The following is a 57671-nucleotide window of genomic DNA, read 5'->3' as shown; positions in this document are numbered from 1 at the left end:
AGCAATGACATTTTTTTCTTTCCGAGTTCATAAGCTTTATAGGTGTGATTTTATCAAGCTAGAAGGAGGCACTGACATTCAAATACATGTTGTTCGGGCAGGAGAGTCCTTATGGGGTATTGCGCAGTCATACGGGACAACAGTTCAAAGTATTGTAGATGCCAATCAAATTCCTGAACCAAATCGATTAGTTATAGGGCAAGCTCTTGTAATACCGATTGTCGGAAATTTCTATTATGTGCAGTCAGGAGATAGTCTATATTCAATCGGTCAACGCTTTGGCATAAATTATTTAACGCTTGCACAAGTGAACAATATTAGTCCGAGTCAACCTTTATCGATAGGTATGCGACTTTATATTCCACCTCAACCAAAAACAAGAGCTGAAACATTGGCATATTTAGAGCCGAAAGGGACATTCGTTAGTGAGGCATTACTGAGTCAAGCAAGAGAAGCTGGTCCATTTTTAACTTATCTTGCTCTATTTAGCTATGAGGCAAGACGAGATGGGACGCTTAAGGTACCTCCGAGTCAAGGTGTGGCGCAAATTGCAAATGATACAGGTGCTTCTCTAGCAATGGTTGTCTCAAATTTGGAGAATTTTAGTTTTAGCGGTGATTTAGCGAGAGATATTTTTCAAAGTACGGCCGTACAGGATTTGCTCTTCAATAATATTCTTGAAGAGGCAAAGCGTTTAGGAACTGTTAAAGATATTCATTTTGATTTTGAGAATTTGCCAGGCGATCAACGAGAAGCGTATAACAACTTTTTAAGGAGAGCGGTGAGCCGATTCCATCCACAGGGATATACCGTATCGACAGCGCTAGCTCCAAAAACAAGTGCTAGTGAGCGAGGTCCCTGGACGGAGGGGCATGATTATAAAGCACATGGAGAAATAGTGGATTTTGTCATGTTAATGACTTATGAATGGGGTTATTCTGCAGGGCCACCTATGGCAGTATCGCCACTCCCAGAGGTAGAAGCGGTTGTTAAATATGCAGTCAGTGAGATACCTCGGAATAAAATTATACTTGGACAGAATTTATATGGGTATGACTGGACATTGCCTTTTGTACAGGGTGGGCCTAATGCAGAAGCGGTTAGTCCACAAAGAGCAATCGAGATTGCTAAGAAATATAATGCTGCTATCCAGTTTGATTTGAGATCTCAAGCACCGTTCTTTGAATACTATGATGAGCAAGGTAAAGCACATGTGGTGTGGTTCGAGGATGCAAGATCCATTCAAGCGAAGTTTAATTTAATCAAACGGTATAAACTTCGAGGAGTAGGCTATTGGAAGTTGGGTCTACCATTCCCTCAAAATTGGTTATTAATCGGGTCAAACTTTGATGTAGTAAAGAAATAAGAAATTTAGGGAGCAATCAATTTCGCCTTGGCGTAGCTGACGTTTTGCTTTCGCATCGAAACATTTAATAGCTCTATGTTCATTCTATTTCTAATAAACATAAATAACTCGAGAACATAATTTCCATTTATGGAAATGTATATTATAATTATGGTAAATGATAATATAGGAGGGGTTTTTTGGTAAATCTTAAAAAGTTAGGTATTATATTAACGTCTACTGCATTTTCTGTTAGTGTACTTTCGCCAATGGCACAAGCTTCAGCAAATGTAAAAGAACCGCAAGAGAGAGTTGCAATTCAAATTGCTTCAACAGAAACAAAAGTAACGAAAAATATGCTTATTAAGCAATTGAATACACTATTCCCAGGCAAGTTCAATTTTGTAACAGAGAAAGATTTCTCAATGGGGCAAGGGCATTACTTTAATGATGATAAAACGGTGCGCTATGATTTAAGTTTCCACAAGGTAATCAATGGTAAAGATGTATATGGTGGTTTTACTTTTAAAGGCGAAGATTTAGAATTAGAAAATTTCTACTACCAACCTGCAAATATAGCGGATGCATTGTACCCAGTGAAGTATTCAGAGGGTGATGCAAAAAAAATTGCCCAAGACTTCCTAAAGAAATTGCCGAACACTGCGAATTACAAACTTCGTGAAGACAATGTATATGGTGATTTTAATTTTAATAGACCTTTATCTGAGCCAATTACGTATTCATTCTCTTATTCACCTACACACAATGGTGTACCACTTAGTAATCAGTTTATCGATATTACAGTTCTAGCAAATGGTGAAGTTACAAGTATGTATCGTAATACTGAGTCAACGAGTAAGGCTACATTTGATAACTTAGATCAGAAAAAGAATGAGTCAGACATACTTGCACAAGTTCGCGAAAATTTATCAATAGATTTACGTTATATGATTGACTATAACTACCAAACAGGTGAATCTATTGCCAAGCTTGTGTATATGCCGCCAACAAGCTTTAATGGTGTGCATGCAATAAATGGGCAGTGGCAAACAATGAAGGGTTTCACTTCTGAAGTACCAAAGACAAAAAGTGTAGAAAAACTAGCATCGCAGCCACTAGAACCTAGAAAAAAAGGTATTACATTAGCAGAAGTTGAAGAGTTAGCTAAGTCATTTTTAAAAGTTGATTCTGACAAAGTAAAGCTACAACTTGAATCGGTTGATGAAAGAGAAAACGAAAATGGTGAGACAATTTATTCAGTGAATTATATGTATCAATCTGGAAACCATGGTTATGGTTCGTCATTTGAAGTGAATAAGGCAACAGGTGAGGTTATCAACTACTGGGATGTACGTAGAGAGTTCAATGAGAAAGATAATAAAGTAGAACCAATTTCAAAAGATGCAGCGTTAGCAAAAGCGATCGACTACTTAAAAGAGTGGGCTCCGTCATATATTCATAACTATTCAAAGCCAATAGAAGATACAGTATATGACAAACAAGAAAAACAGTATTACTTCTCCTTCCCACGTATTGTCAATGGCATTGCCGTAGTAGGGGATGAAATTTCTGTTGGTATTAGTGCAGATGGGAAATTAAGTGCATTAAATGTTAGTAATCGAAAAGTTGATAATTGGCCGTCTGTAAACAAAGCTGTTCCTGCTGATAAAGCAAAAGCAACGTTCAGTAAGGGGCTAAAATTGGAGCTCCAGTATGCAAAACAGGATGGTGAGGATAATCACCACTATGATTTAGTATACTCTCCAGTTTATAATGGAAGCTTGTTCAATAGTATTGATGCAACAACTGGTGAATGGCTTCAAAAAGTTGATGATTCTAAAGAAAAACCAGCCATTTCACATCCAACAGCTGGAGGAGAATTAACTTATTTACTACGCCAAAACGTGTTAGAGGTTAAAGACCCAGCACACTTTAATGCTGATACAGCTGTAACAAAAGGAGAAGCTTTGAAAATTTTAGTTAAATCCTTAACATACGGATATGATTACGGTCCGTATGGAAGAGATGACGATACGCAATCCTTTAATAATATTGACAAAAATCATCCATTATATGGAACCGTTGAACAAGCCGTAAGAATGGGTATTTTACAACCGGCGAATCAATTCGCAGTAGATACAACATTGACTCGTCAAGAGCTGGCAGAATGGTTAGTACGTGTTCTAAATTTAGAAAGTGCTGCTAAGCATAGTGACATTTACAAATTAAACTTTGCCGATGCAAGCTCAATTGACAAAGCGTACGCAGGTTATATTGCTTTAGCAAGTGCAATGGGACTAATTGATGCACAGCAAAATAAAAAATTCAATCCTACAGAGAAAGTGACTTATGCAGATTTGGCTATATCTACAGTTCGTCTAGCAAAGGCTATTAATGAGGAAAACAGTGGCCGCCGTTACTATTAGTAAACGATAATTTATACATGAAAGGGCATCTCCTGATTTTAGGGGATGCCCTTTTTAACTTCTTTAAATGAAGAGATAAAATAGCTCTATGTCCATTCTATTTTCTAATAAAAATAAATAATCCGAAAACATCATTTCTATTTCTGGAAATCTATACTATAATAATGGTAAATGATAATCTAGGAGGTATATTATGGTAAAGTTTAAAAAAATAGGAATCATATTAACGTCTACTGCTTTTTCTGTTGGTGTACTTTCGCCAATGGCACAAGCTTCAGCAAATGTAAAAGAACCGCAAGAGAGAGTTGCAATTCAAGTTGCTTCAACAGAAACAAAAGTAACGAAAAATATGCTTATTAAGCAATTGAATACACTATTCCCAGGTAAGTTCAATTTTGTAACAGAGAAAGATTTCTCAATGGGGCAAGGGCATTACTATAATGATGATAAAACAGTGCGCTATGATTTAAATTTCCATAAGACAATAAATGGAAAAGATGCTTATGGTAGTTTTACTTTTAAAGGCGAAGATTTAGAAATAGAAAATTTCTACTACCAACCTGCAAATATAGCGGATGCATTGTACCCAGTAAAGTATTCAGAGGTGGAGGCAAAGAAAATTGCCCAGGACTTCCTAAAGAAATTGCCGAACACTGCGAATTACAAGCTTCGTGAAGACAGTATTTTTGGTGATTTTGGTTCAAGCTTTAGTAGACCATTAACTGAACCAATTACGTATTCATTCACTTATTCACCAACATATAATGGTGTACTAATTAGTGATGAGTCTATTAATATTGCAGTTCTAGCGAATGGTGAAGTTACAAATATGTATCGTAATACCGAGTCAACTAGTAAGGCAACATTTGATAACTTAGAACAGAAAAAGAATGAGTCAGATATACTTGCACAAGTTCGCGAAAATTTGTCAGTAGATTTACGTTATATGGCTGACTACAATTACCAAACAGGTGAAGCTAGTGCTAAGCTTGTGTATATGCCGTCAACAGGCTTCAAAGGTGTACATGCAATAAATGGGCAGTGGCAAACAATGAATGGCTTCACTTCTGAAGTACCAAAGGCAACTGGTGTAGAAAAACTTGCATCGCAACCACTTGCGCCTAGAAAGAAGGATATTACAGTAGCAGAAGTTGAAGAGTTAGCTAAATCTTTCTTAAAAGTAAATTCAGACAAAGTAAAGCTACAAATCGAATCAGTTAGTGAAAGAGAAAATGATAATGGCGAAACAATTTACGATGTGAATTATATGTATTATCATGGAAATGGAGGTTCGGGCACATCATTTGAAGTGAACAAGGCAACAGGTGAGATTACAGACTACTGGGATATTCGTAGAGATTTCGAGGATACAGATGATAAAGTAAAACCAATTTCAAAAGATGCTGCATTAGCAAAAGCAATCGACTATTTAAAAGAGTGGGCTCCGTCATATATTCATAACTATTCAAAACCAATAGAAGATACTGCATATGACAAATACAGCAAACAGTATTACTTCTCCTTCCCGCGTATTGTCAATGGCATTGCGGTATTAGGGGATGAAATTTCTGTTGGTATCAGTGCAGATGGGAAATTAAGTGCTTTACATGTTAATAATCGTAAGATTGATAATTGGCCGTCTGTAAACAAAGCTATTCCTGCTGATAAAGCGAAAGCAACAATCAGTGAGGGGTTAAAATTGGAGCTCCAGTATGCAAAACAGGATGGTGAGGATAATCACCACTATGATTTAGTATACTCTCCAGTTTATAATGGAAGCTTGTTCAATAGTATTGATGCAACAACTGGTGAATGGCTTCAAAAAGTTGATGATTCTAAAGAAAAACCAGCCATTTCACATCCAACAGCTGGAGGAGAATTAACTTATTTACTACGCCAAAACGTGTTAGAGGTTAAAGACCCTGCACACTTTAATGCTGATACAGCTGTAACAAAGGGAGAAGCTTTAAAAATCTTAGTTAAATCATTATCATACGGATATGATTTTGGTCCGAATGGAAGAGACAACGATACGCAATCCTTTAATAATATTGACAAAAAGCATCCATTATATAAAGTCGTTGAACAAGCGGTAAGAATGGGTATTTTACAACCGGGGAATCAATTTGCAGTAGATACAACATTGACTCGTCAAGAGCTGGCTGAATGGTTAGTACGTGTACTAAATTTAGAAAGTGTTGCTAAGCATAGTGACATTTACAAATTAAACTTTACTGATGCAAGCTCAATTGACAAAGCGTACGCAGGTTATGTTGCTTTAGTGAGTGCAATGGGGCTAATTGATGGACAGCAAAATAAATTCAATGCTACTGAAAAAGTGACATATGCAGATTTGGCTGTATCTACAGTTCGTCTAGCGAAGGCTGCCTATGAACAAAACAACGACCGCCGTTACTATTAATTAATAATTTAGAAATGAGAGGGCATCTCCTAAAGAGGGATGCCCTTTTTGTGTAAACAGTAAAGCAAAAGGATTGCTGTATAGAAGTTTATATGTTATTATTATCTCGAATTAAAGATAAATTAATTCGAAGTAAATAGGAAGAGGGAGTCGTATGAAGGAAGACAATCGTAATTTAAAAGCCTTTACGGTATTGTTCCGAGCATATCAAACGATTCAAGATGCAACAAAAAGAGATTTACTTCAATACGATTTAAATCAAACCGAATTTTCGGTACTTGAGTTTTTATATCACCATGGTGAGCAACCAATCCAAGTGATTGGAAAGAAAATATTAATCGCAAGTAGTAGCATTACGTATGTTATTGATAAGCTCGAACAAAAAGGTTTTGTGTATCGACGTGCTTGCCCAAAGGATCGTCGTGTCACGTATGTTTTATTAACATATGGAGGACAAACGTTGATGGAAGAAATATTTCCAAAGCATGAACGAAAAATTAACGAGATTTTTGAAGTATTAGATCAACAGGAGATGAACACAATGATTCTGTCTCTGAAAAAGGTTGGTTTGAACGCAGTTAAAAAATAAAAAATTTTACGTATATATCTCGAAATCGAGATATATGGGAGGAATATAAAATGAATCATTTAAAAGGAATTCACCACGTTACTGCTATTACAAGTAGTGCGGAAGAGAATTATAAATTTTTTACTTATGTATTAGGGATGCGGTTGGTGAAAAAAACGGTTAATCAGGATGATATCCAAACATACCATTTATTCTTTGCAGATGATAAAGGTAGCGCTGGAACTGATATGACATTTTTCGATTTCCCAAACACCCCAAAAGGTGTTCATGGGACAAATGAAATTTCCAAAACGTCATTCCGCGTGCCTACAGATGCGGCATTGGACTATTGGGTAAAACGTTTTGATCGATTGAATGTTAAACATACGGGTATTAAAGAGCAGTTTGGCAAGAAAACTTTATCATTCGTCGATTTTGACGATCAGCAATATCAACTAATTTCTGATGAAAACAATACTGGTGTTGTATCTGGCACTCCATGGCAAGATGGACCGATTCCTCTTGAATATGCAATTACAGGCTTAGGTCCGGTTTTTGTAAGAGTTGCTAATTTTAAACATTTCAAAGAGGTGCTAGAAAAAGTGATGCTCTTTACAGAAATTGCAGAAGAAGGAGATTTCCATCTTTTCGAGGTTGGTGAAGGCGGAAACGGTGCACAAATCGTTGTAGAACTTAACACAGTTCTACCAGTAGCTCGTCAAGGCTTCGGTACAGTACATCATGCTGCATTCCGCGTAGAGGATCGAGCTGTACTAAATGAATGGACTGAACGATTTGAAAGCTTTGGCTTCCATACTTCAGGTTACGTAAATCGTCATTTCTTCGAATCACTTTATGCACGAGTAGCACCACAAATTTTATTTGAGTTAGCTACTGATGGCCCAGGATTTATGGGTGATGAGCCTTATGAAACTTTAGGTGAAAAATTGTCGTTGCCACCATTTTTAGAACAAAAGCGTGCACAAATTGAAGAGCTTGTTCGCCCAATTGACACTGTAAGAAGTGAGATTACGTTCGATAAAGAATATGAGTAATACTTTTTATTCCAATCAGAGAATAAGCTTCTACTGATTGGAAATTACATACTCTCGGGGGTTAGTAGATGGAATTTGCAAAGCTAATAGATAAGCGCCGATCAGCAAATAATTTTATAGAGGGCATCAAGATGAGCGAAGAAGATATACGTCCCATTTTGGAGGATGTTAAGCTTGCTCCATCCGCTTTTAATTTACAACATGCCGATTATATCGTTGTATTAGATGAAGAAAAAAAAGAAAAAGTAAGAGACGCAGCATACGGACAATACAAAGTGCACTCAGCCTCAGCGGTCATACTTGTTTTAGGAGATAAAGAAGCCTATAAAAATACTGCTACCCTTAATCAAGGGATGGTAGACTTAGGTATTATTAATGCTTGTGAATTAGAAAATATCGTTAATGAAAACGCTAAATTTTATGAAGAACGTGGCGCTGAATTTATGAAGGAGGAAGCCATTCGTAACGCTTCACTTTCAGCTATGTTATTTATGCTAGCAGCTAAAAATCGCGGATGGGATACATGTCCAATGATCGGCTTTGATCAGCAACAAATGAGAGCTCTTTTTAATGTCCCAGAAACACATGAAATTGCACTAATGATTACAATAGGTAAGGAAAAAGAAAGTAGTCGCCGCCTGCGTGGTTACCGTAAACCGGTTGAGGAATTTGCAACCTACTACTAGAGCGGTATAAAATAAAACTGTTTACAAATAATAAAATTAATGCACATTTAGGAGGAAATATTGTGAAAGTAGTAGCAATCGTAGGTAGTATCCGTAAAGAATCTTATAATATGCAATTAGCAAAATTTGTTCAAAAGCGTTATGCAGAGAAAATTGATCTTGAAATATTAAGCTTAAACGATTTACCAATGTATAATCAAGATATCGAAAATGAAGCACCGCAGCCTGTACTTGATTTTAAAGCAAAAGTAAAAGCGGCAGATGCAGTTCTTTGGTTGACACCAGAATATAATGGTACAGTGCCAGGTGTTATGGTTAACGCCATCGATTGGTTATCTCGCGTTGATAAAGTAATGATTGGCAAACCATCATTCATGATGGGGGCATCAATGGGTAACTTAGGTACTGTTAAAGCACAATTACATTTACGAGATATTTTATTCTCACCTGGAGTAAACTCACCATTACTTAGTGGTAATGACGTTTATATTGGAGCAGTACACACTAAATTTGATACAGAAGGAAATTTAACAGACGAAGGTACTAACAAATTCCTAGATGCAGTTATTGATAACTTCTTAAACTGGATGAAAAAATACGTTTAAAAATAAAAAAATGCCCCATAAGTATAACAATATACTTATGGGGCATTTTTTGTTTGTTAGATAGAGGTGAGAATCGGCTCAACGGACGCCTTCGAGAAAGCACATAGCCTTAACGGAAATCAACCCCTCGTAATGGTGATAAGCCTTTTATTTAATCGGAATTATTTTTAATACCTTTTGAAGGCGATATGCAAAAATACCTGCAAATATAGCTAAAATAATATCCTTTGGTAAAGGAGGCATCATCCAAACCCATGCTACCTTATAAGTGAAAGCATCAGGAGCACTAGCCCATAGCTTATAGGCAAAGTACATCCAATTTGTCCCTAGTAAGTAATTAATAGCTGTTGCAACTAATGCAGCAACCACATAGCTTTTCTTTGTTCCACTGCGTTCTACAATAAGCCCTGCGACAAATGCAGCTAATATAAAAGAAACAATGAAGCCAAATGTAGGGCTTAAAATTTGTCCAAAGCCTCCACCAAAACGGGCAAACACAGGTGCACCAGCTAAACCTATGCACATATAAACAGTACAAGCGAGTGCCCCTTTTCTACTACCAAGAATAAGTCCTGCTAAAATAGCAAAAAAAGTTTGCAATGTGATAGGTACGCCACCAACCATCATGAAAGGTACAATGGACGTAATATTAGCTCCTATCATCATCAATGTTGAAAATAGTCCAATGTACGCAAGGTCGACTGTTCTTAATTTGTTATGCGTATGTTCCGCAACTGTTGCCATTATTTCACCCCTAAAAAGTAATGTTGATAATAATATTGTAAAAAAATAAACATTTTGTGTCAACTTAATAAAAATAATTAGTTAACACAAAATGTTTATCCTGTTTAATTTGATAACTTATTGTTAGTTATAGACTATAGAAACATCATAATTAAGAACAGATACTGATGGCGTGATATCTTGTATGATGTGGCCCTTAAAAGGGAAGTTGATGCAAAGCCTACGCTGTCTCGGCTGTAACGAGGCGATCTATGATGATTTAGCAATCGTTCTTGGACGCCCCAGCCGGAACGGAGATCAACCACTCGCTTTGCCAAAGAGCCACTAGGCTTTTGCACGAATAATAAAATAAATTAAGATACTGCTTTTAATCCTGCCACACCAATGATAATGGCGATGATACTAATAATTCGAGTCAGATTTTTAGATTCACCGAAGAATATGATATTCACAAGAACAGCACCAACTGTACCAATACCAACCCATACTACATAGGCAATGCTTAACTGTAAATAGTTAAAGGATGCATATAATAGCACAAAGGATAGCCCAAAGCCGCCTAGATATATTAATAAATTTCGTATATTTTTTTCCTGACTATAAAAGCGTAAACCTACAACACCGACAATTTCTGAAAATGCAGCTAATAAAACAAGTATCCAACCCATTATGCATTAGCTCCTTTCTCTTCAACAGGATCTTTTGAAGCGTTATCAGCTAAATTAAGACCAATAACACCCAGTACTAAAATAAACATGAAAATCCCTTTAATAGCATTAAACTCACCGTCAAAAATAAAAATGTCCATTAATGTTGTACCAATTGTACCGACCCCAGCAAAAGTCGCATAAACTGTGCCGGTAGGTAAGTTCTCACAAGCCTTCGATAAGAAATGGAAATCGATCGCAATTAGAGACACAATAATAATCCAATGCCACCAGGAATCGGCAACATTAAAGCCAAATATCCAAAACAATTCAAACAAACTAGTTAATCCAACATAAATCCAATCTTTTTGCATAGTTAAATTCCTTCCTATCATTATGACTGACATTCAGTCATTTTTAGTGTAAAAGAGAACGTCACTTATGCGTGACGTAAATCGAGTGCATGATGTAAAAAGTCGAGGAGCTCAAGCTTTTGATGTCTAATTGTTTCTTCTTCACTGTCGTCATACAAATAAATTTGCTCAGCGGCAGATTCTACTAGACCGATTATAAGTTTAGAAGAACGTGTAGTATCTAGAGAAGCGCGTATCGTTCCTTGTTGTTGAGCTTCATATAAGAAATGATTCATCCATTCGTAATAGGGAGCATATATATTTTCCCATTCTTTCATATGCTCGGTTTGGGTAATACCGGCATAGATAAGTGCAAATACATCTCGATATTCCTCTGTTAGAGAAAAAACAATATCTACTACTTTTTCAAGCTGCTTTGCAAAAGGCTCTTGTTTTGAAATCCCATCGTTAATAGCAGCAATAATTTTCTCAACCATAACCTTTGCGATGGCTGGCATAACTGAAAGACGTGATGGGAAATAAAGATAAAATGTCCCTTGCGCGATACCTGCAGCTTTTACGATATCTGAAACCTTTGTCTTTTCTATTCCTTTTTCACGGAAAACTTCAATTGCAGCTTGAATAATTTTCTCTTCTTTTGACATGAAATCCCTCGCTTTTGGCCTGCTTATTTAATATGTTACAAAATAGCTGAAATAAAGTCAAAGAAAATGACTGACAATCAGTCATTACTTTTCGTGTATATATGTTTCTTATTTAGGGAACTTTATTCGTGAAAGGAATTGATGCAAATGGAAGAGATAAAAATTGCACGATTAGATCAGCAACAGCTTGAAAAAATTAATGAGCTAGAAAAGAACATTGGAGTGACATTAGTGGCATATGATTCTTCGACAATGTCATCACAGGGCTCGGGTGCCTTCGAGTCAAACAATAGTACTCACAGCAATCATCCATCATAATTAAGAATAAAATACCTTACAGCAATGAAGTGACCCCTAAAAGTTAGACACGGTTATTTCATTAGGCAGCTTGGGTAAAATGAGTTCGGTATTGTACCGGACTCGTTTTTAATTTTGCCTTGATCCGTTTCGTATTATAGTAATTTATATATTTTTCTAATTCTATTTTAAAATGCTCTATACTTTCAAATTCTCTCATGTAAAGGAATTCAGATTTCATAATTCCAAAGAAATTCTCCATGACAGAGTTGTCGTAACAGTTTCCTTTACGAGACATACTTTGAACAATCCCTCTTGATTCTAAGGCGCGACGATATTTATTCATTTGATAATGCCAGCCTTGATCGGAATGCATGAGTAACTGGTGGTGCTCAGGTAAACGTTCGAACGCTTTGTCCAACATATCTGAAACAAGTGAATAGGTTGGTCTAGAGCCAATTGTATACGTGATAATTTCCCCGTTAAATAAATCTAAAACTGGCGATAAATAAAGTTTCTCACCGAACAATTTAAATTCTGTAATGTCTGTTACCCATTTTTCATTTGGGGCATCTGCTTTAAAATTGCGGTCTAAAATATTTGGCGCAATTTTACCAACGTTTCCTTTATAGGATTTATATTTTTTCATACGTACAACACACTTTAAACCCAGTTCTTTCATGATACGTTGCACTTTTTTATGATTCACTTTTTGCCCACGATTCGCTAGCTCGTCACGAATACGGCGATAGCCATAACGCCCTTCATGTTCTTCATAAATCGCCTTAATTTCCTCTTTTAAATCGGCATCTAAATCTGGTCGATTCATACGTTTTACTAAATCATAGTACGTACTTCGTGGAATGCCAGCGAATTTTACGAGTGCTTTCACCGGATATTTATGCCTTAATTCATAGACTACTTGCGCTTTGTCCTGTTTGGTGATTTTTCTTTGTTTTGAACTAAGGCATTCAACTTTTTTAAATACTCATTTTCCATTTCTAGTTGTTTAATACGTGCTTCAAGTGCTTCGGTAGAGCCTTCAACTGGTGCTTGTTTCGATTGTTTATTAAATTCTTTTTTCATGGATGGACGCCCCTTTTTCTTTGATTGAAGGGCATCTAATCCTTGAATTTCATATTGCTTTCTCCAAACACTAATTGTTGAAGGGGCAGGTATCTTAAAAATCGCTGCCGTTTCGTTTAAGGACGTACCATTTTCAATCATAAAATTTAGTACATCCATTTTAAACTCTAGTGTGTAATTTGTATATGGCTGAATAAAAGCTTCAACACCATTGTATTCATATTGCTTAACCCATTTAAGGATTGCTTTATTATCAGTCTCCATAGATTTAGCTATATCATAGGAACTTTCCTTTCCATTTAAGTAACGCTCAACAGCTTGTAATTTATCTTTGGCAGTATATTTTTTGACCATACAAAAACTGCACCTCCAATTGTTAGATGTGTCTAACAATTGGGGCGCAGTTCACAATGTGAGGTTTTTTTTATTTCATTTGAAAATAGGAGGAGTACAATGATGCAAGATTTCTATGCAGATTTACATATTCATATTGGACGCACTTTAAGTGGTCGTGCTGTTAAAATTACTGGCAGTAAAACGTTAACGTTAGCAAGAATTTTAGAGACTGCAAGTGCAAGAAAGGGACTAGATATTATCGGGATTATTGATTGTCATTCACCCGAAGTAATGGATGAAATGGCAGAGATGATTGAACAGGGAGAACTGAAGGAGCTGGAACATGGAGGGCTCCGTTTTCAAGAAACAACACTTATTCCAGGTTCTGAAATTGAGATTTATGATCATCATTGCCATGGACCAATCCATGTACTCGCCTATTTTCCAACACTTCTACTTATGAGGGAATTTTCAAATTGGGTGTCTAATCATATGAAGAATATTCATTTAAGCTCTCAGCGTATTTATTGTGATGGGCGAACATTACAGCAAAAGGTTCATGAATTAGGCGGGCTTTTTATTCCTGCTCATGTTTTTACACCATTTAAAAGCTTATTTGGTAAAGGCGTGCATCGTAGTTTAACAGAAGTATTTGACCCTCAGCTTATAGATGCGATAGAGCTTGGTTTAAGCTCCGATACCAATATGGTGAGTAACATTAAAGAGCTGCAAACATATACATTTGTCAGCAACTCTGATGCACATTCACTAGGGAAAATTGCACGTGAGTATCAAAAATTAAGACTATTAAATGCAAATTTTACAGAATTAAAGATGGCGCTTCATGAGCAAGAAGGTCGAGTAGTAATAGCCAATTATGGCTTAAACCCTTTGCTTGGAAAATATCATCAGACTGTCTGCGCAAAATGTGGCGAGCAGCTTAGCAATTCGGCTACAATCTGTACAAACTGTGAAAGCACGCAAATTATAAAAGGTGTTGCAACGCGTATTAAGGAGCTTTCAGAGCAAGTTACAGATAAACGTGCACGACCACCATATATACACCAAGTACCGCTAGACTTTATACCAGGATTAGGGCCAAAAATGATGGAACGATTAGTGCAAGCATTTGGTACAGAGATGAACATCTTGCATCGAGTTACACTAGAACAGCTCGAACAAATCGTGCCGCCCAAAATTGCCAAGATGATCGATTTAGCAAGAACGGGGCAATTGGCAATTGAAGTTGGTGGTGGCGGCATTTATGGGAAGGTTCAGCTGGAATAAAAAAGGTTCATCACCATAGGTGCAGTTCACTGATCCCCAAGGAGTCGCCCAGCCGGAACGAAGACATGGCGTACATTTTAACAAACGTCATCATAACTTTTGGTGATGAACATTAAAAATAATTACGCTTTTTTAGCCTATTTCCATCTCCTGTATATTAAAATAGTAATTAGTAAAATTTGGAGGAGTGAGGGTGTGCAATTATCAAAGAAATTTCGGTTTTTAGCGGCTAGCATTCTGGCATGTCAATTAGTAGTACCAATAGGTGTAAATGCTGAGGAACAAAGAGACTACATAGCGCCAAGTTGGGTAGTTCAAGCAGATTATGTAGCACTGGGTGATTCCTTAGCACATGGTATGAATGAGGTTGGTATGATCGGGTTAGGTTACACGGATTTTGTTGCACAAGCTTTACAGCAAGAGGATTTAATTACTTCTTATAATAAGGGTTTTGCGAATTCAGGCTATACAACAAGTGATGTATTAAAGGATATACAAAATAATGTGGAAAAGTCAGTGGTAGGATTCGGTTATCCAAGCGAGAAGGTGAAGGTTCGTACATCTATTAAAGAGGCTGAAATTATTACACTAACCGTTGGTGCCAATGATTTAATACCTATTTTAGAAGAGTCTCAGACAACAGGCATTAATGCAGCAATGATGCTAAAAGCTTCCCAGGGAGCAATAAAAAATATTGCTGCTATTTTAGAAGAAATTAAGAAACTTAATCCGAATGCTCAAATTTATGTGATGGGCTATTATAATTCTTTTCCTTACTATAGTGAGGATGTACAGCAACAATTTAAAATGCTATTAAAAGTTATGAATGCAACGATAAAAACAACTGCTGAAAAAGCGGGTGCCATTTTTGTACCGACATACAATATTGTAGCAAAAGATGTTCCAAGCTATTTACCAAACCCTGATAATATTCATTTAAGTGAAGCAGGCTATTTAGCAGTAGCGAACGAGGCGTTTTTACCAGCGATTAAAACAAGTACGTTATGGGATGTATCAAAAACGATCCAAGCAAACATGATGGATAGTACAACGGTAAAAATAAGCTGGCAGGAAGCAAAGGATAATGTAGGTGTCACTAGTTACAAAGTATATGTAAACGGTAAGCTAACATTTACAAAAGATGCTGCAATAAACGCTATAACGTTGGATAATTTAATAGCGAATACAGCATATACGGTAGCAATTAAAGCGGTTGATGCGGCTGGGAATGAAAGTGTTCAAAGTCCAACAGTTAATTTTACTACGGGAAGAACTTTAAGCTTTACTGATGTAGAAAAGAATTGGGCAAAGGAGTTTATATTGAAGGCAGCTGAATTGGGTATTATGAACGGGTATCCAGATGGTACGTTTAAACCTGATCAAAGTGTTACTCGTGCACAGGCCGCTTCGATGCTTGTTAGAAGTCTTGGTTTAACGACGAATGAACAGGCACCGTTTACAGACATTGCAATTTATGATGTCGGAACTCAGTCAGAAATTGCAGCAGCGTATGCATATGGGCTAATTAAGGGATCGGATGGGAAGTTTAACCCAGGGCTGCCAGTTACTCGCGCTCAATTAGCAGTAATGATTAATCGTGCTTATGAATATGAGAAAAAGCAATCTTATGCTGTGAAAGGGAAAGCCCCATTCTCTGATATTGCCTCTTACGACGAAGAAACAAAACATGCAATAACTATGTTGTATGAGCAAGGTATTATTATAGGTAGTGAAGGGGGATTTTCACCCGAGGCTCCTACAAAACGAGGCCATGCAGCTAAAATATTTGTGAATTTTAGTAGTCTATTAAAAAAGTAAACGTTAAAAGGTAGAGATTGTAAATCGAAATCTCTACCTTTTAACGTTTACGTATGTTATTTTTATTGCTATGAATATCTAGTACAATTTGGGTTCTTATCAAAAGTTGGGGATGAGCCAATTTAGAATTGTAATAATGCTGAAGTGAAAATGGATCAAAGGAGAATGCGATGCTGTCATTTATTTTATCTGCGAAAAGATTGTTAGTAGGAATATGGAAGTCATTCAAGCGTCCACAATTTCTATCTTTGTTTACAACATTATTTTTTATCATTCTTTCAGGAACTATGTTTTATAGAGGGACGGAAGGTTGGCATTGGCTGGATGCTATGTATTTTTCAGTAGTGAGTTTAATTCCAACAGGTGTTGAGACTGGACTATATCCTACTAGTGATTTTTCAAAGATATTTACGATGATTTATTTAATCGTTGGAACAGGCGTCATGTTTATTACGCTATTAATGCTCGGCAGATCAATAGTCGATTTTACAATTGAGGAAGAAAAGAAAGAACAAGTAATAAAACATCTGAAAAAATAAAATAGCAGTTCAATAAATCTATAAGATTTACTGAACTGCTATTCTTTACTTATTTACGATAGTCTAGCAATGATGCCTTCTTCATCGTCTAAGACTAATTCGATGCCTGTTGAAAAAGGGTCACCATGTAGGACATCTTTAATCCATACACGTAGTGCGCCGATCATTGCTGCTGTATTGAACAACTCGATTTGACCATTAACTTCAACTTCTGCACCAAAGCCTGTGTCATCATCGTATGTTAGTTCAACAAGTACATCCTCAGGGCGAATGTTATTATAATAGGCCTGTGATAAGCAAATTGCATTAATAATATCTTGCTCATTAATTATTTGTGCCATTGTGCTTCCTCTTTACGTTTTTTATCTTTAAACATATTAACAATTTTTACAACTAGCATTACGATAACCATGATAGCTGCAACGTTAATTAATAAGCCTAAAATATTACCAAGCATTCCCATGCCACTGAAAAGACTTCCGAATAATAAGCCAGCTAAGCCACCAAGCATTAAGCCTTTCATAAGGCCACCTGAGAAGAAGCCACCTTTTTTAGCTGTTGAATCCGTTTTGTTTGTAGAAGTTGTATTGTTTTTATTTGTTGTTGCATTATTTTGGTCTTTAGTTTTATCCTGAGATTTTTGGAAATTTGAGTTATTGTTGTTATTGTTGTTTGAGAAACCTTTTTTACCTGACTTATAGGATTTAGCTTCTGCAGTTGGGGTATCTGAGATGAATAATGTTGCACCAACAGACGCAAACATAAGTGTCGCTGCAAAAATAGCAGCAAGGATTTTTTTCATTACTTGTATTCCTCCAATATAATTTTTAGTTTTATCATAAACTAGTTCTTAATAATAATTTTACATGAATCATCTCGAAAAACAAAATAATTGCTACCATCAATTTAAGTATATCAATAAATTTGAACAAGAAGTGTCAGTACTCATCGCTAAATATTGGACATGTATATATAAAGGAAGGAGTGAGACGATGATTTCAACATCATTACTATTAATTTCAATTTTTTTACTGTTATATATAACGGAAAAAAGACGTTTTCTCAATACAGTAGTTCTCGGCCTTTTAGGTTTGTATTTTTTTAGCACAGTAATTAGTTATCCTGTATTTCTTCCAAATGAGCAAGGGATTGTGTCGAAAATGGGTATAGTCATTATACTAGGGAGTTTCCCGAGTATTATGTTTGTTTTATCGATAGCTACGTTTTTTAATAGTAAAGTTTTACTCGAAAAAGAAGGACGTAAAGTTCGTAATCTAATGTTAGCTGTTTTCGGCTTGAGCTTTTTTATCATGATGATTTGGTATGTATTTGTGATTTTTGCGAATATCGAAAATGAAATTTGGCATATTCTTTTCTTCTATGCGTTTTTGATTTTTGGCTATACAATGTTTTTATACACAAGCATAATGGCTTATGCCACTCTATATCATTTTACGCCGATCTTTTATGAACCTAACTATATTATTGCGCTAGGATCAGGACTAATTGGAGATAAGGTGCCACCACTTTTAGCTAGTCGTTTAGACGAGGCAGTAAAGCAATTTCAAAAATATGGAGAACGACCGTACATTATCGTCTCTGGTGGACAAGGGCATGATGAAAAAGTATCAGAAGCATACGCCATGAAAAAATATATAGTTGACGAACATCAGATACCAGCCCAAAAAATATTAATGGAAGATCAATCGACAAATACTGAACAAAATATGGCATTCTCTAAAAAAATTATGGATAAGCATGCTCAAGGAAAAAAATATCGATCCTTATTCGTAACGAATAATTTCCATGTTTTCCGTGCAAGCATATATGCCAAAAAGGCAAAACTTGATGCACAAGGTGTTGGTTCAAAGACCGCATTTTATTATGTACCTAATGCATTTACGCGTGAATTTATCGGTTTATTAGAAATGTATAAATGGATTCATGTCACTGTCTTTTTGTTCATTACATTGTTCATTGGATTAATCTTAAGAGCATATGTGTAACCAATTTAGAACTGTCTTCCATATAATAGTGGCAAGATAGAGTGCAAGGGGGGAAACGAATGTATGGGCAATTTTTAGCAAAACAAAATAAAGAGCGAATTGTATCCCTACAAAAGCTCACGCAAACACAAGATACATGGTTTGCGCAAAACATTAATTTAATAAAAGTCGAACAAGTACAATTAGCAACCTTGCACAAAATACTATATCAAGTTGTGCAAGGACTTTTGAAAAAGAATCAACTACGACACTTACAGATTATACATCCAGAACAAGCGAAGTCAGTACAGGAGAATGTGCTAACGCTTTTAGCAGAATATGATGATTTACTGCGTGATGCAATTCCACTCCCTATCTATATTTTTATTTGGCAAGTTTCTTCACTAGAGAAGTTATCCAATTGCATTGAAGTTGTTGATGATGTGCTTGATATATTGGAATGGTATTTTATTCACCAAAATGAGCATGTTGAGGCGTTTGACGAAGAAGATCTAGATCATGAGGAAATCATTGACTTATACAAAGATGCCATAGAGGAACAGGATGCAGATGCACAATTTCAGCTTGGAGAATATTATAGTGCCATTGACGGCGAATTTTTCCAACCAGAAAAATCAGTAAAGTGGTTTGAGTTAGCGGCATCACAAGGAAATGCCGATGCACAATATGCACTTGGTAATTTTTATTTTGAAGGTCTAGGTGTTCAAGAAGACTATAATAGAGCCTTTATATTGTATGAGTCTGCAGCAAAGCAAGGGCATCCAGATGCTGCGAATAATTTAGCAGATATGTATTTTAACGGTGAGGGAGTACCAGAAAATTTGGTACTTGCGAAGAAGTGGTTCGACTTCGCTGCACAACAAGGTGTGGCAGAGGCTATGTTTACACTCGGAATTATTTATGAGAAGGGCTTAGGAAACGACAAAGACGAGGAGCAAGCATGTAGGTACTATAGAAAGTCTGCTGAAGCAGGCTATGTTGAAGCACAATACAGGATTGGAGGAATCTATTTAGAAGGACGGCTAGGGCAACCTAAAGATGTGAACCGTGGATTATATTGGTATGAAAGAGCTGCAGAGCAATATCATGTCGATGCCTTTTATGATTTGGGCTTTATTTGGAGCCAAGGGTTAACAGGAATACGAAATATTGAAAAGGGTATTCATTGGTTTAAACAGGCTGCTCTTCAAGGAGATTCGGAAGCTAAATTACAATTAGGGCACATATACAATAAGGGGGAAGGAATAGCTAGAAATATTAAAGAGGCTATAAAGTGGTATGGACTTGCAGCAGATGCAGGAAGTGAGGAGGCTGCAATTTTACTACAAGAATTAAAAGGAATTTAAGTATTTTTTATTAAAAAATAATAGGTGTTTAGATTCGATTATTAACAATTTGCGCATAGGTATTAGGTAATTGTTTTGATGTAGTGTATAGGTTTGAATAACTAGGAGAAACTGATAGTAAAAATATTAATATAATAAAGCATAATTACTGCAAACTAAAACAAGGAAAAAGTAAGCAAAAAAAAACAGAGATGATGTAAATTGGCTACCCAAAAGTATTGTGGTAGCTTTTTTACTGCTTTAGATAATAAGTAAGATGACAGGGACTTTTTATACAATTTATGGTAAAAAATGTATATATGAAAATTGACAGCTATTTATAAAATGTATATTGTATATGAGTGATTTTGAAAGAGTAGTAAGTAATAATGGCTAGTAATAAAGTCACGATTTTTAGCTGATTGTAGCCCGTAACAGAAATCAGCGTCATAAATGTAAATAGATAATAATGGTTAACTAACATCCTAATAGCTTATCATCGAAAGTTTGGGATGAGCCTTCCTAATCTCTTATATTTTTGGTGGACGGAATTAGATTTTTCTCAGCTTTTCAAAAGTACACGACATGAAAGAGGGTAAATGTGTGATTTTTCAAAAACAGAGAAAGACAACTGCTTTAGATTTAGAGCAATATATTGTAAAAATGGATATAGCGAATTGCCAGTCAATAAAAAAGCAAATTGATTTACTCAAATTGACAAAGCGGGATTTACAATATTTAAAAGCCTTTCAACCTTTTGTAGAAGGCGATATTGATAATATTGTTGATCGATTTTATGAAATGATTGGAACTGAACGTTGCTTAGTAGATATTATTAATAGACATAGTTCTGTGGAGAAATTGAAAATTACTTTACGACGTCATATTATTGAAATGTTTAATGGTACGATTGATGATGAATTTTATCAAAGACGAATTAAAATTGCTAAAGTACATGTCCATATCGGGCTTAAAACACAATGGTATATTTGTGCTTTTCAAGATTTAACGGCATCATTTATTGACTTAGTTGAAGAACATGTTCATTATCCAATGGATCAGCTTAATACAATTCGCGCCATCTCAAAAATTTCAAATTTTGAGCAACAGTTGGTTTTAGAGGCGTTTGAGCATACAATTGAGCAACTTCATGAAAAAATGGAACGTAGAAAAGAAGCAATAGAGCAAGAAATCGTAGAGTCTTCGGAAGGTCTTGCCACAATATCTCAGGAAACAAACAATTCATTTCATCGCTTAAGTGGACAATCAGATGAGATTAAACAACTAGCGAAAAAATCACTTCAAGTGTCGACTATGGCTGAGAGTCAGGCATTAGAAGGTCGTGAACAATTAAAGAGTCAATCGCAAAATATGAGTAATATTATATCCTCACTTGATGATATAGCAGAAAATATTACACAATTGACAGATATGTCAAAGGAAATGGAATCGATTATGAACGTTGTAACAAATATTGCTAATCAAACGAACTTGTTGGCTTTAAATGCGGCAATAGAAGCGGCTCGTGCTGGAGAAGCGGGTAAAGGCTTTAGTGTTGTTGCAGATGAGGTGCGAAAACTATCGATTCAAACAAAAGAATCTGTCACATCGGTAGCAACGTTACTACATAAAACGAATGAGCGGACAGATAGACTTGTTCTTTCACTTAGTAATATTCAAGAAGAGGTAGCATCTGGTGAGGAAAATATGGTTCAAACGGAAGGACAATTTACTAACATATTAGAAGCTATGACCGAGGCAAAAGATCAAAATAGCCGGATGGAAAAAGAAGTACAAGCAATAGTAGAAGTACTAAATGAATTAGGTATTGCCTTTAACGAAGTGAAAAATTCGGCTGGAAAATTAGCTAGCTTTACTCAAAATTTAAATTAATTAAGAGAAAAGCAAAGGGCAAAGGAAATTGTTGTTTCCTATTTTTTTAACGCTACACACTTTAGGGCACAAATAACACTATATCAACTGTTAATATATAATTTCTGTTAGGTAGATAAAAGCCTCTAGCGAATATATACTATTCGAATGTGAAAAAAATGGAGCTATCCAATGCGTTGGATAGCTCCATTTTTGCTAAATTTGTAAAGGGTTTAGCGTAATTTTCGATAAAAAAAGTTTATACTAAATAAAGAACTAAAAATAGGGGCGGTTAATTATGAAAACAGTTGTTGTATTAGGTGGCGGAATAACGGGATTGTGTACGATGCATTATTTACAACGCCAAGTTCAGGAGAAAAACTTAGATGTAAAACTTGTACTTGTTGAAAAAAATACATACCTTGGTGGCAAGCTTCACTCTGCATTTGAACAAGGCTTCATCATGGAAACAGGAGCAGATTCTATTGTAGCGCGTCATAAAGGTGTCATGGAGTTAGTAGAGGAACTAAATTTTGAACAAAATCTTGTGTACAACGAAACAGGTATTTCGTATATTTACACAAATAATGAGCTACATGCCATCCCAGCAGACTCAACGTTCGGTATTCCTATGAGCTTACAATCTCTTGAGGAAAGCACGCTTGTATCAGAGGAAGGTAAAAAAGAAGCATTAAAGGATTTAACAATGCCAAATGAAAGGTTTACAAAAGAAAGCTCAATTGGCGAATTTTTAACGTATTATTTAGGTGAGGAGCTTGTTCAGAACCAAATAGCTCCTGTACTTGCAGGTGTATATTCTGGAGATTTAAATCAACTTTCAATTGCTTCCACTTTACCGTATTTAATCGATTACAAAAACGATTACGGTAGTATTATTAAAGGTTTCGATGCAAACAGAGATCAATTTGTGAAAGCCGCCAATAAAAAATTTATTTCATTTAAAAATGGTTTATCATCACTAATTGATCGACTTGAAGAAACATTAACGGATGTAGAAATTATAAAAGGGATAGCCACTACTAGCGTTAAAAAGCAGGAGAATCAATATTCTGTTACATTAGCAAACGGTAAAATGATTGAAGCAAATCATGTCGTATTGGCACTGCCAAATGAATCGGTACAAAGCTTATTACAGGATGAATCTTTGAACTACTATTTTGAACAATTTAATACGGCATCCGCCATTACTATTTATTTAGGGTTTGATGTACCCGATAATAGATTACCTGCAGATGGAACAGGCTATATTGTGTCACATAATTCGGATGTTATATGTAATGCAGCAACGTGGACAAGTCGCAAGTGGAAACACACTTCAGCAGAAGGCAAATTACTTGTACGACTTTTTTATAAGAGCATTAACCCTGAGTATGAGAGATTGCGTATGATGACAGATGAAGAGTTAGCTGCAGTTGCTCTTGAGGATGTAAGAAAAAGCTTGGGGATTGAGGAGAAACCAACTGTTGTTGGCGTGACAAAATGGATCGACCAGATGCCGAAGTACGACTTGGCACATCGTGAAGCATTGCAAGGTCTCTTACAAGAACTTGAGAAAAACTATCCAAATTTATCAATAGCGGGATGCTCTTATTTTGGAGTAGGCATAGGCGCATGTATTCAAAATGGTAAAAAAATTGGTGAGGAACTTGCTGGAAAACTATCGTAAATGTTTGATATTAATCAAAATATAACATTTTTCGTAAAAATTATCCTTTGTTCAGTGAAATAGTCTTGACTCAATCGTCTGTAAACGTTATGATTCTTTTAATTATTTAAAAAATTCATACTAAATTCTTATCAAGAGAAGCTGAGGGACTGGCCCTATGAAGCTTCAGCAACCAACTTATTGTCAGGTGCTAAATCCAGAAGACCGTTGTGTCGAAGATGAGAAGGAAAACAATTACGAAACGTTAAAGCCTTCTTTTTTTTTGAAAGAAGGCTTTTTTATTTTAACTTCTTTCAGCTGAAGTCTCCCACCTCTATAGGTGGTGAGATGAATGCGGATTTAAGTTACTTTTCAGCGGGTGTCCATACATCCGCTGAAATAGAGGAACTCAGTCTAAGAACGCCACGTCCTGTGGCAATGACTGAGTGACCAACATCGTGTTGGCCTAAGGCCTCCGGCGGATGTCACGGAATCGGAAAGGAGTGCTTAAAGGATGTTAGCCTAAAATCATCGCATCCATGCGATAACGGCTAACTGACCTGCATCGGTAAAAACGCCACGTCCTGTGGCATTACCGAAATGACCGACATCGTGTCGGCCCTCCTGCAGGCCTAAGCACAAAGCCGATTCCGGACGCAATTATGCCGAGGCATAATTGATAAAGATAAGGGAAGAGAGGCTAATTTTATGGGATTGCTTGAAAGGTTAAAAACGCATGTTCTTACAGCAGATGGTGCAATTGGTACGGTTTTGTACGGCTATGGCTTGGAGTACTGCCATGAGGAAATGAATGTACAGAGACCTGAATTAATTGAAAAGATTCATAGAGAATATATAGCAGCTGGTGCAGATATTATTCAAACGAACACATACGGAGCTAATGCCATAAAATTAGCCCGCTATGGATTAGAATCCCGTGTACAGCAGTTTAATGAAGCTGCTATAACAATTGCAAAACGAGCAGCGGCAGATGGTGGACAATTTGTTTTGGGTACTATTGGGGGAATCCGTGGTATTCGAAAAAGTGACGCAACGTTAGAGCAAATTTTAGCAACTGTTGATGAGCAGGCAACTGTTTTACTTGCAGGAAATCCAGATGGCCTTTTACTTGAAACATATTATGATTTTGAAGAGCTAACAGCGACTTTATCAATGCTGAGGGCTAAAACGAAATTACCGATTATTGCTCAAGTTTCTATGCACGAACCCGGAATATTACAAAATGGAATGAGCTTAAATAACGCCTTACATGAACTTGAAGCATTAGGTGCTGATATCGTAGGTGTTAACTGTCGCTTAGGTCCTCACCATACTATACAAGCATTTGAAGGTGTAGAGCTTCCTGAGAAGGCATTTATGTCAGCGTATCCGAACGCCTCTCTTCTTGATTTGGAGGATGGCCGTGTCGTTTATGAGTCGGAGGCAGATTATTTTGGCCGAGCGGCTGTAGAGCTTCGTGATCAAGGGGTACGCTTAATTGGTGGCTGTTGTGGTACGACACCAAAGCATATTGCCGCAGCGAAAAAGTACTTAGAAGAGCTATCACCGGTTGAGGAAAAGTATACAAAGCCAGAAAAAGTAGAGGTTGTCCGTGAGGCAGAGCCAGCAAATTATGAGCCATTACATATAAAAGTAAAACGTGAACGCTCGATTATTGTGGAGCTAGATACACCGAGACATTTAGAAATTGAAGGCTTTATTGAAGGTGCAAAAAAAATATATGAGGCGGGCGCGGATGTAGTCATGATGGCAGATAATTCACTCGCTTCTCCAAGGATTAGTAATGTCGCAATGGGTGCCTTGCTAAAAGAAACGCACGGGGTACGCCCGTTGACACACATAACATGCCGAGATCGTAATTTAATTGGTCTTCAATCACATTTAATGGGATTAAATGCACTAGGGATTCATGATATTTTAGCAGTTACTGGAGATCCGACAAAGGTAGGCGATTTCCCAGGAGCAACTAGCGTTTATGACGTATCTTCAATGGAGCTAATCCAATTAATAAAACAGTTAAATGAAGGTGTATCGTTCTCAGGGAAACCACTCCGTAAAAAGGCAAATTTCTCTGTAGCGGCTGCATTTAATCCTAATGTACGTGTATTAGATCGTGCTGTCTCTCGATTAGAGAAGAAAATTGAACATGGGGCAGATTATTTTATTTCACAGCCTGTTTATACAAAGGAAAAAATCGTGGAAATTTACGAGGCGACAAAGCATTTAGAAACACCAATTTATATAGGTATTATGCCAGTAACGAGCTATAAAAGTGCGGAGTTCTTACACCATGAAGTCCCAGGCATCAAACTATCTGATGATGCGTTATCACGTATGAAGGCTTGTGGCGATGATAGGGAACACGCAACACTAGAAGGAATTGCAATTGCCAAGGAATTAGTAGAAGTAGCAGCGGAATATTTCAATGGAATTTACCTCATCACACCATTTTTACGCTATGATATGACGCTAGAATTAATGAAATTTATTGAGCAATTGGATGAACAGAAAAAAGGAGTAAGTATAAATGGCTAAGCACTTGATTGAAGAGCAACTAGAAAAACGAATTTTAATTCTTGATGGCGCAATGGGTACAATGCTACAAAATGAAAATTTATCAGCAGAGGATTTTGGCGGCGAGGAATATGATGGCTGTAATGAAAATCTTGTGCTAACTAGACCAGATGTGCTTGAAAAAGTTCATAGGAAATATTTGGAGGCTGGAGCGGATATTATTTGTACAAATACATTTGGGAGTACACCACTTGTATTAAATGAATATGATCTTGGTGCGAAGGCAGAAGAAATCAATAAACGTGCTGTAGAAATTGCACGTAAAGTAGTAGATGCGTTTTCAACATCCGATTGGCCACGTTTTGTAGCTGGGGCTATGGGGCCAACTACAAAAACCTTGTCGGTTACAGGTGGAATTACATTTGATGAGCTAGAGGAAAATTTCTATGTTCAAGCTAAGGCATTAATCGAAGCCGGAGCGGACGTTCTGTTGCTAGAAACTAGTCAGGATATGTTGAATGTTAAGGCAGGAACATTGGGAGTATCTCGTGCTTTTGAAGCAACTGGAAAAGAGCTACCTGTGATGATATCTGGAACAATTGAACCGATGGGAACGACACTTGCTGGCCAAACAATTGATGCTTTTTACATTTCCATCGAGCATATTAAGCCATTGTCAGTTGGCTTAAACTGTGCGACTGGACCAGAATTTATGACTGATCATATTCGTTCACTAGCAGAGCTTTCAACAGGCTATATTAGCTGTTACCCAAATGCAGGATTACCGGACGAGGAAGGTTGCTATCATGAGTCACCTGAATCATTGTCACAAAAGCTAAAAGGCTTTGCAGAAAAGGGTTGGCTAAATATTGTCGGAGGATGCTGTGGTACAACGCCAGCACATATTGCTGCTATTCGAGAGGTGCTAAAGGACGAAAAGCCTCGACAATTACCAGATGCAACGCATGGTCATGTAGTATCAGGTATCGAGCCATTGGTGTATGACGATTCTATGCGTCCATTATTTATTGGAGAACGGACAAATGTCATCGGCTCTCGTAAGTTCAAAAATTTAATTATTGATGGGAAGTTTGAGGAAGCGGCAGAGATCGCGCGTGCTCAGGTGAAAAATGGAGCACATGTGATCGATATTTGTTTAGCAAATCCTGACCGCGATGAATTAGCGGATATTCGTGGCTTTATGCAGGAGGTTGTAAAAAAAGTAAAAGTACCTCTTGTGATTGACTCAACAGATGAAAAAGTAATTGAGGAAGCACTTAAGTTTTCTCAAGGGAAAGCCATCATTAATTCTATTAACTTAGAGGATGGCGAGGAGCGTTTTGACGCAGTTTTACCGCTAGTGAAAAAATATGGTGCCTCTTTAGTTGTAGGTACAATTGATGAGCAAGGCATGGCGATTGATCGACATCGTAAGCTAGAGATTGCCGAACGTTCATATAAATTGTTAACAGAAAAGTGGGGTATTGCTCCTGAAGATATTATCTTTGACCCATTAATGTTCCCAGTAGGTACGGGAGATGAGCAGTATATTGGCTCGGCACTTGAAACGGTAGAAGGAATTCGCCTTATTAAAGAAAAAATGCCACGTACATTAACGGTGCTTGGTGTAAGCAATATTTCATTCGGATTACCACCAGTAGGTCGTGAAGTTCTAAATGCCGTGTATTTATATCACTGTACACAGGCTGGTTTAGATTATGCAATTGTTAATACGGAGAAGCTAGAACGCTATGCATCCATTCCTGAGGAAGAAATTAAGCTAGCAAATGATTTACTCTTTAATACAAATAAAGAAACCTTAGCTGTCTTCACAGATTTCTATCGTGATAAAAAGAAGGAAAAAACAGAGGAAGATATTCCGAAAACAGTAGAAGGTCGCTTAGCCTACTATATTTTAGAGGGTACAAAGGAAGGACTAGTTGAAGATTTAGATGCTGCTCGTGAAATTTTCGAATCACCGCTTGATATTATAAATGGACCATTAATGGGTGGAATGGCAGAGGTTGGCCGCTTATTTAACGATAATCAGCTCATCGTAGCAGAAGTATTACAATCAGCAGGGGTAATGAAGGCAGCAGTGGCACATTTAGAGCAATTTATGGAGAAAGATGAAGAGAGTGCTGGCAAGGGTAAGATGGTACTTGCAACTGTAAAAGGCGATGTGCATGATATTGGGAAAAACCTTGTCGATATTATTTTAAGTAATAATGGCTATAAGGTGATTGATCTTGGTATTAAAGTAACACCTGCTCAGTTAATAGAAGCGGTTCGCAAGGAAAAGCCAGATTTCATCGGGCTTTCAGGCTTACTGGTAAAATCAGCGCAGCAAATGGTCATTACAGCACAAGATTTTAAGGAAGCTGGTATTGACGTACCTATTTTAGTAGGGGGAGCGGCATTATCTCGTCGCTTTACTGAAACAAAGATTGCCGGTGAATATAATGGACCTGTCATTTATTCAAAGGATGCGATGCAAGGATTAGATCAGGCAAATCGGTTAATGGGGACAGATACACGTGCAGATTTCTTAGCTGAAATTAAGGAATCTCGTGAAAAACGCTTAGAGGCAGACGAAAAAAGAGCGGCTCGCCCTATCAAAGAAGTGACTATAAAGCCTGTACGCACAATAAAGGAAGCGTCTGTCTTTCTTCCAGCAGATGTGCGACGCCATGTAAAGAGAGAATATGCTGTTTCGCATTTATATCCATATGTTAATATGCGGACATTACTTGGACATCACTTAGGTTTAAAGGGTCAAGTACAGCAGTTGCTTGATGCTGGCGATGAAAGGGCTACACAGTTAAAGGATTTAGTCGACGAGTATTTACAAAGTGACCTATTGAAGCCGTCGGGTGTGTTTCAGTTTTTCCCTGCTCAAGCCGATGGGGATGACGTAGTCGTTTATGATCCAACAGATAGCAAAACAGAAATTGAACGATTTACATTCCCTCGTCAGCAAGTTGAACCGTTTTTATGTCTTGCAGATTTCCTAAAAACAGTTGAAAGCGGTGAAATGGACTATATTGCCTTAATGGTGGTAACAGCAGGGCAAGGGGTTATGGCGAAGGCTCGTCAGCTAAAAGAGGAAGGGAAATTCCTTGAAAGTCATGCATTACAATCTACAGCCCTTGAGCTTGCGGAAGGCTTCGCGGAACGTATGCACCAAGAAATTCGCGACCAGTGGGGATTCCCGGATGCGACAGATTTTACAATGCGTGATCGTTTCGCGGCGAAATATCAAGGACAGCGCTTCTCATTCGGCTATCCAGCATGTCCGAACCTAGAGGATCAAGAGAAATTGTTCGGCTTATTAAAACCGGAAGACATTGGTGTACATTTAACGGAAGGCTTTATGATGGAGCCAGAAGCGTCTGTTTCAGCAATTGTCTTTGCACATCCGGATGCTCGATATTTTAATGTGTGATGCTTGAAAAAGTAGTAAAATCTTATGTAATAGTAGCAATTATGCCGAGGCATAATTGATGGTTAGGACGTGAGCATGATGATTCGATTAATGGAAGAGAAAGATTTACCTGGGGTTTTAGATATTTACAATGACATTATATTAACGAGCAAAGCTGTTTATCGATATGAAACACAATCGTTAGAAGAAAAAAGACAATGGTTCAAGGAGCAGCAGACACTCGGTAATCCACTACTAGTCTTTGACGAAAATGACATAGTAGCCGGCTTTGCAACATATAGTCAGTTCCGTCCATATCCAGGTTATAAACACACAATGGAGCACTCTGTATATGTGCATAAGGATCATTATCAAAAGGGGATAGCTTCACAATTAATGCAGGAGCTTATTCGAATTGCTAAAGAGCAAAGTGTGAAGACACTCGTAGCGGGCATTGATGGTGAAAACATCGGAAGCATTAAAGCACATGAAAAACTAGGCTTTAAATATGTAGGTACAATTAAAAATGCAGGCTATAAATTTGATCAATGGCTAGATCTTGCATTTTATCAGCTACAGTTAACTGGACCAAAAGCATAGAAATGTCATATCTTTTCAGGCTACAAGAAAAACTCTATTTTGTTTGCATAAAGCTATAAAGTAAGTTAATCGTGAGACTCGATCAGCATTTTGTGAGGAGCATCGGATAGTATTGTATTCTCCATAGTGAGGCTTTCCTTGGATAAAAATTATCAAATATATCTATTATGCTGGATCTTTATGCTATTTTAATTATAGCTATATTCTTTTGGTTTAGCGTTTCTACTTATACTAATGTTGAGGAGATGTTGATTTTTACGTAGAGTGGCGACTCCTGCGGGATGAGTTTGCGCTGAAAGCCACGCAGGAACGTAGTGACGAGGAGATTGATCAATTATGCCACGGCATAATTCCGTGACATCCGCCGGAGGCTTTAATTACTTTCAGCGGGTGTCCAAACACCTGCTGAAAGTAGTTGAAGCCAAGCCCGCGGAAAGCGCCAACTCGGAGTGAAAATCAACCTTTGCTTATTGATACACATTTTTTATACTTATTCTTTTGAACACAATCTGAAAGGATATGACAAATGTCATATCCTTTTTATGATGTTTGCTTCTGTTGCATGATTACACTCTTGTTTTATGATGAGGTCATAAGGAAAAAGGAAACGAGGGAGTAAAAACAATGGCAACTGATCGAGAAAAAACAAAAAAACTGCGCCAGGATGTAGCACCATTTGCGAAGTCTGATACAGTTAAAAGTATTTTTCAAATGGCGAATACAATGGTACCTTTAATCGCTCTATGGGTAGCTGGCTATATGTTAATGGATATTTCACCATGGCTAACAGTTGGGTTAAGTGTAATTTCTGCTGGCTTTGTCGTACGAACATTTATTATTTTCCATGATTGTACACACGGTTCATTTTTCAAAAGTAAAAAAGCAAACGACTGGGTTGGTTTTGTAACTGGAGTGGTAACATCATTCCCATATGAAAAATGGAAGCGTGAACATACAATTCACCATGCAACTAGCTCGAACTTAGACAAGCGTGGTATCGGTGATATTGATATGATGACAGTGGAAGAATATTTACAAGCATCAAAAGGACAACGTTTATGGTATCGTTTTTACCGTAATCCGTTCGTAATGTTCGGCTTAGGTCCACTATTTATGGTGTTAATATTAAATCGCTTTAATCGTAAAGATGCAAAACAGAAGGAACGCTTTAACACATATTTAACAAATGTCGTTATTGCTGGAATTTGTATAACTTTAATTTACTTTATGGGTTGGCAAGCATTTTTATTAGTACAGGGTGTAACACTATTTGTTGCTGGTTCACTTGGTATTTGGTTATTCTATATCCAACATACGTACGAGGATTCTTATTTTGAGCATGATAAAGATTGGGATTATGTAAAGGCTGCTGTCGAAGGTAGCTCGTATTATAAATTACCGAAGCTATTACAATGGGCTACAGGCAATATTGGCTTCCACCATGTACATCATTTAGCTCCTCGTGTACCAAACTATAACCTTGAAAAAGCGCATAATGAAACACCGCCATTACACACGGCGACAACAATAACATTGCGTACAAGTTTAGAATCATTACGCTATAAGCTATACGATGAAGACCAAGGTAAGTTTATAAGCTTTAAAGAAGCTAATGAAATAATTAAACGAAAAGCAAGGGGCAGTATTGCTGCTTAGTAGAATTTTTTCAGCCATCTCGTCGAAGGGATGGCTGTTTTACGTAAATAAAACATATATTGTGGATGAAGCAATTGATATGTAATTTACAGCTGTCATGGTAAAAACCATGTACAGGCATAAAATTAATATTCTTGTTATAATAAGGGAAAAGTAGGAAAGAGCGTGAGATTATGTTGAGGAAATCGCACAGTATTATTCCGAATAGTCCAATGCTCAGTATATATTTGTGGATTATTTTCTGTTTCCTACCGTTTTTCTTCATTTTTAGAAAATCATCTTATATAGAAATATCAATAGGTATTACATTTTTAATACTATATTTTATTTTCTATCGGTTTTCCATGAATTCGAAAAACGGTCTTGTTTATATGTGGATTAGTTTTGAAATGGTCATTAATATCGTTATGACCATACTATATGGCTATGTGTATTTATCGATTTTCACAGCTTTCTTCATTGGAAATATTCGTAAACCTGTTGGCTTCTATATTATGTATGGATTACATATTGGCTTTACGGTTATTTCTACAGGTGTTGGCTTTTTCGTAGAGCTACACTTATTTTTATCACAACTACCATTTGTTGTTTTAACGATCCTAGCGGTTGTGCTTCTCCCACTAACGATTTATTCAAAAAATAAACGCGAAAATTTAGAGGGTCAGCTTGAGACTGCTAATGAACGAATAGCTGAGTTAATTGTTTTTGAGGAACGCCAACGTATTGCTCGGGATTTACATGATACACTCGGTCAAAAGTTATCGATGATAGGCCTAAAAAGCGACTTGGCTTCAAGATTAATTGAACGTGACCCACAGCAAGCTCTAACAGAGATTAAAGATATTCGTCAAACGGCAAGTATCGCATTAAAAGAGGTACGTGAATTAGTATCGGATATGCGAACAGCTAGGTTTGAGGATGAGCTTATGCGTATTTCTCAAATATTAAAGGCTGCTGAAATGGAGTTTATATTTGACGGTGATAAAGATACTTTACAAGTTCCACCACTTGTAGAAAATGTATTATCAATGTGCTTAAAAGAAGCGGTTAATAATGTCGTAAAGCATAGTGGTGCTACAAAATGTGAAATTGCTTTCCATCAAAATTTTAAGGAAGTATATTTAGTTGTTCGTGATAATGGACAAGGAATCACCAAAAAGCAAGCTTGGAAGACAGGTAACGGATTAAAGGGAATGCGAGAACGGTTAGAGTTTATAAATGGTTCTTTTAAAATCGAAAGTGAAGAAGGCACTACATTAACAGTGTCGATTCCAGTGGCGATAACGCATCAAAAGGTCAAAGAAAATCTGAAGAACATATAGAAAAGAGGTTTGCGACATGATACGAATTGTAATTGCTGAAGATCAGGGTATGCTATTAGGCGCACTTCGTTCATTACTTAGTATGGAGGATGATATGGAGGTTGTCGGATTAGCAAAAAATGGTGAAGAAGCATTGGCGCTTGTTGAAGAGCATCAGCCTGATATTTGTATTATGGATATTGAAATGCCAGTGAAAACTGGATTGGATGCTGCCGAAGAACTGCATTGTACAGATTCTGATTGTAAAGTGATTATATTAACGACATTTGCAAGGCCGGGTTATTTTGAACGTGCAAGAAAATCCAGCGTTCGTGGCTACCTACTGAAGGATAGTCCGATAGAAGAATTGGTCAGTGCCATTCGTACAATTATGGACGGCAAAAGAATATATGCGCCTGAACTCGTTGATTTTGTCTATGAGGATGATAGTGAAAATCCTTTAACTGACCGAGAGAGCCAAGTACTGACACTTGTTGCAGAGGGAAAAACGACAAAAGAAATTGCTGCAGAATTATTTTTATCGGCAGGGACTGTTCGTAATTATATCTCCACTATTTTAGAAAAATTAAATGTTGGGAATCGTATTGAAGCTATTGCACGCTTTAAAGAAAAAGGGTGGAATAAATAAATAGCTTAAGAACCTATCATGATAACCTTATACCAAAGGTAGACAAAAGGCATTGAATCATTTAAATTCAGTGCCTTTTTCTTTGGAAAAATATATTAGAATATTGAATATTTAGTCTACTAATGATAATATTTAGAAAACTATAAATGTTTTAATAGGAAGGATGGAAATGATTATGGGAAAAATTATGAAAGTTACATCAACAGCATTATTAGCAACAACTTTTGCCCTAACTAGCGCATATCCTTCAGCCGTTTTTGCTGCAAGCAACGATATGGTTGATCCAGTAGTTGAGACGGAGACAGATATCCCATTACAAAGTAATATGGATCTAGCTGTTCAGGCGGCATTAGTCGGTCCTGAAATAAAAAAATTAAATGTACTAGGTCATGAATTTAATGTGAAACCAGCTTCAATTTCGAAAAAGAATGATCTAACAGTTGTAAATGGGCAGATTTCCCATCACTTGAGCTGGCGTCCAGATGATCAGTTATACTACCGTATTGATATAGAGAATGGAGAAGTAAAGCAAGTAGACATTAAAATTGACCGTGGAGGTTGGACAAGTTTATCAGCACCATTTCTTGCTACATTAGCACAAAAGAATGATATTCCGATTACGCTCGAAATGATACAAGAACTTGGGCAAAAATTAGGTAGTTTTATTGATGGTAAATGGGAGTATGCAGCAGAAGCAATTGTTTCGGCCATTGCGTTACAAGTTGAATAATATAAAAATAATCAGTGGGGCTTTTTTTCATCCCGACTGATTATTTTTATGACACGTTTTTAAGGAATTCCTAATAGTGCTTGAGTGATCAGAGTTTGAATATCCACAACTAAAGCCAGAAGCTTATTAATTAAGCTTCTGGCTTCTATGTGGGACCTTATTTTTTGCGTTTTGTTAAACGTCCAAGAACGAAAGCACCTGCTGCAACAGCAAGGACTGTGTTCGTTTTTTTCGTAAATACTTGTTTTGTAACAAGATTAAGATTTTGAGGACGCTCCGCTAAACGGCGCATAAAGTAGCCGTACCAATCTTCGCCGAATGGTACATATACACAGAAGTTATAGCCTTCTTTTGCAAGCTCTTTTTGCATTTCTGTACGGAAGCCGTAAAGCATTTGGAATTCGAATTTATCAAGTGGAATATTATTGTCTGCTACAAAGCGTTTTACGTGTGCAATAACATTATGATCATGTGTTGCGATGGACGTAAATTTACCATGTAGTAAATGATATTCGATTAACTCGATGTAATTTAAATCAATATCTAATTTATCTTGGAAAGCAACCTCAGCAGGCTCTTTATAAGCACCTTTTACGATACGAAGGCGATAGTCCTTGAATTTTTCGATATCGTCCTTAGCGCGGTAAAAGTAAGATTGGATAACAGTACCTACATTATTAAACGTTTTCGATAGCTCTTCCACCATATCAAAGGATGTTTGTAAACGACCGTAGTCTTCCATATCAAAGTTAACGAATATATTATATGCTACTGCTTTTTCTACAATCTCATATAAATTATCGTAACAAAAATCAACATCAATATCTAAACCTAATTGAGATGGCTTTAACGAAATATGTGCATCAACGCCATTCTCATGAATAGCATCAATAACAGCAAGGATTTGTTCTTTAGCTTTTGTTGCTTCTTCTTCAGTCGAAACAAATTCCCCTAAATTATCTACTGTGCAAGAGATTTTATGTGCGTTAAGCTCTTTGATGCTCGCAATCGTTTCTTCAATATTTGTACCAGCTACTACACTTTGTGCTCCTAATTTTAGTCCGTATTTTTTTGCAGCACTATTTAATAGTTGGTTTTCAGATAAATGGATGAAAAAATCGCGTAATAACATGGTCATTCTCCTCACTGCATTTCTTTTTTCTGTATTATAGCATAATTTAGAAAATAAATATTGTTTTTACTATAACAATTATTTCACTTCAAGTATTTGCATACGCTCATTAAAAAGTGCAGGATAGCTTAAAAAACCTATCATTATGCTAGATAATGTCGCTGCTGTTAGCAGGGCGAAAATGATTAATAGTTGGAATTGCACCGCTTGAATAGGGTCTGCTCCGCCAATTATTTGGCCACTCATCATACCTGGTAATTGAACAAGGCCAATTGTTTTTTGGCTTTCAATTGTAGGAATCATACTTGCCTTTATCGCATTCATTAGCTGTCGACGAATTGCCTGTTTTGGTGTACCGCCAAGCGATAAAATTAACTCGATTTCGTTCTGATGACTTGAAATTTCCGAAGTAAAACGATTTAAAAACAGAACCGATAATACCATTGAATTACCAATCATCATGCCGCTAATTGGAATAATATACTGAGCTGTTGCAGGTACAATATCAAAACCAAGCAATACTCCTTGCGTAATAAGTTCTACTACAATGAGTGTTAGTGCTATTTTCCATGTAATACCTTTAATACCTTTCCCTTTTTTACGAGCATTTAGTGTTGCTACTATAATCATTAAAGCAACCATAAGGAAAATATAAATATAGCTTTGAGCATTAAAGACAAATTTTAAAATATAACCGACGGCAAGTAGTTGAATAATAGAGCGAATAGTAGCGATGAGTGTATCTTTTTCAAGTCCTAGCTTCAAGGTTTTTGACAATAGAAGAGGGATTAAAACAAAAATTAACGTTAAAGAAAGCGAAGTATACGTCATATATTCACCCCCTGTACAAATTCAGCGACACGTGGATTTTTAGGTGCGTTAAGTAAGGAGCTTTTTCCTGTTTCAATAAGTTCTCCGTCCATCATGACCCAAGTGTAGTGTCCGATTGTCAGCGCTTGCTGTAAGTTATGAGTTATCCAAATGATTGTGACATTAAACTTTTTATTGATTGTAGCAATCAGTGTCTCAATTTCCTGCACGGATTGACGGTCTAGTGCTGATGTGATTTCATCTAGCAATAAAATGGAGGACTGATTAATAAGTGTTCTTGCAATAGAGACTTTTTGTCGTTGTCCACCTGATAATTTATTCGTAGGGCGTTGTAAAAAGCTTTGATCGAGTCCAACGTCTCGTAAATATTGGATAGCTTCTTGCTCTGTAAGCTTTTCTCCTTGTAACGAACGAGGAAGTGCAAGATTGTCAAATACAGTCCCTTCTATCATAGGGGCCGCTTGAAGGGCCATGCTAACATGTCTTCTTAAAGCAGTTGGCTCGTATTTAGAAATGTCTTGATTATCAATTAATATTTGACCATCTGTAGGGGATAACAGTCCATTGCACAATTTAAGTAGAGTTGTTTTGCCAGCACCTGAAGGGCCGACTAATGTAGTGATTTTTTCTTTTGGGAAAGAACCAGTAATCGAATTTAATATCATCTTGTCATTCGATGAAAAGGTGACATGTTGAAAATGAATAGCAGGCTCATATGATGTATTCATAAAGTTAAAACTCCTTTATACTAATAGGTAAAATAACTGTAGCATGAAACAAAGGGAAGCTAAATAATATTTTACAGGTAATGGGTAAATTAAGTTAAGGGAGATAGAGAATGGATATATTATATGTAGATACATTAACATATGCACAAGGGAATATGTATATCATTGCTTCAGATGAAGGACTTGTATATATTGGAACACCGAATGCACCATTTGAAGAGGTGGAAGTGTGGGCAAAAAAGCCATTTAAAGGCTATCGTTTTGAAGAGAATAAAGAAAAGCTACAGCAATATGTTAAGCAATTAACGGCTTATTTTAATAAAGAACTTACTGAATTTGATGTGCCAATACATGTCAAAGGGACACCGTTTCAACTAGCAGTATGGGAAGCTTTGAAGGAGCTATCATATGGTACAACGACAACGTACTCAGATATTGCACACCGTATCGGTAATCCGAAAGCAGTAAGAGCTGTAGGCAGTGCAATTGGTGCCAATCCGATATTGGCGATTATTCCATGTCATCGCGTAATTGGAAAAGATGGTAAACTAACAGGCTTTCGTAGTGGACTAGCTATGAAAGAATTTTTACTGGAGCTAGAGAGAGCATAAACAGGAATCTGCACATACCTTTTGGGATACAGCTTGCCAAAGGGATTGCAGATTCTTGTTTTTGTATTAAAGAAGCCGAAGCTCAATAAACACTATACATGTTCCTCTTGGACATTGTTATTTGTTTTACCGAAATGAGTTAAACGATGAGCAAATGTTTCTCCTCGTACGGCAGAGCCTTTGAAAATATCCTGAAACTCATAAGCCGGAGCACCATGTTCGATGACATCTAGACCAGTGACTTCTTCTTCAGCAGAAACACGTAATGGCAGAAATGCTTTTATTATAAGTAAACCAGCTGCAACTGAAATGCTAACCCAAGCAATTGTAGCAATAACTCCTATGGCCTGCACTGCTAATAGGCCAAAGCCTCCTCCATAAAATAATCCTTGACCACCAATATCAAACAAGCCGACTGCTAGAGTTCCCCAAATGCCACATATACCATGGACAGCGATTGCACCAACAGGATCATCGACTTTTAATTTCCATTCAATGAAGCGGACGCCCTCGACTAAGAATGGAGCAGCAATTAATCCGATAATGATTGAACCGACAATACTAACATTAGCGGCACCAGCGGTAATACTTACAAGCCCTGCTAAAGCACCGTTTAATGTGAGTGAGCCATCAATATGACCATATCGGAATTTCGTATAAAGGGCAGTAACCACAACTCCAGCAGCAGCCGCGAAAAATGTATTTGTGATTACGCTAGGAACAAGTTTAGGATCAGCAGCTAATGTTGAGGCACCATTAAAGCCAAACCAACCAAACCAAAGTAAAAATACGCCTAAAGCTCCTAATGGTATACTATGTCCTGTAATAATGTTAACACGACCATTTTCATATTTACCCAGACGTGGACCGACCATTACCGCTGCTACAAATGCCGCAACTGCACCTGTTAAATGAACAACGGTAGAGCCAGCAAAGTCGATAAAACCAAGATTTGTTAACCAACCTTGACCACTCCAAACCCAATGACCAACAACAGGATAAACAAGTGACGACATGAGAATAATAACGCCGATATAAGCAAAAATATTAGTACGTTCTGCCACCGCTCCAGATAATATCGTTGCTCCAGTTGCTGCAAACATCGTTTGGAAAATAAAGAAGGAAAGATTATCTACACCATTTAAGGCAAAGCCACTTGCACCGAAGATACCGCCAAATGAATCTCCAAACATAATAGCGTAACCACAGAGAAAATAGACAATGCCGCCAAGTGATATAGTTAGGAAGTTTTTCATAATAATATTGACTGCGTTTTTTGAACGTGTAAAGCCAGCTTCAACCATCGCAAATCCTGCGTGCATAAAGAAGACTAAAATCGTACCGAGCATCATCCAAACTAAATTTATAGATAATGTAATTTCATCCATATATATCGCCCCCTTATTCTACTGCAATTGATCCGACTTCTTTTGTGCGGATACGAATTGCTTGTTCAACTGGATAAATAAAGATTTTGCCATCCCCGACCTTTCCGGTTGCTGCCTTACATAATAAAACTTCAACAATAGGGTCTACTTTTTCATCATCTACAATCATTTCTAATTTTAACTTCGGCAAAAATTCAATTTCGTAGGTATTTCCACGAAATAACCCTGTACGCCCTAATTGACGACCGCATCCAGCAATCTCTGAAACACTGAGCCCTGCAATTCCTTCCTGTGCAAGTCCGTCTCTGACAGCACCGAAAACTTCAGGACGGATGATTGCTTCAATTTTTTTCATCAATATCAGCTCCTTGAGTAAATTTAATTTACATGTTAAAACGCTATGAAAAACAGCGCAATAATTTTTTGAATATTCATGTTATATTTTATTACATGGAATATTTCGTCTTTCGTAATAGTTTGCTGAAAAGGTTTTTAAAAGGGGAATGAAAGCGGTACTAAAAAGTGTGTCTAAAATGTGTACAATTCAAAATTTTCTAAAAATTCATGTAAGGAAACCTAACATTAAAGTAGGAGGATGTAATACGCAAGAATTTGGGTATTTAGTGTATACTAGGACTAATTATCAAAGCGGAAGAAGGGGTTTCTTGTGAGATCAAACTATGCAGATGATAGCTTAGCGCTACACACGGACTTGTACCAAATCAATATGGCAGAATCATATTGGGCTGATGGTATACATAATAGAAAAGCAGTTTTCGAATTATATTTTAGAAAACTACCTTTTGGCAATGGTTATGCAATTTTTGCGGGATTAGAGAGAATTCTTGAGTATTTACGTGATTTCCGTTTCACTGATTCGGACATAGCGTATTTACGTGAAGAGGTTGGTTATAAAGAGGATTTTATCGAGTATTTAAAAAATATTCGTTTTACAGGGGATATGTACTCTATGGTGGAAGGAGAAACTGTTTTCGCTAATGAACCAATTATCCGTATCGAAGCGCCGTTAGTGGAAGCACAGCTAATTGAAACCGCATTACTTAACATTGTGAATTACCAAACCTTAATTGCAACAAAGGCTAGCCGTATTAAACAAATTATTAAAAATGAAGTGGCGATGGAGTTCGGTACACGACGCGCTCAGGAGATGGACGCAGCAATTTGGGGAACGCGTGCAGCGTTTATTGGTGGTTTTGCTTCAACTAGTAATGTGCGAGCAGGTAAACTCTTTAATATACCAGTATCAGGTACACATGCACATGCACTTGTACAGGCCTATAAAAATGATTATGATGCTTTTCACTCCTATGCAAAACGTCATCGTGATTGCGTATTCCTTGTAGACACTTACAATACGTTAAAATCGGGAGTACCAACAGCGATACAAGTGGCTAAAGAGCTTGGTGACAAAATTAATTTTATTGGAATTCGTCTAGACAGTGGGGATATAGCTTTCTTGTCAAAAGAAGCACGCCGTATGTTAGATGAGGCAGGCTTCCAGAACGCTAAAATTATCGTATCAAATGACTTAGATGAATACACGATCTTAAACTTAAAGGCTCAAGGTGCAAAAGTTGATGTGTGGGGAATTGGTACAAAGCTCATTACTGCGTATGACCAACCAGCTTTAGGTGCTGTTTATAAAATGGTCTCCATTGAAAATAACGATGGACAATTAGAAGATACGATTAAAATTTCAGCGAATGCTGAAAAGGTAACGACGCCAGGTCTTAAAAATGTATATCGCATTATTGATAGAAAGAATGGCAAGGCGGAGGGGGATTACATTACGATGCAAGATGAAAATCCCCAATCAGAGAAAAAAATTAAAATGTTCCACCCTGTTCATACATTCGTATCAAAATTTGTAACGAACTTTGAAGCTAAGAATTTACATCATCATGTAATTAAAAATGGTGAAATAAATTATCAAAATCCTACTTTGGAAGAAATGCGGGATTATGCAGCTAATAATTTAGAGTTGTTATGGGATGAATATAAACGTGCCATGAATCCTGAGGAATACCCAGTCGATTTAAGCCAAAAATGCTGGGATAATAAAATGCGTAATATTGAAGAAGTAAGTGAAATGGTCAATCGATTGTAAAGCGTAAGGAGTGAAGGACAAAATGACATTACAGCAAGAAATCATTAAGGAATTACGTGTATTGCCTACTATTGATGCGCAGGAAGAGATTCGCAAGTCTATTGATTTTTTAAAGGAATATGCACGTCGTTATAGCTTTGTAAAGGGATTTGTTCTCGGAATATCAGGTGGTCAAGACTCCACGCTAACTGGGAAATTAACGCAGCTTGCGGTTGACGAATTAAATGCTGAGGCAGGAGAAGCGAAGTACACGTTTTGGGCAGTTCGATTACCATATGGTGTGCAAGCAGATGAAAAGGACTGTCAGGATGCGATTAACTATATAAATCCTACGAAAACTAATACGGTCAACATTAAAGATGCAGTAGATGCAAGTGTTAGAGCCCTAACGAATGCGGGTATTGAACTAAGCGATTTTGCTAAAGGAAATGAAAAGGCACGTGAGCGAATGAAGGTGCAGTATTCTATTGCTGCTATGAATAATGCTGTTGTGTTAGGGACCGATCATGCTGCGGAAGCAATTACAGGTTTTTACACAAAATTTGGGGATGGTGGTGCGGATTTAATGCCAATCTTCCGTCTCAACAAGCGTCAGGGTAAGCAGATGTTAGCTGCGCTTGATTGCCCGGAGCACTTATATTTAAAAATACCAACTGCAGATTTAGAGGAAGATCGTCCTTCATTACCAGATGAAGTAGCTCTAGGTTTAACGTATGACCAAATTGATGATTATTTAGAGGGTAAGGAAATCCCTGAAGATGCTCGTAAAACATTAGAAGGGTATTATTTACGTTCACAGCACAAACGTCATATGCCAATTACTATATTTGATGATTTTTGGAAGTAATATTTAATTAAAGATAAAGGGTATTTATTAATAAATATCCTTTTGTATATAAGTTGATTTCCGTTCCGTCTGGGCGACTCCAGGAAAGCGCCTAGCCGGAACGGAAATCAACCCCATGCTATGATGATGAGTAATAGTTGGGAAAAGAGTTATAAGAAAAAGTGAAAAATACTTTTTCTTATAGCTCTTTTCTCTCTTTTTTAACTTCTTTCAGCAAAAGCCTCCAACCTTTATAGGTGGTGATATGAATGAGAGTTTAAGTCACTTTTCAACGGGTGTCCCAACATATGTCCCTGTCGCTACGCTTTCGGTACAAAAAACATTTGCTGAAAGAAGTTAAAGCCTCCGGCCGATTCCGGACGCAATTATGCCAAGGCATAATTGATTAATTTGGTTCTGTATTATTAAGTTCAAGCATATAATGTCGATATATATACCTATAGAGTTGATAAAAAGTAAAGGAGGGTAATTATTTATGAGGACTTCTAGAGTAAGTTCGACGACTAGTAGTATATTTCGTAACGAACAACAGTATTTACATGCTGGGGATTTAAGTCATAATTTCGGACAAAATCCGAAGCAACAGTTTAAAAATAGTCTGCAAAAGAATAAAGATAAAAAGCATATCAGTAAAACTAGACAAATACAGCAGCAACGTCCAAATAAAATAGCGGCTAGTTATGTGGACAGTGCTTATGATTTGCAAATACGCAATGAATTAAATGAAACTGCCGTTAAGTTAAGTCTTGTCAGCAAACAAAAGAAGCTTCTCAATAGTTACCGTTCTTCTATATAACATCGTAAATCAAACTCACTACATCATTTTGGATGTAGTGAGTTTTTTATTTGTGTTGAAAAAAATGTTGTGACACTTTAAGTTCCAGCATATTAATAGTTCTTCGCCAAAACGAGGGGGTGATTTCCGTTATCGCTAATCCCCGAGGAGTCGCCGGTCTCCACTCCAATCGACCACTTTCGGCAAGTCACTCTAATTTTTAGTAATAAAACGAAATTTCGCCAACAGGTCAGGTACACCTTAATTACTTTCAATACAAGGTGTAAAAAATGGAAATAATATATTTTTTATTCAAAATATTTGAATTCAAGATGTTCAATGAATATTCAAGTAAATTTTTCCAATACTTCACAGCTATTTTTAACTTATTTCACAACTTACCTGTAAAGTAATTAATAGCAATAGAAGAAAAGAAATTGGGGGAAGCAATTGTGAAAAAATTATGGTTACCTGTACTAGCAGTATTACTTTTACTCGCGGCTTGTGGTACAGAAAAAGCGCAAGTTAAGAAAGAGGAATCGAAGCAAGATGTCGCAGCAAATGAAGCAGAAGCAAAGGATAAATCAACACAGGTCGCTTCTTTAGCGGATCCACGTTTACAAGAGCCAAAAGAAGGTACAATGTGTGAAATGTGTAATATGAAAGTGTATATGAAGGACGAAGATATGGGTGAATTCTCTACTCAAGCAATAAAAGAGGATGGAACAGTTGCCTTTTATGACGACATAGGCTGTTTAGTAAATGCCGAGGTTGCTAATCATGAAAAGAACGAAAAATTTGTACGTGATTTTATCACAAAAGATTGGGTAAAGGTTGATGATGCAACTATCGTCAAGACAGACCTAAAATCTCCCATGAATTGGGGATATATTTATTTCAACGATAAAACTGATGCAGACAAATATATAGCTGAAAATCCAACTGCACATGTAGAGGAATTACAAAAAATTAAAGATGATGCGTTAGAGCGACGTAATAAGAAAATGAAAGAAAAAGCTGAAAAAGAAGCCAAAGGTGAATCTGATTCTATGCATATGGAAGAAAAGAAACCTGATGGTCATGGTCATTAATCGAAGGGACTAGGGGGAATCCTCTAGTCTTTTCGTGTTGAACTGGGAGGTAAGGATTGGTGAAAAAAATAGGGTTTACCTTATTATTTTTTCTATTTATGAGTCAGACAGTGCACGCCGATTTTGATGTACAGGAAGCCATTAATGTAGCAAAGCCAGGGAAGGTCGTTCATATTCCTGCTGGTCGTTACCAAGGTAATTTTATTGTGACAAAACCGATAACGCTACAAGGTGAAGAGGGAACGGAACTTATCGGTGAAAGAGACAACCCCACACTCCGAATTGAAAACACAGCTAATGTCACTGTGGAAAATATAACGTTATCAGGGAAAAATAAGGCGATTGTTGCTAGTACTGTAGATGGGCTTGAGCTACGTAAGTTACAAATTAAAGATGTTCATACAGGTGTCCATATACAAAGTTCCAAAAATGTACACATACATGATATCAATGTGACTGGTATCGAGGGTCATTATTCCCAAAAAGGTAATGGGGTGGCTGTTTTTAAGGGTGAAGACATCACTATCGAAGGCAATACTATTGAGCAAGTGCAGGATGGAATTTATATAGAAGAGGTCAAGCATATTGTTGTTCAGCGTAATAAGGTGACGAGTGGCCGTTATGGTACGCATTTTATGTATACAAGTGATGCTGAAGCACTTTTTAATACATATGATCAGAATGTGACTGGCCTTATGATTATGATGACAACAAATATATTCCTTGAAAATAATATAGTAGCTAATCATTTTGATTTTAATGGCTACGGTATGCTGCTGTATGATGTGCAGCAAGCCAAAATTAAACATAACACGATCAAAAATAACCGAACTGGTGTTGCAATGCAGAAAAGTGCAAATATCCAAATTGAAACAAATGATTTTCAGATGAACCAAACAGCCATCGAAGGTACAAAGGTAAGTGACGACACAATGGCTAGTAGAAATAACTTTACGGGTAACATTTTAACTGCGCGCTCCGATAAGCAAGGCTTTCAACTAGTAAGTAATTATTATGATGATTACTCAGGGATTGACTTAAAAGATAATGGTATCGGTGATATTCCGTATGTAGCTGTGTCAAGCTTTGGTCAATGGATGGTACGCCAGCCAGTTTACCAATATTTCGTGGCATCTCCTAGCGTCATTTTACTGACATCGCTGGATCAGCAAATCAATAAAATTGAAAAGAACATGCTTGTTGATAATACTCCTAAATTGGCGATGAAGCATGAGAACGAGAAGAACAAGATGAATGTGGTGCAAATGCTATTGGGCTTATTCTTGACATTAAGTAGTTTATGGCTATGGAAAAGAGGAATAACAGAATGAAAAAATGGATAATGATTGTAATGCTATGTTGTGGTGTTTTGATGGGCTGTAGTGAAAAAACATATGAGCCTCGTGACATAATTAGTGAAACCGATGTTTGTAAAATTTGCAATATGAGTATAGTTCACAATGCATATGCTGGTCAAATTGCGTTGAAGAATGGTGATTATGAAATTTTTGATGACATTGGCTGTCTGATGGAATATATAAAAGCAAATGGAGAAGATGAGATAGGGGCGGCTTATATTAAAGATGCAGCAAAAAATGAATGGATTGATGTTTTTAAAGCTGTTTATGTATACAACAAGGATTATTGGACTCCGATGAATTATGGGGTAGTTGCGCTCGATTCAAAGGAAGCGGCACAGGAGTGGATGACTACAGAGGGTGAAGGTCAGCTACTTGCCTATAAGGATTTACACGATTTTAAATGGGGGATCCATAAGTGATGTATAGCATGCTTATTAAACTAGAATTAAAGCAAATGCTTAGAAGTCGTTGGATGCAACTTGTAGGCATACTTTTCACATTTGTTTTTACAGCTATCGTTGTCATTCAGCAAATGGCATTACCTGATGTAGATGGTTTTACAAGACAGACCGCCTCGTTTTTAAATGTATTGTTGTTTTTATTGCCTTTGTTTATATTAACAATCGGTAGTATGAGTATCGCTGGTGATGTGGAATCAGGCTGGTTTTCATTATTAAAGACATATCCGATGACACGTACGCAATATATTGCAGGAAAGTATATAGCCTCCGTACTTGCCTTTTTATTGGTCGTTGTTGTGGCGTTTGGAGTGATTTTAGCGCTTGGTGGATTTCTTGGTGGAGTGCGTTTACCATTTATTTTCATTATTTTAACTTTGCTATGTATCTTCATCTTTGTGTCATTGGCCATTGCAGTAGGAGCATTTGCAAAAACAAGATTATTTGCACTATCGTTATCACTTGTATTTTGGTCCATTTTTTTATTGTTAATCTCTTATGCTTTAATGGCAATCGGAACTGTCGTGGCGGGACATATTCTTCAAAAGCTGACGATTATAGCGATACATATTAATCCTGTGGAGTGGCTGCGCTTTGGTTACTTTATTTTTACAGATCAAGCTAGTGTGCTTGGACCAGCATTTTATAAAGTAACACAGTTTTATTCATCGCCACTAGGTTACGCAGTATACGTAGCTGTGACACTACTTTGGATAGTGTTTCCATTATCTTACACTAGCTTACTTTTAAAGAAAGGGGAAAGAAGATGATGCTATTAGAAACAAAGAAGTTATCGAATATCTATGATAATAATAGAGGTCTTCAAGAAGCCTCCTTTTCTTTACAGGCTGGGCGTATTTTAGCGCTTGTAGGAGGAAATGGTGCTGGAAAGAGTACTTTAATTCGCCTGCTAACTGGGCAAGAAAAGCAAAAATCAGGAGAAATAATATGGCATAAACCACAAGCTATTCGGTACATGCCTGACGATGTGGACTTCCCGTCTATGTTAACAGCAGCAGAAATTTTGCAGCTACTTGCCTCTTTAAAGCAAATTGGCAAAAAGGAACAGGAAGATGTACTGAGACGCGTTGCTTTATGGGATGTTCGAAAGCAAAAAGTGAAGCATTTCTCAAAAGGGATGCGTCAACGGTTGAATCTGGCTCAAAGTTTACTCGGTGAGGGCTCTTTGCTTATTTTAGATGAGCCTACGAATGGTCTAGATCCTTTTTGGATTGCAGAGCTGAAAAAAATGATGCTAGAGGAAAAAGCAAGGGGCTGTACTGTCATATTTTCTACGCACTTACTGGCTTTTGCGGAGGAAGTAGCGGACGATGTGTTAGTTTTACATGAAGGAAACATACTTATTTCTGGTGAATTAGAGGAAATACTTTTACAAGAAAATTCATCTTCATTAGAGAATTTATGGTTAAAAAAATTAAATCTGTAACATTCTGAGAGGTAATGGCGTTATACTAAAAGATAGGTTTGTTTGAATTGTATTCAAGCAAGCCTTCTTTTTCATGCTGAAGTGTTACTACTTTTCTTGCTAAGTGCTCGAACTATAGGAATAAAGCAATAGAGGGACGTTTCATATAATTGTGTTACAAAACATATTTCGTTATTCTTAAAGGAGTTATCATGCAATTCGAACAATTGCTGTAAATGAAGTAGGAGGTTTTTTGATTTATGAATTCACAAATACAAGTTGTATTAGAAAATATAGAAAAAGTAATGATAGGCAAAAGAGAAGTTGCGGAGCTCAGCATAGTAGCTTTGCTGGCAAGGGGACATGTCTTGTTAGAGGACGTACCAGGTGTCGGAAAAACAATGATGGTGCGAGCACTGGCTAAATCCTTTGATGCACAGTTTAAAAGGATTCAATTTACACCTGATTTATTACCGTCAGATGTTGTAGGGGTATCTATCTATAATCCAAAAACGTTGGAATTTGAATTTCGACCTGGTCCGATCATGGGAGATATCATTTTAGCTGATGAAATTAACCGTACGTCTCCAAAAACACAATCTGCTTTACTTGAAGGGATGGAGGAAGCTTCTGTAACAATTGATGGTAAAACTTTAACAATCAATCAACCATTTTTCGTTATGGCCACTCAAAATCCAATTGAGCATGAGGGAACATATCCGTTACCAGAAGCACAGCTAGATCGTTTCTTACTAAAAATAAAAATGGGTTATCCTTCAAGAGGGCAAGAAGTGGAAATTCTTCGTCGCGCTGAACATGGTAAACCAATTGAAAAAATTGAAGCGGTGCTAACAGTTGCGCAATTAAATGAATTGCAGGAGCTTGTACAGGGTGTGTTTGTTAAAGATTCGGTCAAAAACTATATGGTCGAACTAGCGACTCAAACAAGGGAAAGTAGCTATGTATATTTAGGTGTAAGTCCTCGCGCAACGATTGCTTTAATGAAAGCTTCACAAGCTTATGCATTTATAAAAGGGCGTAGCTACGTTACTCCTGACGATGTTCAATATTTAGTACCATTTGTTTTTAGCCATCGCCTAGTATTAAAACCAGAAGCTCGTTACGATAACGTTACGGCAGAGGAAATTATTGAGCGAATTATTGCGAAAACACCTGTGCCGACAAAGAGGTTTGCAGAGCAATGAAGAAATGGCAAGCTTTAATAGAGAAAAGTAAACATTTCTTATTAGTATCTTTGTTAATGATCATAACGTTTTGTTATGCCATGTTCCAAGGTGGGTTTGTTAGTTGGTTTGTGTTTTTTACGGTTAGTCCGTTTTTATTATACGCAGTTATTTTCTTACTGGTGAAAGAAGATATTTTACTAGTGGAACGCAAAATTGAGCCATCTCATGTTGAGTGTGGACAATCTGCTAAGGTTACAGTTACGGTAGAACGAAAAACACGCTTTCCGTTTGCTTATATGATGATGGAGGAACTTGTGAACAGTGAAGCCCTTGTTCAATCGAGGGTCCAAGGAACGAATACCGTTAAGTTCGTTGGCTTCAGGAAAAAATTTAGCTGGGATTACGTGTTGGAAAATATGTCCCGTGGCGAGCATCGTTACTTAGGTGTTAATATTGTTTTCTGTGATTTTTTTGGCTGGGCAAAAAAGCGAGTTGCGGCAGAAAAGGAACAAGTCATTTTAGTTTACCCGAGAGTACGCGAGATGAGGTATGCCGCGCTTCAAACAAAATTTGATGTTGGTACAATGATGTCTCCTTATTCGATTGTGAAGGATACATCAATGGCTGTTGGCTTACGTGAGTATGTTCCAGGTGACCGTTTTTCATGGATTCACTGGAAATCATTTGCGAAAACACAAACGTTGCAATCTAAGGTATTTGAAGATCGTCAATCACAAGAGTTAATGTTGGTACTCCATGCCGGAAAGTCTCCGTTATTTGAAGAAAAAATTGAGCTTGTAGCATCGATGCTACAAACAATTGTCGGAGAACGTGGAGATATTTCATTTGTTTCAGCTGGTTCTAAAACGAATGTGTTTACTAATATCCAAGGTAATAAGCAGCTAGATCAAGTAATGTATCATTTAGCTGCAATAAAACCGGCTGAAGCTGTCAAATTTCAATTACGAGATCAGCAAGTGTTTAAGCATATCGCAACATTACTGTATGTTACGAGTGAAGTATCAGATGAACTACTTCATTCGCTAGCCAATATGGTGAAAAGCTGTATTTGTTTTGTAGTAGCGGAGCGGCCACCTGTGCAAACGGAGCTGGCTAAGCGTTATAAGCAAATTCGAGTTGTATATGTAAATCCAACAGATTATTACCATCTGTTCACGGAGGTGATGAAGCCGTGAAAAAATCACAAGGAGATTTTATAGAATTAACAATAGCATACGTAATAATTTTTCTAATTTTACGTGAGTGGCTTATTCCTGTAATGGAGCTAACAAATACAAGCTTGAATCATTTGTTTTTAGTGTTTATCGGTCTATCATTGGTACTCAGCTTATTTCAAATACATCCATTGTTGTCGGGATTAGTGAAATTTGGTTATATTACTTGGTTTATAGTGTTTGTTTATAGTGAAAGTCCCTTTATATCAGGACAGACATTACCATTTCTAATGCATGAATTGAAATGGAATATGACTAAAATTCTTTCGGGAGATTTTGGACAAGTATCGGATTCATTTAGAACGGTGCTATTCCTTGTGTTGATTTGGATGTTAATATACCTAATTCATCACTGGATAACGGTGCGGAAAAATATAATCTATTTCTTCGCGTTAACCGTATTCTTTATTGCTACACTAGATACGTTTAGTGACTATGATGGAAAGGTAGCAATTGTTAAAGTTATTGTGCTTGGATTAATAATGACAGGTTTGCTTTTTGTTAAGCGCCTATGGCTTCAAACAGATGCACCGAGCAATGAAATAGGAAAGTGGAAACTGGCTATTCCGATGATCGTTTCGGTAATGCTTGTTAGTTCAGTGGCATTCTTTTTACCTAAGACAGGGTCGATCTGGGCTGATCCAGTGCCATTTATTAAAGGGGTTGCAGGGCAAGGGAACTTTGGAACAGGTGCAAAAAAAGTAGGTTACAGCGAGGATGATAGCCGATTAGGAGGACCGTTTCAAGGTGATAATACACTAATTTTTACTGCAACTTCCCGTGATCGCCATTATTGGCGTATAGATACAAAGGATACTTATACTTCGAAGGGCTGGATTCTTTCGGAGGGGAACTTTGGCAAAAATGTCTACCAAACCAATACCCCTATCCAAACTTCGTTACAAGTTGGATCTCCTGAAAAAGAACGTCAAATTCAAATAGACATTGCTTCTCCAATGCCATTTTTATTGCAAACGTATGGCATGATATCTGTTTCTGCCCAAGATTCACCACTGTTTATTCAGGATGAGCGCACTGAAAAGATAGCAATAGAACAACAGAATGGTGAATCAAAATTATTGTCTAACTATACTATTTCTTATAGTGAGGCAGAATATAGCATGAAGCAGCTTCAAATGTCTGAACCATCCTCATTAGAAAAATTAGATACGTCCTTTAATCGTTTTTTACAATTGCCAAATACCCTTCCGCAACGTGTAGTAGATTTAGCGAATGACATTACAAAGGATAAAGCTTCGGTTTATGATCAAATAAAAGCAGTCGAAAAATATTTTTCATCTCATGGCTTTAGATACGATAAAAAAGAAGTAGCAATTCCGGCTGAGGGTCAAGATTATGCTGACCAGTTTTTATTTGATACTAAAGTTGGCTACTGTGATAATTTCTCAACATCAATGGTTGTCCTCCTACGTTCGGCAGGGATACCAGCACGTTGGGTGAAAGGCTTTGCACCTGGCGAGCCTGGTCAAATAACAAATGGTTTACAGGAGTATCAAATTACAAATGATAATGCACACTCATGGGTCGAAGCATATGTACCTGGAACAGGCTGGATGGAGTTTGAACCGACAATTGGATTCGCAGGGAATGAGAATATTGATTATGATATTGAGCAAGATACTCCTCAGCAGGAGCAAGAACTGCAGCCAGAAAAAAAACAAGAGCAACCAAAGAAAGAAGAGCAAGAGCCGAAGAAAGAAACATCTAGCTCAACGTCGTATAGTTTTGATTTAGGTTGGACATGGATGAAAAAGTTTACTTATGTATGGATCGCTCTAGGCATTTTGATGATCCTCGGTGGCATTGCTTTGTTTATGCAACGTAAAACGTGGATACCTAAAATGCAAGTACGAGCATTTCGTAAAAAAGAAGCGGACTGGACAAATTTTGATGCTTCATACCAGGTTTTAACGAAGCAATTATCTCGTATTGGCTTACGCCGGAAAGATGGCGAAACATTACGTGCATTTGCTGAGCGAGTTGATGAAGCGTTAGAGACAGGAGCGATGCAGAAACTGACCGCTGTGTATGAACAACATATTTATGGCAAGGATAAACAAGAGGTTGATCTTGTGAAACTGAAAGAAAGTTGGGAAAATTTAATCAATCGCACTATCAGTTGATTTTGATGGGTACAAAGAGTAAAATGAAAAAAATTATATATGATTAGGATTGCTTTCATATAAGTTCGATAATAAGGTTCGGATGTTTCTACGAGATCACCATAAATGATTTCTCTATGAAGGTGGATGTTTTGGTTAGGTGAGAAGGTTAGTAAATCACTTTTCTTTGCTACGCATTCGCCTTTATAAATCAAGAGCTTATGAACGCGTAGGAAGTTTTTACTTTCATACGCGTTTTTCTTTGAACATATGAAAAGTCCTTTAAAAATAGTAGAAGAGGTGGAAATATTGTCAGCTAGCCCTGTATTAGAGCAAGAAAAAATCGTCGTTCTTGATTTTGGTAGCCAATTTAACCAATTGATTACGCGTCGTATCCGTGAATTTGGTGTTTTTAGTGAGTTACATCCTCATACGATTACAGCAGAAGAAATTAAAAATATGAACGCATCAGGTATTATCTTTTCAGGTGGTCCAAACTCAGTTTATGACGAGAATGCATTCCATGTAGACCCAGCTATTTTTGAATTAGGCTTACCAATTCTAGGTATTTGCTATGGTATGCAATTAATGGCACATACTCAAGGCGGTAAAGTTGAAGGTGCTGAAACACGTGAATATGGTAAAGCAGAAATTAAAGTAACAGCTTCAAACAAGTTATTCGGTGACTTACCAACTGAACAAATCGTTTGGATGAGCCACGGTGACCATGTAACAGAGGTACCTGCTGGTTTTGAAGTAATCGCAACAAGTGCTGCTTGCCCTATCTCTGCAATGGCAAATGTAGAACGTCAACTATATGCAGTACAATTCCACCCAGAAGTACGTCACTCTGTATACGGTAACGACTTATTACGTCAGTTCGTATTCGACATTTGTGGAGCAAAAGGCGATTGGTCAATGGCAAACTTCATTGAACTTGAAATCGCAAAAATCCGTGAAACAGTAGGCGACAAAAAAGTATTATGTGCACTTTCAGGCGGTGTAGACTCATCAGTTGTTGCTGTTCTAATTCATAAAGCAATTGGTGACCAACTAACTTGTATGTTCGTTGACCACAACTTAAACCGTAAAGGTGAAGTTGAGCAAGTTATGAAAACATTCACAGAAGACTTCGACATGAATCTTATTAAAATTGATGCACGTCAACGTTTCATGGATAAACTTGCGGGCGTTTCTGATCCAGAGCAAAAACGTAAAATTATCGGTAACGAATTTATTTACGTATTCGATGAAGAAGCAGCTAAACTTGAAGGAATGGATTTCCTAGCACAAGGTACGCTTTACACAGATATCATTGAATCTGGAACATCAACTGCACAAACTATTAAATCACACCATAACGTTGGTGGTCTTCCAGAAGACATGCAATTCAAATTAATTGAGCCACTTAACACATTATTTAAAGACGAAGTGCGCGCATTAGGTTTAGAGCTTGGTCTTGACGAAAAAATCGTTTGGCGTCAACCATTCCCAGGTCCTGGTCTAGGAATCCGTGTACTTGGTGAAGTAACAGAAGAAAAACTAGAAATCGTACGCGAAGCTGATTTCATCCTACGTGAGGAAATCGCAAAAGCTGGTCTTGATCGCGACATCTGGCAATACTTCACGGTATTACCGGACATCCGTTCAGTTGGCGTAATGGGCGATGCACGTACGTATGACTATGCAATCGGTATCCGTGCGGTAACATCTATCGACGGTATGACTTCTGACTGGGCACGCATTCCTTGGGATGTATTAGAGAAAATCTCTGTCCGCCTAGTAAACGAAGTAAAACACGTTAACCGCGTGCTGTACGATATTACATCTAAGCCACCTGCAACTATTGAGTGGGAATAGACCTTGTGAAATACAAGGTTATTGATACACTTTAAATGTTGATATATCAACGTTTTTTGTGTTCTTAGTTAGTAAAATCACTTCTAACTATTTATATGTAAATTCAAACTCTCTTTTATTTAGTTTTAGCAACTAAATAAAAGAGAGTTTTTTTATGGTCAAAATTACGGAACTGATAGATGATTTTGAAATGAGTTAACAGGTTCAGGAATGGAAGAAGTATACTTCGCGAACTGCATAGAAGAACAGTCTAACATTACTAAAATTGAAGGTGTTAGAACCGTTCATTTAAGCGATATATTCGCTCTTTTCAGGGGTTAGGTAAAGAGAACGCAATTACAATCAACGATAGTATAGCCACGATAAGGGCGAGGATTAAGAAAGAAACCATATAACAAATAGGACTAATAATGTCACCTTTAAATAAAGTGCGACTATAATCCAACAAAAGACAGATTTATAATATAAAAAATGACTTTCTTTAGTTTTTCAGTGCCCTTCAGTAGTTGGTGGGTTGCCTCATGTATTTTATAAGAATGTCCTGAAAGGTAAAAATTGGACATTGTTATAAAAATGTAAATAGAATATTATGAATATTGTAGAAAGGGTGTGTTTAAAATGAATCTAAAGACTGCTAAAGAAGTTATTGAAGAACTACAGGTAACTATGTCACATATGTGTCCAGAAGAAAAAAGGAATTTAGAAGTTTGGCTTAAAGAGTATTACATAGACGAAATAATAAAAAAAGAGAGTAATAAGGCACGTACAAAAGTTTATATTTCGAATGCTTTCTGATAGCTAGTCATTGGAAAAAGTTATACGATGAATCGTTAGGTATAGTAAAGTAATAAATGTAAATAAGACTCTATGTCGCTGTTTAATTTAGGGAGGAATAAGATGGGAATAGATATAGCGATGATTCACACACTTGCTATTGGTATGCCGAAAGAATTGCATTATAGTAATGGGCGCTCGATGATTACAGGGATTGAAAAACGAAAAGTACAAGAAGTTTATTTGTCCGCTCGTGGATTTGAGGGGGACGATGTAGCAGATAAGAAACATCACGGTGGTCCAGACCGTGCCGTTTGTTTATATCCTGCGGAGCATTACATACAATGGGAACGGGAACTTGGTAAACCGTTGCCGACAGCAGCATTCGGTGAAAACTTAACGGTAACGAATATGCTGGAAGCGGATATTTGTATTGGCGATATTTATAAAATAGGTGATGCTGTCATCCAAGTTACCCAAGGACGTGTACCTTGTAGTACGATTGATAAATATACTGAGGTGAACATATTACTCAAACGTTTAATTGAAACAGGATATACGGGCTTCCTTGCTCGTGTACTGGAAGAAGGGACAATCTGTGCTGATTCAAAAATTGAATTAGTGGAAAAGCACCCTGCGCGTATTTCAGTTTTACATTGCAACGAAGTGTACTTTAAAAATAAAGATGCACTTGCGATGAAACGTATTCAGGCGGTTGATGCATTAGCAGAAGATTGGAAACAAAAATTAGAAAAAAGAATTCAGCTCTTGCAAAGTAAAGTGATGAATTAAGCATATGACGATATCAAGGGAGCTCTCCCGCAATTGCTGTATTAAAATCCTCTAGAAATCGAATGAGTTCTAGGGGATTTTTTATTTTGTAACTATCGATAGAACGTTCAGTCCTGGCCTATTTATGCAACGATTTCTTAAAATGTGAATATTAAATAAGAATTTTACACGAACTTTCGTGTAACATTTATAAAAAATGTTCGGAAATAGGGTTGAAATCTAAAAAGTGAAATGATATATTACGATTGTAAATTAAATATGTCGTCGTATAATGTCGGGGATAAGGCCCGTGAGTTTCTACCAAGTTACCGTAAATAACTTGACTACGATTTTAGTTATATATACCAATGTATAGACACTAATTAATTTCACACAATAACCGGTGATGAAATGTATCGTAGACATGCGACTAGTAGAGTAGTCAGCGTGTTTTTTTTGTTTTCGATATTGAAGACGACCATACGGAGGATTTCTTTAAAATGAAAAAGTATTTCATGTTCGATGAATTAGGAACTAATTATCGCCGCGAAATAATAGGTGGTATTACTACATTCCTTGCTATGGCTTACATTTTAGCTGTTAACCCTGGTATGTTAGAAAATGCAGGAATGGATAAAGGTGCTGTATTCGTAGCTACAGCATTAGCAGCTACAGTAGGTTCTCTGATTATGGGTATATTCGCTAAATTCCCAATTTCACTTGCCCCAGGTATGGGCCTAAATGCATTCTTTGCCTTTACTGTAGTTGGAGCGTACGGTATTCCTTGGCAGACTGGTTTAACAGGTGTTTTCTTCTCAGGTGTTATCTTTATCATTCTTTCGTTAACAGGTATTCGTGAAACAGTAATTAATGCTATTCCGGTACAACTTAAATATGCAGTTTCAGCAGGTATTGGTTTATTTATTACATTTGTTGGTTTACAAGGAGCGGGCATTATAACAGATAGCCCAGCTACATTGGTAACTTTAGGAACATTTACTGGTTCAACTTTACTAGCTGTATTCGGGATTGTCCTTTCAATTATTCTAATTATTAAACTACGTAGTATTGGTATTTTCTTAGGGATGGTTATAACAGCTATTGTTGGTATGATTACAGGTGTGATTGAGCCTCCTACAGCAGTTGTTTCAGCAATTCCAAGTGTGGATTCTACATTTATGGTAGCTTTAGATCCGATTTTCCATGACTTCGGTTCATTATTAAACGTTAAATTTTTAGTTGTTGTGTTAACATTCTTGTTTGTAGATTTCTTTGATACAGCGGGTACTTTAATGGCAGTTGCGACACAAGCAGGATTAGTAAAAGATAATAAATTACCACGTGCAAGCCGCGCATTGATGGCTGATGCTCTTGCAACAACAATTGGTTCCTTATTTGGTACATCAACAACTACAGCATATGTTGAGTCAACTTCTGGTGTAGCAGCAGGTGCTCGTTCAGGTTTCTCTGCTGTAGTTACTGCAATACTATTCCTGATAGCGTTATTCTTCTCACCATTACTAGCTGTGGTAACTCCAGCCGTAACAGCGCCAGCTCTAGTTATTGTTGGTGTTCTGATGGTATCTTCATTACGTTTAATAGATTGGGATAAATTTGAAATTGCAGTACCTGCTTTCTTTACAGTAATCATGATGCCTCTTGGTTACTCAATTGCTACTGGTATTGCAATAGGCTTTGTATTCTATCCAATAACAATGCTTTTAGCGGGTCGTAAAAAAGAAATTCACCCTATGATGTACGGATTATTCTTTGTCTTCCTTGCATACTTTATCTGGGTACGCTAATTATAAATATACAAATCGAAATATAAAAAGCATCTGCAATTGTTAGAAAACGAAACTAACAATTGCAGGTGCTTTTCTTATTGGAATATTTAACGCTAGTGAAAAAATCAAGAAGATCTTAATGGTAAGTAAGCTGCATTAATTTCTACAGGAGAAAAGGGGGGTGATTAATGTGGGAAATCAGAGGAAGTTAAAATAATCGATTAAAGAGCCGTTCTTCAATCGAAACATATAAGGGAGTTTATTTGGTGAAGTTTATTTATATATTATAGAAGAAACTCTTTGTTAATTAATTAGAATAGTTTTACTTTAATAATTCTCTTGCAAACTTAATATTAAGGTGATATATTTATAAACGTTGTTACGAAACAAATAACAACATTAAAAATACTAACATAAGTGGTTGACATAGAGTTAACAACATGTTAAAGTATAGAAAGTCACTTAAATGTGACGAACAAATGAACCTTGAAAACTGAACAAGCAAAACGTAATCA

General features: G+C 37.0%; 50 protein-coding genes and 3 riboswitches. Of the genes, 38 read left to right on the top strand and 12 right to left on the bottom strand.

Features of this window, described 5'->3' with window-relative positions; translation table 11 throughout:
• Positions 1–193 precede the first annotated feature (193 nt).
• From ACZ11_RS17530 to ACZ11_RS17500, 7 genes are all read left to right on the top strand, one after another.
• Positions 194–1366: a glycosyl hydrolase family 18 protein gene (locus ACZ11_RS17530; RefSeq protein WP_427526274.1), complete on the top strand. Its 1173-nt coding sequence runs from the start codon at positions 194–196 to the stop codon at positions 1364–1366.
• A gap of 179 nt (positions 1367–1545) precedes the next feature.
• A complete protein-coding gene (locus tag ACZ11_RS17525; protein ID WP_049667828.1) occupies positions 1546–3771 on the top strand; it encodes a PepSY1/2 domain-containing protein in 2226 nt (741 codons plus the stop codon).
• 193 nt (positions 3772–3964) lie between these two features.
• Positions 3965–6193, top strand: coding sequence for a YcdB/YcdC domain-containing protein (locus tag ACZ11_RS17520; protein WP_049667827.1), 2229 nt, complete (start codon positions 3965–3967; stop codon positions 6191–6193).
• Between the two features lie 154 nt (positions 6194–6347).
• Positions 6348–6782 carry a MarR family winged helix-turn-helix transcriptional regulator gene (locus ACZ11_RS17515; RefSeq protein WP_049667826.1) on the top strand — a complete coding sequence of 145 codons (435 nt, stop codon included), beginning with the start codon at positions 6348–6350 and terminating at the stop codon, positions 6780–6782.
• 50 nt (positions 6783–6832) lie between these two features.
• Positions 6833–7816: a ring-cleaving dioxygenase gene (locus ACZ11_RS17510; RefSeq protein ID WP_049667825.1), complete on the top strand. Its 984-nt coding sequence runs from the start codon at positions 6833–6835 to the stop codon at positions 7814–7816.
• Between the two features lie 68 nt (positions 7817–7884).
• Positions 7885–8502: a nitroreductase family protein gene (locus ACZ11_RS17505; RefSeq protein ID WP_049667824.1), complete on the top strand. Its 618-nt coding sequence runs from the start codon at positions 7885–7887 to the stop codon at positions 8500–8502.
• Positions 8503–8564: 62 nt separating this feature from the next.
• Positions 8565–9107, top strand: a complete 543-nt coding sequence (locus ACZ11_RS17500; RefSeq protein ID WP_049667823.1) for an NADPH-dependent FMN reductase — start codon at positions 8565–8567, stop codon at positions 9105–9107.
• Positions 9108–9254: 147 nt separating this feature from the next.
• On the opposite strand, the gene ACZ11_RS17495 is transcribed toward ACZ11_RS17500, so the two are convergent.
• From ACZ11_RS17495 to ACZ11_RS17480, 4 genes are all read right to left on the bottom strand, one after another.
• On the bottom strand, positions 9255–9851 hold the full coding sequence (locus ACZ11_RS17495) for a biotin transporter BioY (RefSeq protein WP_049667822.1): 597 nt from the start codon (positions 9849–9851) through the stop codon (positions 9255–9257).
• Between the two features lie 353 nt (positions 9852–10204).
• Entirely contained in the window at positions 10205–10519 is a 315-nt protein-coding gene (locus ACZ11_RS17490; protein WP_049667821.1) for a DMT family transporter, read from the bottom strand.
• Positions 10519–10872 (bottom strand): DMT family transporter, encoded by a 354-nt coding sequence (locus ACZ11_RS17485; protein WP_049667820.1) that lies wholly within the window; start codon positions 10870–10872, stop codon positions 10519–10521. Before ACZ11_RS17485 ends, ACZ11_RS17490 begins: the two co-directional genes overlap by 1 nt.
• A gap of 65 nt (positions 10873–10937) precedes the next feature.
• The gene (locus tag ACZ11_RS17480) at positions 10938–11516 is read right to left on the bottom strand and encodes a TetR family transcriptional regulator (RefSeq protein ID WP_049667819.1); all 579 of its coding nucleotides are present in this window, start codon (positions 11514–11516) and stop codon (positions 10938–10940) included.
• A 147-nt stretch (positions 11517–11663) separates the two neighbouring features.
• On the opposite strand from ACZ11_RS17480, the gene ACZ11_RS26680 reads away from it, so the two are divergent.
• Positions 11664–11834, top strand: coding sequence for a hypothetical protein (locus ACZ11_RS26680; RefSeq protein WP_169776089.1), 171 nt, complete (start codon positions 11664–11666; stop codon positions 11832–11834).
• A 61-nt stretch (positions 11835–11895) separates the two neighbouring features.
• On the opposite strand, the gene ACZ11_RS25345 is transcribed toward ACZ11_RS26680, so the two are convergent.
• A protein-coding gene (locus ACZ11_RS25345; protein ID WP_134008815.1) for an IS3 family transposase occupies positions 11896–13253 on the bottom strand; the annotation gives its coding sequence in 2 pieces (ribosomal slippage) (positions 11896–12782 and positions 12782–13253; 1359 coding nt in all).
• Positions 13254–13355: 102 nt separating this feature from the next.
• On the opposite strand from ACZ11_RS25345, the gene ACZ11_RS17465 reads away from it, so the two are divergent.
• From ACZ11_RS17465 to ACZ11_RS17455, 3 genes are all read left to right on the top strand, one after another.
• On the top strand, positions 13356–14522 hold the full coding sequence (locus ACZ11_RS17465; protein WP_049667858.1) for an endonuclease Q family protein: 1167 nt from the start codon (positions 13356–13358) through the stop codon (positions 14520–14522).
• 195 nt (positions 14523–14717) lie between these two features.
• Positions 14718–16340 carry an S-layer homology domain-containing protein gene (locus ACZ11_RS17460; RefSeq protein WP_049667818.1) on the top strand — a complete coding sequence of 541 codons (1623 nt, stop codon included), beginning with the start codon at positions 14718–14720 and terminating at the stop codon, positions 16338–16340.
• Between the two features lie 170 nt (positions 16341–16510).
• A complete protein-coding gene (locus ACZ11_RS17455; RefSeq protein WP_049667817.1) occupies positions 16511–16879 on the top strand; it encodes an ion channel in 369 nt (122 codons plus the stop codon).
• Positions 16880–16932: 53 nt separating this feature from the next.
• Here the strand turns inward: ACZ11_RS17455 and ACZ11_RS17450 are convergent, their stop codons facing one another.
• A complete protein-coding gene (locus ACZ11_RS17450; protein ID WP_049667816.1) occupies positions 16933–17220 on the bottom strand; it encodes a DUF2653 family protein in 288 nt (95 codons plus the stop codon).
• The gene (locus tag ACZ11_RS17445; protein ID WP_049667815.1) at positions 17208–17681 is read right to left on the bottom strand and encodes a hypothetical protein; all 474 of its coding nucleotides are present in this window, start codon (positions 17679–17681) and stop codon (positions 17208–17210) included. Before ACZ11_RS17445 ends, ACZ11_RS17450 begins: the two co-directional genes overlap by 13 nt.
• Positions 17682–17871: 190 nt before the next feature.
• Between ACZ11_RS17445 and ACZ11_RS17440 the strand changes: the two genes are divergently transcribed.
• From ACZ11_RS17440 to ACZ11_RS17390, 11 genes are all read left to right on the top strand, one after another.
• Complete coding sequence (locus ACZ11_RS17440) at positions 17872–18885, top strand: YdcF family protein (protein ID WP_049667814.1); 1014 nt, start codon at positions 17872–17874, stop codon at positions 18883–18885.
• Positions 18886–18944: 59 nt separating this feature from the next.
• Positions 18945–20231 (top strand): SEL1-like repeat protein, encoded by a 1287-nt coding sequence (locus ACZ11_RS17435; RefSeq protein WP_049667813.1) that lies wholly within the window; start codon positions 18945–18947, stop codon positions 20229–20231.
• 582 nt (positions 20232–20813) lie between these two features.
• Positions 20814–22103: a globin-coupled sensor protein gene (locus ACZ11_RS17430; RefSeq protein ID WP_049667812.1), complete on the top strand. Its 1290-nt coding sequence runs from the start codon at positions 20814–20816 to the stop codon at positions 22101–22103.
• A gap of 277 nt (positions 22104–22380) precedes the next feature.
• Positions 22381–23769, top strand: coding sequence for a protoporphyrinogen oxidase (locus tag ACZ11_RS17425; protein ID WP_049667811.1), 1389 nt, complete (start codon positions 22381–22383; stop codon positions 23767–23769).
• 125 nt (positions 23770–23894) lie between these two features.
• A riboswitch (SAM riboswitch) is annotated at positions 23895–23994 on the top strand.
• Positions 23995–24456: 462 nt separating this feature from the next.
• Positions 24457–26304 carry a bifunctional homocysteine S-methyltransferase/methylenetetrahydrofolate reductase gene (locus tag ACZ11_RS17420; protein WP_049667810.1) on the top strand — a complete coding sequence of 616 codons (1848 nt, stop codon included), beginning with the start codon at positions 24457–24459 and terminating at the stop codon, positions 26302–26304.
• The gene (metH, locus tag ACZ11_RS17415) at positions 26297–29728 is read left to right on the top strand and encodes a methionine synthase (RefSeq protein ID WP_049667809.1); all 3432 of its coding nucleotides are present in this window, start codon (positions 26297–26299) and stop codon (positions 29726–29728) included. Before ACZ11_RS17420 ends, metH begins: the two co-directional genes overlap by 8 nt.
• Before the next feature lie 78 nt (positions 29729–29806).
• Complete coding sequence (locus ACZ11_RS17410) at positions 29807–30307, top strand: GNAT family N-acetyltransferase (protein WP_049667808.1); 501 nt, start codon at positions 29807–29809, stop codon at positions 30305–30307.
• Between the two features lie 624 nt (positions 30308–30931).
• A complete protein-coding gene (locus ACZ11_RS17405) occupies positions 30932–31963 on the top strand; it encodes a fatty acid desaturase (protein WP_049667807.1) in 1032 nt (343 codons plus the stop codon).
• 173 nt (positions 31964–32136) lie between these two features.
• Positions 32137–33285, top strand: coding sequence for a sensor histidine kinase (locus tag ACZ11_RS17400; RefSeq protein ID WP_427526242.1), 1149 nt, complete (start codon positions 32137–32139; stop codon positions 33283–33285).
• 16 nt (positions 33286–33301) lie between these two features.
• Positions 33302–33913 (top strand): response regulator transcription factor, encoded by a 612-nt coding sequence (locus tag ACZ11_RS17395; RefSeq protein WP_049667805.1) that lies wholly within the window; start codon positions 33302–33304, stop codon positions 33911–33913.
• 169 nt (positions 33914–34082) lie between these two features.
• Positions 34083–34643, top strand: coding sequence for a hypothetical protein (locus tag ACZ11_RS17390; RefSeq protein WP_049667804.1), 561 nt, complete (start codon positions 34083–34085; stop codon positions 34641–34643).
• A 157-nt stretch (positions 34644–34800) separates the two neighbouring features.
• Here ACZ11_RS17390 and ACZ11_RS17385 read toward each other — a convergent pair whose 3' ends face one another.
• The 3 genes from ACZ11_RS17385 to ACZ11_RS17375 all read right to left on the bottom strand — a co-directional run bounded on the left by ACZ11_RS17385 (position 34801) and on the right by ACZ11_RS17375 (position 37334).
• Positions 34801–35775, bottom strand: a complete 975-nt coding sequence (locus tag ACZ11_RS17385) for a proline dehydrogenase family protein (protein ID WP_049667803.1) — start codon at positions 35773–35775, stop codon at positions 34801–34803.
• A 78-nt stretch (positions 35776–35853) separates the two neighbouring features.
• Positions 35854–36606: an ABC transporter permease gene (locus ACZ11_RS17380; protein WP_049667802.1), complete on the bottom strand. Its 753-nt coding sequence runs from the start codon at positions 36604–36606 to the stop codon at positions 35854–35856.
• On the bottom strand, positions 36603–37334 hold the full coding sequence (locus ACZ11_RS17375; protein WP_049667801.1) for an ABC transporter ATP-binding protein: 732 nt from the start codon (positions 37332–37334) through the stop codon (positions 36603–36605). Before ACZ11_RS17375 ends, ACZ11_RS17380 begins: the two co-directional genes overlap by 4 nt.
• Positions 37335–37444: 110 nt before the next feature.
• On the opposite strand from ACZ11_RS17375, the gene ACZ11_RS17370 reads away from it, so the two are divergent.
• A complete protein-coding gene (locus ACZ11_RS17370) occupies positions 37445–37945 on the top strand; it encodes a methylated-DNA--[protein]-cysteine S-methyltransferase (RefSeq protein ID WP_049667800.1) in 501 nt (166 codons plus the stop codon).
• 92 nt (positions 37946–38037) lie between these two features.
• Here the strand turns inward: ACZ11_RS17370 and ACZ11_RS17365 are convergent, their stop codons facing one another.
• Complete coding sequence (locus ACZ11_RS17365) at positions 38038–39333, bottom strand: ammonium transporter (protein ID WP_049667799.1); 1296 nt, start codon at positions 39331–39333, stop codon at positions 38038–38040.
• Positions 39334–39346: 13 nt separating this feature from the next.
• Positions 39347–39688, bottom strand: a complete 342-nt coding sequence (locus ACZ11_RS17360; protein WP_049667798.1) for a P-II family nitrogen regulator — start codon at positions 39686–39688, stop codon at positions 39347–39349.
• Positions 39689–40000: 312 nt separating this feature from the next.
• Here ACZ11_RS17360 and ACZ11_RS17355 point away from each other — a divergent pair, with 312 nt between their 5' ends.
• The 15 genes from ACZ11_RS17355 (at position 40001) to ACZ11_RS17290 (ending at position 57174) form a co-directional block, all read left to right on the top strand.
• Positions 40001–41461: a nicotinate phosphoribosyltransferase gene (locus ACZ11_RS17355; protein ID WP_082172835.1), complete on the top strand. Its 1461-nt coding sequence runs from the start codon at positions 40001–40003 to the stop codon at positions 41459–41461.
• A 22-nt stretch (positions 41462–41483) separates the two neighbouring features.
• Entirely contained in the window at positions 41484–42308 is an 825-nt protein-coding gene (gene nadE / locus ACZ11_RS17350) for an ammonia-dependent NAD(+) synthetase (RefSeq protein WP_049667797.1), read from the top strand.
• Positions 42309–42783: 475 nt separating this feature from the next.
• Complete coding sequence (locus ACZ11_RS17345) at positions 42784–43104, top strand: hypothetical protein (protein WP_049667796.1); 321 nt, start codon at positions 42784–42786, stop codon at positions 43102–43104.
• Between the two features lie 431 nt (positions 43105–43535).
• Positions 43536–44174 (top strand): nitrous oxide reductase accessory protein NosL, encoded by a 639-nt coding sequence (locus ACZ11_RS17340; RefSeq protein WP_049667856.1) that lies wholly within the window; start codon positions 43536–43538, stop codon positions 44172–44174.
• 59 nt (positions 44175–44233) lie between these two features.
• Entirely contained in the window at positions 44234–45505 is a 1272-nt protein-coding gene (locus ACZ11_RS17335; RefSeq protein ID WP_236690901.1) for a right-handed parallel beta-helix repeat-containing protein, read from the top strand.
• Entirely contained in the window at positions 45502–45954 is a 453-nt protein-coding gene (locus ACZ11_RS17330; protein ID WP_049667794.1) for a nitrous oxide reductase accessory protein NosL, read from the top strand. Before ACZ11_RS17335 ends, ACZ11_RS17330 begins: the two co-directional genes overlap by 4 nt.
• Complete coding sequence (locus ACZ11_RS17325) at positions 45954–46763, top strand: ABC transporter permease (RefSeq protein WP_236690902.1); 810 nt, start codon at positions 45954–45956, stop codon at positions 46761–46763. Before ACZ11_RS17330 ends, ACZ11_RS17325 begins: the two co-directional genes overlap by 1 nt.
• Positions 46760–47440: an ABC transporter ATP-binding protein gene (locus tag ACZ11_RS17320; protein WP_049667793.1), complete on the top strand. Its 681-nt coding sequence runs from the start codon at positions 46760–46762 to the stop codon at positions 47438–47440. Before ACZ11_RS17325 ends, ACZ11_RS17320 begins: the two co-directional genes overlap by 4 nt.
• A 239-nt stretch (positions 47441–47679) precedes the next feature.
• Positions 47680–48624, top strand: coding sequence for an AAA family ATPase (locus ACZ11_RS17315; RefSeq protein WP_049667792.1), 945 nt, complete (start codon positions 47680–47682; stop codon positions 48622–48624).
• On the top strand, positions 48621–49802 hold the full coding sequence (locus ACZ11_RS17310) for a DUF58 domain-containing protein (RefSeq protein WP_049667791.1): 1182 nt from the start codon (positions 48621–48623) through the stop codon (positions 49800–49802). Before ACZ11_RS17315 ends, ACZ11_RS17310 begins: the two co-directional genes overlap by 4 nt.
• Entirely contained in the window at positions 49799–51985 is a 2187-nt protein-coding gene (locus tag ACZ11_RS17305; protein WP_049667790.1) for a transglutaminase TgpA family protein, read from the top strand. The genes ACZ11_RS17310 and ACZ11_RS17305 overlap by 4 nt, the downstream gene beginning before the upstream one ends.
• Before the next feature lie 35 nt (positions 51986–52020).
• A riboswitch (purine riboswitch) is annotated at positions 52021–52122 on the top strand.
• A gap of 151 nt (positions 52123–52273) precedes the next feature.
• Positions 52274–53824: a glutamine-hydrolyzing GMP synthase gene (gene guaA / locus ACZ11_RS17300; RefSeq protein ID WP_049667854.1), complete on the top strand. Its 1551-nt coding sequence runs from the start codon at positions 52274–52276 to the stop codon at positions 53822–53824.
• A 618-nt stretch (positions 53825–54442) separates the two neighbouring features.
• The gene (locus ACZ11_RS26400; protein WP_161804477.1) at positions 54443–54619 is read left to right on the top strand and encodes a hypothetical protein; all 177 of its coding nucleotides are present in this window, start codon (positions 54443–54445) and stop codon (positions 54617–54619) included.
• 102 nt (positions 54620–54721) lie between these two features.
• Entirely contained in the window at positions 54722–55390 is a 669-nt protein-coding gene (locus ACZ11_RS17295; protein WP_049667789.1) for an MOSC domain-containing protein, read from the top strand.
• Between the two features lie 244 nt (positions 55391–55634).
• Positions 55635–55736: riboswitch (purine riboswitch) on the top strand.
• Between the two features lie 133 nt (positions 55737–55869).
• The gene (locus ACZ11_RS17290; RefSeq protein WP_049667788.1) at positions 55870–57174 is read left to right on the top strand and encodes an NCS2 family permease; all 1305 of its coding nucleotides are present in this window, start codon (positions 55870–55872) and stop codon (positions 57172–57174) included.
• Positions 57175–57671 lie beyond the last annotated feature (497 nt).

The sequence above is a fragment of the Lysinibacillus xylanilyticus genome (assembly GCF_001183605.1).
GTDB lineage: Bacteria > Bacillota > Bacilli > Bacillales_A > Planococcaceae > Lysinibacillus > Lysinibacillus xylanilyticus.
This window is presented reverse-complemented; position numbering and strand designations above follow the sequence as displayed.

What these genes read in the sequence shown, in the direction of transcription:
- ACZ11_RS17520 (WP_049667827.1), top strand. Translation starts at nt 3,965, where the DNA reads ATGGTAAAGTTTAAAAAAATAGGAATCATATTAACGTCTACTGCTTTT.
- ACZ11_RS17515 (WP_049667826.1), top strand. Translation starts at nt 6,348, where the DNA reads ATGAAGGAAGACAATCGTAATTTAAAAGCCTTTACGGTATTGTTCCGA.
- ACZ11_RS17510 (WP_049667825.1), top strand. Translation starts at nt 6,833, where the DNA reads ATGAATCATTTAAAAGGAATTCACCACGTTACTGCTATTACAAGTAGT.
- ACZ11_RS17505 (WP_049667824.1), top strand. Translation starts at nt 7,885, where the DNA reads ATGGAATTTGCAAAGCTAATAGATAAGCGCCGATCAGCAAATAATTTT.
- ACZ11_RS17495 (WP_049667822.1), bottom strand. Translation starts at nt 9,851, where the DNA reads ATGGCAACAGTTGCGGAACATACGCATAACAAATTAAGAACAGTCGAC.
- ACZ11_RS17490 (WP_049667821.1), bottom strand. Translation starts at nt 10,519, where the DNA reads ATGGGTTGGATACTTGTTTTATTAGCTGCATTTTCAGAAATTGTCGGT.
- ACZ11_RS17485 (WP_049667820.1), bottom strand. Translation starts at nt 10,872, where the DNA reads ATGCAAAAAGATTGGATTTATGTTGGATTAACTAGTTTGTTTGAATTG.
- ACZ11_RS17480 (WP_049667819.1), bottom strand. Translation starts at nt 11,516, where the DNA reads ATGTCAAAAGAAGAGAAAATTATTCAAGCTGCAATTGAAGTTTTCCGT.
- ACZ11_RS26680 (WP_169776089.1), top strand. Translation starts at nt 11,664, where the DNA reads ATGGAAGAGATAAAAATTGCACGATTAGATCAGCAACAGCTTGAAAAA.
- ACZ11_RS17465 (WP_049667858.1), top strand. Translation starts at nt 13,356, where the DNA reads ATGCAAGATTTCTATGCAGATTTACATATTCATATTGGACGCACTTTA.
- ACZ11_RS17455 (WP_049667817.1), top strand. Translation starts at nt 16,511, where the DNA reads ATGCTGTCATTTATTTTATCTGCGAAAAGATTGTTAGTAGGAATATGG.
- ACZ11_RS17450 (WP_049667816.1), bottom strand. Translation starts at nt 17,220, where the DNA reads ATGGCACAAATAATTAATGAGCAAGATATTATTAATGCAATTTGCTTA.
- ACZ11_RS17445 (WP_049667815.1), bottom strand. Translation starts at nt 17,681, where the DNA reads ATGAAAAAAATCCTTGCTGCTATTTTTGCAGCGACACTTATGTTTGCG.
- ACZ11_RS17440 (WP_049667814.1), top strand. Translation starts at nt 17,872, where the DNA reads ATGATTTCAACATCATTACTATTAATTTCAATTTTTTTACTGTTATAT.
- ACZ11_RS17435 (WP_049667813.1), top strand. Translation starts at nt 18,945, where the DNA reads ATGTATGGGCAATTTTTAGCAAAACAAAATAAAGAGCGAATTGTATCC.
- ACZ11_RS17425 (WP_049667811.1), top strand. Translation starts at nt 22,381, where the DNA reads ATGAAAACAGTTGTTGTATTAGGTGGCGGAATAACGGGATTGTGTACG.
- ACZ11_RS17420 (WP_049667810.1), top strand. Translation starts at nt 24,457, where the DNA reads ATGGGATTGCTTGAAAGGTTAAAAACGCATGTTCTTACAGCAGATGGT.
- metH (WP_049667809.1), top strand. Translation starts at nt 26,297, where the DNA reads ATGGCTAAGCACTTGATTGAAGAGCAACTAGAAAAACGAATTTTAATT.
- ACZ11_RS17410 (WP_049667808.1), top strand. Translation starts at nt 29,807, where the DNA reads ATGATTCGATTAATGGAAGAGAAAGATTTACCTGGGGTTTTAGATATT.
- ACZ11_RS17405 (WP_049667807.1), top strand. Translation starts at nt 30,932, where the DNA reads ATGGCAACTGATCGAGAAAAAACAAAAAAACTGCGCCAGGATGTAGCA.
- ACZ11_RS17400 (WP_427526242.1), top strand. Translation starts at nt 32,137, where the DNA reads ATGTTGAGGAAATCGCACAGTATTATTCCGAATAGTCCAATGCTCAGT.
- ACZ11_RS17395 (WP_049667805.1), top strand. Translation starts at nt 33,302, where the DNA reads ATGATACGAATTGTAATTGCTGAAGATCAGGGTATGCTATTAGGCGCA.
- ACZ11_RS17390 (WP_049667804.1), top strand. Translation starts at nt 34,083, where the DNA reads ATGATTATGGGAAAAATTATGAAAGTTACATCAACAGCATTATTAGCA.
- ACZ11_RS17385 (WP_049667803.1), bottom strand. Translation starts at nt 35,775, where the DNA reads ATGTTATTACGCGATTTTTTCATCCATTTATCTGAAAACCAACTATTA.
- ACZ11_RS17380 (WP_049667802.1), bottom strand. Translation starts at nt 36,606, where the DNA reads ATGACGTATACTTCGCTTTCTTTAACGTTAATTTTTGTTTTAATCCCT.
- ACZ11_RS17375 (WP_049667801.1), bottom strand. Translation starts at nt 37,334, where the DNA reads ATGAATACATCATATGAGCCTGCTATTCATTTTCAACATGTCACCTTT.
- ACZ11_RS17370 (WP_049667800.1), top strand. Translation starts at nt 37,445, where the DNA reads ATGGATATATTATATGTAGATACATTAACATATGCACAAGGGAATATG.
- ACZ11_RS17365 (WP_049667799.1), bottom strand. Translation starts at nt 39,333, where the DNA reads ATGGATGAAATTACATTATCTATAAATTTAGTTTGGATGATGCTCGGT.
- ACZ11_RS17360 (WP_049667798.1), bottom strand. Translation starts at nt 39,688, where the DNA reads ATGAAAAAAATTGAAGCAATCATCCGTCCTGAAGTTTTCGGTGCTGTC.
- nadE (WP_049667797.1), top strand. Translation starts at nt 41,484, where the DNA reads ATGACATTACAGCAAGAAATCATTAAGGAATTACGTGTATTGCCTACT.
- ACZ11_RS17345 (WP_049667796.1), top strand. Translation starts at nt 42,784, where the DNA reads ATGAGGACTTCTAGAGTAAGTTCGACGACTAGTAGTATATTTCGTAAC.
- ACZ11_RS17330 (WP_049667794.1), top strand. Translation starts at nt 45,502, where the DNA reads ATGAAAAAATGGATAATGATTGTAATGCTATGTTGTGGTGTTTTGATG.
- ACZ11_RS17325 (WP_236690902.1), top strand. Translation starts at nt 45,954, where the DNA reads ATGTATAGCATGCTTATTAAACTAGAATTAAAGCAAATGCTTAGAAGT.
- ACZ11_RS17320 (WP_049667793.1), top strand. Translation starts at nt 46,760, where the DNA reads ATGATGCTATTAGAAACAAAGAAGTTATCGAATATCTATGATAATAAT.
- ACZ11_RS17315 (WP_049667792.1), top strand. Translation starts at nt 47,680, where the DNA reads ATGAATTCACAAATACAAGTTGTATTAGAAAATATAGAAAAAGTAATG.
- ACZ11_RS17310 (WP_049667791.1), top strand. Translation starts at nt 48,621, where the DNA reads ATGAAGAAATGGCAAGCTTTAATAGAGAAAAGTAAACATTTCTTATTA.
- ACZ11_RS26400 (WP_161804477.1), top strand. Translation starts at nt 54,443, where the DNA reads ATGAATCTAAAGACTGCTAAAGAAGTTATTGAAGAACTACAGGTAACT.
- ACZ11_RS17295 (WP_049667789.1), top strand. Translation starts at nt 54,722, where the DNA reads ATGGGAATAGATATAGCGATGATTCACACACTTGCTATTGGTATGCCG.
- ACZ11_RS17290 (WP_049667788.1), top strand. Translation starts at nt 55,870, where the DNA reads ATGAAAAAGTATTTCATGTTCGATGAATTAGGAACTAATTATCGCCGC.